At 71.0% G+C, this 53,117-nt stretch carries 63 protein-coding genes, 1 tRNA gene and 1 pseudogene (1 of these 65 running past the window's edge); 20 read left to right on the forward strand and 45 right to left on the reverse strand.

Annotated elements, in window-relative coordinates; all coding sequences use genetic code 11:
* The 4 genes and pseudogenes from ACLBX8_RS11630 to ACLBX8_RS11645 all read left to right on the forward strand — a co-directional run.
* Positions 1–336 (forward strand): annotated as a pseudogene (locus ACLBX8_RS11630) (hypothetical protein); the annotation flags it as partial.
* 231 nt (positions 337–567) lie between these two features.
* Positions 568–1,941 (forward strand): dicarboxylate/amino acid:cation symporter, encoded by a 1,374-nt coding sequence (locus tag ACLBX8_RS11635; RefSeq protein WP_447681063.1) that lies wholly within the window; start codon positions 568–570, stop codon positions 1,939–1,941.
* On the forward strand, positions 1,941–2,879 hold the full coding sequence (locus ACLBX8_RS11640; protein WP_447699177.1) for an ROK family protein: 939 nt from the start codon (positions 1,941–1,943) through the stop codon (positions 2,877–2,879). Before ACLBX8_RS11635 ends, ACLBX8_RS11640 begins: the two co-directional genes overlap by 1 nt.
* 123 nt (positions 2,880–3,002) lie before the next feature.
* Complete coding sequence (locus ACLBX8_RS11645) at positions 3,003–3,899, forward strand: bestrophin family protein (protein ID WP_447699176.1); 897 nt, start codon at positions 3,003–3,005, stop codon at positions 3,897–3,899.
* Positions 3,900–3,902: 3 nt separating this feature from the next.
* Here the strand turns inward: ACLBX8_RS11645 and ACLBX8_RS11650 are convergent, their stop codons facing one another.
* On the reverse strand, positions 3,903–4,484 hold the full coding sequence (locus ACLBX8_RS11650; RefSeq protein ID WP_447681065.1) for a histidine phosphatase family protein: 582 nt from the start codon (positions 4,482–4,484) through the stop codon (positions 3,903–3,905).
* A 186-nt stretch (positions 4,485–4,670) separates the two neighbouring features.
* Here ACLBX8_RS11650 and ACLBX8_RS11655 point away from each other — a divergent pair, with 186 nt between their 5' ends.
* The 4 genes from ACLBX8_RS11655 (at position 4,671) to metH (ending at position 10,885) form a co-directional block, all read left to right on the forward strand.
* Positions 4,671–5,696, forward strand: coding sequence for an ArsR/SmtB family transcription factor (locus ACLBX8_RS11655; RefSeq protein ID WP_447699175.1), 1,026 nt, complete (start codon positions 4,671–4,673; stop codon positions 5,694–5,696).
* A gap of 56 nt (positions 5,697–5,752) precedes the next feature.
* Positions 5,753–6,673, forward strand: coding sequence for a methylenetetrahydrofolate reductase [NAD(P)H] (gene metF, locus ACLBX8_RS11660; RefSeq protein ID WP_447681066.1), 921 nt, complete (start codon positions 5,753–5,755; stop codon positions 6,671–6,673).
* 42 nt (positions 6,674–6,715) lie between these two features.
* The gene (locus ACLBX8_RS11665) at positions 6,716–6,967 is read left to right on the forward strand and encodes a hypothetical protein (protein WP_091927525.1); all 252 of its coding nucleotides are present in this window, start codon (positions 6,716–6,718) and stop codon (positions 6,965–6,967) included.
* Positions 6,968–7,132: 165 nt separating this feature from the next.
* Positions 7,133–10,885 (forward strand): methionine synthase, encoded by a 3,753-nt coding sequence (metH, locus tag ACLBX8_RS11670; RefSeq protein ID WP_447699174.1) that lies wholly within the window; start codon positions 7,133–7,135, stop codon positions 10,883–10,885.
* Between the two features lie 134 nt (positions 10,886–11,019).
* Here metH and ACLBX8_RS11675 read toward each other — a convergent pair whose 3' ends face one another.
* The 4 genes from ACLBX8_RS11675 to ACLBX8_RS11690 form a co-directional block, all read right to left on the reverse strand.
* Positions 11,020–12,024 carry an SMP-30/gluconolactonase/LRE family protein gene (locus ACLBX8_RS11675; protein WP_447715134.1) on the reverse strand — a complete coding sequence of 335 codons (1,005 nt, stop codon included), beginning with the start codon at positions 12,022–12,024 and terminating at the stop codon, positions 11,020–11,022.
* Positions 12,025–12,075: 51 nt separating this feature from the next.
* Positions 12,076–13,806, reverse strand: a complete 1,731-nt coding sequence (araD, locus tag ACLBX8_RS11680) for an L-arabinonate dehydratase (protein ID WP_447715135.1) — start codon at positions 13,804–13,806, stop codon at positions 12,076–12,078.
* Between the two features lie 16 nt (positions 13,807–13,822).
* The gene (locus tag ACLBX8_RS11685; RefSeq protein WP_091680368.1) at positions 13,823–15,130 is read right to left on the reverse strand and encodes an MFS transporter; all 1,308 of its coding nucleotides are present in this window, start codon (positions 15,128–15,130) and stop codon (positions 13,823–13,825) included.
* An 81-nt stretch (positions 15,131–15,211) separates the two neighbouring features.
* Complete coding sequence (locus tag ACLBX8_RS11690; protein WP_012319094.1) at positions 15,212–15,931, reverse strand: ribonuclease activity regulator RraA; 720 nt, start codon at positions 15,929–15,931, stop codon at positions 15,212–15,214.
* Positions 15,932–16,123: 192 nt separating this feature from the next.
* Here ACLBX8_RS11690 and ACLBX8_RS11695 point away from each other — a divergent pair, with 192 nt between their 5' ends.
* The 10 genes from ACLBX8_RS11695 to ACLBX8_RS11740 all read left to right on the forward strand — a co-directional run bounded on the left by ACLBX8_RS11695 (position 16,124) and on the right by ACLBX8_RS11740 (position 22,243).
* The gene (locus tag ACLBX8_RS11695) at positions 16,124–16,822 is read left to right on the forward strand and encodes a GntR family transcriptional regulator (protein WP_447715136.1); all 699 of its coding nucleotides are present in this window, start codon (positions 16,124–16,126) and stop codon (positions 16,820–16,822) included.
* Between the two features lie 129 nt (positions 16,823–16,951).
* The gene (locus tag ACLBX8_RS11700) at positions 16,952–18,622 is read left to right on the forward strand and encodes a thiamine pyrophosphate-binding protein (protein WP_447715137.1); all 1,671 of its coding nucleotides are present in this window, start codon (positions 16,952–16,954) and stop codon (positions 18,620–18,622) included.
* 59 nt (positions 18,623–18,681) lie between these two features.
* Complete coding sequence (locus ACLBX8_RS11705) at positions 18,682–20,259, forward strand: aldehyde dehydrogenase (NADP(+)) (RefSeq protein ID WP_447715138.1); 1,578 nt, start codon at positions 18,682–18,684, stop codon at positions 20,257–20,259.
* A gap of 82 nt (positions 20,260–20,341) precedes the next feature.
* Positions 20,342–20,416: transfer RNA gene (locus ACLBX8_RS11710), tRNA-Gln, on the forward strand.
* 98 nt (positions 20,417–20,514) lie between these two features.
* Positions 20,515–20,775, forward strand: coding sequence for a hypothetical protein (locus ACLBX8_RS11715; RefSeq protein ID WP_447715139.1), 261 nt, complete (start codon positions 20,515–20,517; stop codon positions 20,773–20,775).
* Positions 20,772–20,969 (forward strand): hypothetical protein, encoded by a 198-nt coding sequence (locus ACLBX8_RS11720; protein ID WP_447715140.1) that lies wholly within the window; start codon positions 20,772–20,774, stop codon positions 20,967–20,969. Before ACLBX8_RS11715 ends, ACLBX8_RS11720 begins: the two co-directional genes overlap by 4 nt.
* Positions 20,970–21,004: 35 nt before the next feature.
* Positions 21,005–21,229 carry a hypothetical protein gene (locus tag ACLBX8_RS11725; RefSeq protein WP_447715141.1) on the forward strand — a complete coding sequence of 75 codons (225 nt, stop codon included), beginning with the start codon at positions 21,005–21,007 and terminating at the stop codon, positions 21,227–21,229.
* Between the two features lie 12 nt (positions 21,230–21,241).
* A complete protein-coding gene (locus ACLBX8_RS11730; protein ID WP_447715142.1) occupies positions 21,242–21,484 on the forward strand; it encodes a hypothetical protein in 243 nt (80 codons plus the stop codon).
* Positions 21,481–21,765 (forward strand): hypothetical protein, encoded by a 285-nt coding sequence (locus ACLBX8_RS11735; protein ID WP_447715143.1) that lies wholly within the window; start codon positions 21,481–21,483, stop codon positions 21,763–21,765. The genes ACLBX8_RS11730 and ACLBX8_RS11735 overlap by 4 nt, the downstream gene beginning before the upstream one ends.
* 100 nt (positions 21,766–21,865) lie before the next feature.
* Positions 21,866–22,243, forward strand: a complete 378-nt coding sequence (locus tag ACLBX8_RS11740) for a hypothetical protein (protein WP_447715144.1) — start codon at positions 21,866–21,868, stop codon at positions 22,241–22,243.
* Here the strand turns inward: ACLBX8_RS11740 and ACLBX8_RS11745 are convergent.
* The 12 genes from ACLBX8_RS11745 to ACLBX8_RS11800 all read right to left on the reverse strand — a co-directional run bounded on the left by ACLBX8_RS11745 (position 22,224) and on the right by ACLBX8_RS11800 (position 30,733).
* Entirely contained in the window at positions 22,224–22,577 is a 354-nt protein-coding gene (locus tag ACLBX8_RS11745; RefSeq protein WP_447715145.1) for a hypothetical protein, read from the reverse strand. The two genes, ACLBX8_RS11740 and ACLBX8_RS11745, sit on opposite strands and share 20 nt — an antisense overlap.
* A gap of 51 nt (positions 22,578–22,628) precedes the next feature.
* A complete protein-coding gene (locus ACLBX8_RS11750; RefSeq protein WP_447715146.1) occupies positions 22,629–23,051 on the reverse strand; it encodes a hypothetical protein in 423 nt (140 codons plus the stop codon).
* Entirely contained in the window at positions 23,051–23,317 is a 267-nt protein-coding gene (locus tag ACLBX8_RS11755; RefSeq protein WP_447715147.1) for a hypothetical protein, read from the reverse strand. The genes ACLBX8_RS11750 and ACLBX8_RS11755 overlap by 1 nt, the downstream gene beginning before the upstream one ends.
* A gap of 1 nt (position 23,318) precedes the next feature.
* Positions 23,319–24,032, reverse strand: coding sequence for a hypothetical protein (locus ACLBX8_RS11760; protein ID WP_447715148.1), 714 nt, complete (start codon positions 24,030–24,032; stop codon positions 23,319–23,321).
* A gap of 13 nt (positions 24,033–24,045) precedes the next feature.
* Positions 24,046–24,378 (reverse strand): septal ring lytic transglycosylase RlpA family protein, encoded by a 333-nt coding sequence (locus tag ACLBX8_RS11765; RefSeq protein WP_447715149.1) that lies wholly within the window; start codon positions 24,376–24,378, stop codon positions 24,046–24,048.
* 64 nt (positions 24,379–24,442) lie between these two features.
* A complete protein-coding gene (locus tag ACLBX8_RS11770; RefSeq protein WP_447715150.1) occupies positions 24,443–26,443 on the reverse strand; it encodes a hypothetical protein in 2,001 nt (666 codons plus the stop codon).
* A gap of 8 nt (positions 26,444–26,451) precedes the next feature.
* Complete coding sequence (locus ACLBX8_RS11775) at positions 26,452–26,688, reverse strand: hypothetical protein (protein ID WP_447715151.1); 237 nt, start codon at positions 26,686–26,688, stop codon at positions 26,452–26,454.
* A 2-nt stretch (positions 26,689–26,690) separates the two neighbouring features.
* On the reverse strand, positions 26,691–27,695 hold the full coding sequence (locus tag ACLBX8_RS11780) for a hypothetical protein (protein ID WP_447715152.1): 1,005 nt from the start codon (positions 27,693–27,695) through the stop codon (positions 26,691–26,693).
* 2 nt (positions 27,696–27,697) lie between these two features.
* Entirely contained in the window at positions 27,698–28,171 is a 474-nt protein-coding gene (locus tag ACLBX8_RS11785; RefSeq protein WP_447715153.1) for a hypothetical protein, read from the reverse strand.
* Complete coding sequence (locus ACLBX8_RS11790) at positions 28,168–28,734, reverse strand: hypothetical protein (RefSeq protein ID WP_447715154.1); 567 nt, start codon at positions 28,732–28,734, stop codon at positions 28,168–28,170. Before ACLBX8_RS11790 ends, ACLBX8_RS11785 begins: the two co-directional genes overlap by 4 nt.
* A gap of 7 nt (positions 28,735–28,741) precedes the next feature.
* Positions 28,742–29,986 (reverse strand): phage tail protein, encoded by a 1,245-nt coding sequence (locus ACLBX8_RS11795; protein ID WP_447715155.1) that lies wholly within the window; start codon positions 29,984–29,986, stop codon positions 28,742–28,744.
* Positions 29,987–30,001: 15 nt separating this feature from the next.
* Positions 30,002–30,733 carry a hypothetical protein gene (locus ACLBX8_RS11800; RefSeq protein ID WP_447715156.1) on the reverse strand — a complete coding sequence of 244 codons (732 nt, stop codon included), beginning with the start codon at positions 30,731–30,733 and terminating at the stop codon, positions 30,002–30,004.
* A 237-nt stretch (positions 30,734–30,970) separates the two neighbouring features.
* Here ACLBX8_RS11800 and ACLBX8_RS11805 point away from each other — a divergent pair, with 237 nt between their 5' ends.
* Both ACLBX8_RS11805 and ACLBX8_RS11810 read left to right on the forward strand, forming a co-directional pair.
* Complete coding sequence (locus ACLBX8_RS11805; RefSeq protein WP_447715157.1) at positions 30,971–31,540, forward strand: hypothetical protein; 570 nt, start codon at positions 30,971–30,973, stop codon at positions 31,538–31,540.
* Positions 31,541–31,706: 166 nt separating this feature from the next.
* Entirely contained in the window at positions 31,707–31,949 is a 243-nt protein-coding gene (locus ACLBX8_RS11810) for a hypothetical protein (RefSeq protein ID WP_447715158.1), read from the forward strand.
* Here ACLBX8_RS11810 and ACLBX8_RS11815 read toward each other — a convergent pair.
* The 28 genes from ACLBX8_RS11815 to ACLBX8_RS11950 form a co-directional block, all read right to left on the reverse strand.
* Positions 31,913–33,946: a hypothetical protein gene (locus tag ACLBX8_RS11815; RefSeq protein WP_447715159.1), complete on the reverse strand. Its 2,034-nt coding sequence runs from the start codon at positions 33,944–33,946 to the stop codon at positions 31,913–31,915. The two genes, ACLBX8_RS11810 and ACLBX8_RS11815, sit on opposite strands and share 37 nt — an antisense overlap.
* Before the next feature lie 3 nt (positions 33,947–33,949).
* On the reverse strand, positions 33,950–35,695 hold the full coding sequence (locus tag ACLBX8_RS11820) for a hypothetical protein (RefSeq protein WP_447715160.1): 1,746 nt from the start codon (positions 35,693–35,695) through the stop codon (positions 33,950–33,952).
* Between the two features lie 9 nt (positions 35,696–35,704).
* Positions 35,705–36,991, reverse strand: a complete 1,287-nt coding sequence (locus ACLBX8_RS11825) for a hypothetical protein (protein ID WP_447715161.1) — start codon at positions 36,989–36,991, stop codon at positions 35,705–35,707.
* Between the two features lies 1 nt (position 36,992).
* Complete coding sequence (locus ACLBX8_RS11830; RefSeq protein ID WP_447715162.1) at positions 36,993–37,415, reverse strand: hypothetical protein; 423 nt, start codon at positions 37,413–37,415, stop codon at positions 36,993–36,995.
* The gene (locus ACLBX8_RS11835) at positions 37,415–37,720 is read right to left on the reverse strand and encodes a hypothetical protein (RefSeq protein WP_447715163.1); all 306 of its coding nucleotides are present in this window, start codon (positions 37,718–37,720) and stop codon (positions 37,415–37,417) included. The genes ACLBX8_RS11830 and ACLBX8_RS11835 overlap by 1 nt, the downstream gene beginning before the upstream one ends.
* Positions 37,717–39,213, reverse strand: coding sequence for a hypothetical protein (locus ACLBX8_RS11840; protein WP_447715164.1), 1,497 nt, complete (start codon positions 39,211–39,213; stop codon positions 37,717–37,719). Before ACLBX8_RS11840 ends, ACLBX8_RS11835 begins: the two co-directional genes overlap by 4 nt.
* Before the next feature lies 1 nt (position 39,214).
* Positions 39,215–39,868, reverse strand: coding sequence for a phage adaptor protein (locus ACLBX8_RS11845; protein WP_447715165.1), 654 nt, complete (start codon positions 39,866–39,868; stop codon positions 39,215–39,217).
* A gap of 7 nt (positions 39,869–39,875) precedes the next feature.
* Positions 39,876–40,514, reverse strand: coding sequence for a phage adaptor protein (locus ACLBX8_RS11850; RefSeq protein WP_447715166.1), 639 nt, complete (start codon positions 40,512–40,514; stop codon positions 39,876–39,878).
* 93 nt (positions 40,515–40,607) lie between these two features.
* Positions 40,608–41,009, reverse strand: coding sequence for a hypothetical protein (locus ACLBX8_RS11855; RefSeq protein WP_447715167.1), 402 nt, complete (start codon positions 41,007–41,009; stop codon positions 40,608–40,610).
* A gap of 111 nt (positions 41,010–41,120) precedes the next feature.
* Positions 41,121–42,224, reverse strand: coding sequence for a N4-gp56 family major capsid protein (locus ACLBX8_RS11860; RefSeq protein ID WP_447715168.1), 1,104 nt, complete (start codon positions 42,222–42,224; stop codon positions 41,121–41,123).
* A 366-nt stretch (positions 42,225–42,590) separates the two neighbouring features.
* A complete protein-coding gene (locus tag ACLBX8_RS11865; RefSeq protein ID WP_447715169.1) occupies positions 42,591–43,649 on the reverse strand; it encodes a hypothetical protein in 1,059 nt (352 codons plus the stop codon).
* Between the two features lie 68 nt (positions 43,650–43,717).
* Entirely contained in the window at positions 43,718–44,011 is a 294-nt protein-coding gene (locus ACLBX8_RS11870; RefSeq protein ID WP_447715170.1) for a hypothetical protein, read from the reverse strand.
* 3 nt (positions 44,012–44,014) lie between these two features.
* A complete protein-coding gene (locus ACLBX8_RS11875) occupies positions 44,015–46,105 on the reverse strand; it encodes a portal protein (protein WP_447715171.1) in 2,091 nt (696 codons plus the stop codon).
* Positions 46,102–47,466 (reverse strand): PBSX family phage terminase large subunit, encoded by a 1,365-nt coding sequence (locus ACLBX8_RS11880; protein WP_071000472.1) that lies wholly within the window; start codon positions 47,464–47,466, stop codon positions 46,102–46,104. The genes ACLBX8_RS11875 and ACLBX8_RS11880 overlap by 4 nt, the downstream gene beginning before the upstream one ends.
* The gene (locus ACLBX8_RS11885; RefSeq protein WP_447715277.1) at positions 47,399–47,869 is read right to left on the reverse strand and encodes a DUF2280 domain-containing protein; all 471 of its coding nucleotides are present in this window, start codon (positions 47,867–47,869) and stop codon (positions 47,399–47,401) included. Before ACLBX8_RS11885 ends, ACLBX8_RS11880 begins: the two co-directional genes overlap by 68 nt.
* Positions 47,870–47,890: 21 nt before the next feature.
* A complete protein-coding gene (locus ACLBX8_RS11890; RefSeq protein WP_447715172.1) occupies positions 47,891–48,526 on the reverse strand; it encodes a putative metallopeptidase in 636 nt (211 codons plus the stop codon).
* Positions 48,523–48,819 carry a hypothetical protein gene (locus ACLBX8_RS11895; RefSeq protein WP_447715173.1) on the reverse strand — a complete coding sequence of 99 codons (297 nt, stop codon included), beginning with the start codon at positions 48,817–48,819 and terminating at the stop codon, positions 48,523–48,525. Before ACLBX8_RS11895 ends, ACLBX8_RS11890 begins: the two co-directional genes overlap by 4 nt.
* Positions 48,819–49,016 carry a hypothetical protein gene (locus ACLBX8_RS11900; protein WP_447715174.1) on the reverse strand — a complete coding sequence of 66 codons (198 nt, stop codon included), beginning with the start codon at positions 49,014–49,016 and terminating at the stop codon, positions 48,819–48,821. Before ACLBX8_RS11900 ends, ACLBX8_RS11895 begins: the two co-directional genes overlap by 1 nt.
* The gene (locus ACLBX8_RS11905) at positions 49,016–49,189 is read right to left on the reverse strand and encodes a hypothetical protein (protein WP_447715175.1); all 174 of its coding nucleotides are present in this window, start codon (positions 49,187–49,189) and stop codon (positions 49,016–49,018) included. The genes ACLBX8_RS11900 and ACLBX8_RS11905 overlap by 1 nt, the downstream gene beginning before the upstream one ends.
* Positions 49,189–49,665 (reverse strand): sterol desaturase family protein, encoded by a 477-nt coding sequence (locus tag ACLBX8_RS11910; protein ID WP_447715176.1) that lies wholly within the window; start codon positions 49,663–49,665, stop codon positions 49,189–49,191. The genes ACLBX8_RS11905 and ACLBX8_RS11910 overlap by 1 nt, the downstream gene beginning before the upstream one ends.
* Complete coding sequence (locus ACLBX8_RS11915) at positions 49,665–49,853, reverse strand: hypothetical protein (protein ID WP_447715177.1); 189 nt, start codon at positions 49,851–49,853, stop codon at positions 49,665–49,667. The genes ACLBX8_RS11910 and ACLBX8_RS11915 overlap by 1 nt, the downstream gene beginning before the upstream one ends.
* The gene (locus tag ACLBX8_RS11920) at positions 49,847–50,080 is read right to left on the reverse strand and encodes a hypothetical protein (protein ID WP_447715178.1); all 234 of its coding nucleotides are present in this window, start codon (positions 50,078–50,080) and stop codon (positions 49,847–49,849) included. Before ACLBX8_RS11920 ends, ACLBX8_RS11915 begins: the two co-directional genes overlap by 7 nt.
* Positions 50,077–50,247 carry a hypothetical protein gene (locus ACLBX8_RS11925; RefSeq protein ID WP_447715179.1) on the reverse strand — a complete coding sequence of 57 codons (171 nt, stop codon included), beginning with the start codon at positions 50,245–50,247 and terminating at the stop codon, positions 50,077–50,079. The genes ACLBX8_RS11920 and ACLBX8_RS11925 overlap by 4 nt, the downstream gene beginning before the upstream one ends.
* Positions 50,248–50,262: 15 nt before the next feature.
* Entirely contained in the window at positions 50,263–51,093 is an 831-nt protein-coding gene (locus ACLBX8_RS11930) for a recombinase family protein (protein WP_244413172.1), read from the reverse strand.
* A 108-nt stretch (positions 51,094–51,201) separates the two neighbouring features.
* Positions 51,202–51,423: a hypothetical protein gene (locus ACLBX8_RS11935; protein WP_447715180.1), complete on the reverse strand. Its 222-nt coding sequence runs from the start codon at positions 51,421–51,423 to the stop codon at positions 51,202–51,204.
* Positions 51,424–51,720: 297 nt separating this feature from the next.
* Positions 51,721–51,966 carry a hypothetical protein gene (locus tag ACLBX8_RS11940; protein ID WP_447715181.1) on the reverse strand — a complete coding sequence of 82 codons (246 nt, stop codon included), beginning with the start codon at positions 51,964–51,966 and terminating at the stop codon, positions 51,721–51,723.
* Positions 51,967–52,016: 50 nt separating this feature from the next.
* Positions 52,017–52,250 carry a hypothetical protein gene (locus tag ACLBX8_RS11945; protein WP_447715182.1) on the reverse strand — a complete coding sequence of 78 codons (234 nt, stop codon included), beginning with the start codon at positions 52,248–52,250 and terminating at the stop codon, positions 52,017–52,019.
* Positions 52,250–53,117, reverse strand: the 3' portion of a protein-coding gene (locus ACLBX8_RS11950) for a hypothetical protein (RefSeq protein WP_447715183.1). 2 nt of this gene lie beyond the right edge of the window; the window shows 868 of its 870 coding nt (coding positions 3–870); only part of the start codon is in view: it crosses the right edge, with 1 base visible at position 53,117; the stop codon is at positions 52,250–52,252. Before ACLBX8_RS11950 ends, ACLBX8_RS11945 begins: the two co-directional genes overlap by 1 nt.

Below are 53,117 nucleotides of genomic sequence, written 5' to 3' on the forward strand. Positions count from 1 at the left end.
CCGGCTCCCGAGCCCGCCGCGGCCGCCCCGCGCCCGCCCGAGCCGGCCCCGGAGCATCACCCCGAGCCCGAGCCGCAGCCGGAGCCCGCGCCGGAAGCGGCCGCGCACGCCGCGCCGGCCGCCGAGACGCCCGCCCCGCAATCCGGCAGCGGCGACGCCCTGCACGGGGATGCCCGCATCGACGACGTCATCGAGAGCCTGTCGCAGGCCCTCGGCGCGGCGATCCACCAGCAGCCCGATCCCGCCGCCGAGAACAAGGACGGGAAGAGCGAGGATCCCGCCTCGATGTTCGAGCGCTGGACCGTCCGCCCCCGCCGGACCCAGCAGCAGACCTGACCCGCGTCGCAACGACGCGAGGCACGGCCGGGCCGCAGCGCAGATCGCGCTGCGGCCCGTCTGTTTTCGCGGGTCCGCGGCTCTCGGGTACGAGAGATCTTCGTCCGGGAATGACAGGTTTTTGTCACGGATGGTTCCGGGCGGATAAGCGTGCAGCCGTTGAGGCGCCGAGTGATAGTCGCTAGCGTGCCGGCAAATCGGGAGGGTGCGCGGTCGTCGCACGGGATGGACATGGCACAGGCAATCCAGGCGACGGCTCCCGCGGCAGCGCCCCGCGAGCCCTGGTACAAGGTGCTCTACATCCAGGTGCTGATCGCCATCGCGCTCGGCGTGCTGCTCGGCTGGTACGACCCGGCCACCGGCAAGTCGATGAAGTGGCTCGGCGACGCCTTCATCGGCCTGATCAAGATGATGATCGCGCCGATCATCTTCTGCACGATCGTCCACGGCATCGCGTCGATCGGCGACCTCAAGAAGGTCGGCCGCGTCGGCCTGAAGGCGCTGGTCTACTTCGAGGTGGTGTCCACCATCGCGCTGCTGATCGGCGTCATCGTCGGCGAGGTGATCCGGCCCGGCGCCGGCTTCAACGCCGACCCGTCGAAGCTCGACGCCAGCAAGGTCGCGACCTACGCCAGCAAGGCGGCCGCCGATTCCACCGTCGCCCACATCCTGGCGATCATCCCGAAGAGCTTCCTCGACCCCTTCGCCACCGGCGACCTGCTGCAGGTGCTGCTGATCTCGATCCTCACCGGCGTCGTGGTGACGAATCTCGGCGAGCGCGCGGCCTCGGTGAACCACGCGATCGACACCGCCGGCCAGATCTTCTTCCGGATCATCGGCATCGTCGTGAAGCTCGCCCCCGTCGGCGCCTTCGGCGCCATGGCGTTCACGATCGGCGAGTACGGCATCCAGAAGGTCTACGACCTCGCGTGGCTCGTCGGCACCTTCTACATCACGGCGATCCTGTTCGTGCTTCTGGTGCTCGGGTCGATCGCCCGGGTGGCGGGCTTCTCGATCCTGCGCTTCCTCGCCTACATCAAGGACGAGCTGCTGATCGTGGTCGGCACGTCGTCCTCCGAGACGGTGCTGCCGCAGCTCATGACCAAGATGCGCCGCCTCGGCGCCTCGGACTCGGTCGTCGGCCTCGTGGTGCCGACCGGCTACTCGTTCAACCTCGACGGCACCAACATCTACATGACGCTGGCGACGCTGTTCCTCGCGCAGGCCGTGGGCGTGGACCTGTCGATCAGCCAGTACGCGACCATCATCCTGGTGGCGATGCTGACCTCGAAGGGCGCCTCGGGCGTCACGGGTGCCGGCTTCATCACCCTGGCGGCGACGCTCTCGGCGATCCCCAACAGCCCGGTGCCGGTCGCCGCCATGACCCTGGTCCTCGGCATCGACAAGTTCATGTCCGAGTGCCGCGCGCTCACCAACCTCGTGGGCAACGGCGTCGCCTGCGTGGTGGTCAGCCGCTGGGAAGGCGAGCTCGACGTCGCCAAGCTCAACGAGGTGATGGCCCACCCGGTCGCCATCGGCACCCACATCGCCGACGAGTCGCCGCAGCCGATGGGCACCGACAGCAAGGTCGCCGCCGCCGAGTGATGGGATCGCCGACGGCGGAGAACGCGGGTCGCCCGCGTCTCGGGATCGATCTCGGCGGCACCAAGATCGCCGGGATCGTGCTCGGCCGGGACGGGTCGACCCTGGCCGAGGCGCGGATGCCCGCCCCGCGGGGCGCCTACCGGGCCACCGTCGAGGCCGTGGCCGACCTCGTCCTGCGTCTCGAGGCCGAGGCCGGCACGCCCTGCAGCGTCGGCATCGGCATGCCCGGGAGCCTGTCCCCGGCGACGGGCCTCGTGCGCAACGCCAACTCGCACTGGCTCAACGGACACCCATTCGCGGCCGATCTCGGCGCGCGCCTTGAGCGCCCGCTCCGGATCGAGAACGACGCCAACTGCCTGGCGGTGTCGGAGGCGATCGACGGCGCCGGCGCCGGGGCCCGCGTGGTCTGGGCGGTGATCCTGGGCACCGGCGTCGGGTCCGGCATCGCCCTCGACGGTCGGGTGCTCACGGGCCGCAACGGCATCGCGGGCGAGTGGGGCCACGGCCCCCTGCCGGCGCCCCGCGACGACGAGCGGCCGGGCGCCCCATGCTATTGCGGTCGCCGGGGCTGCGTCGAGACCTGGCTGTCCGGTCCCGGGCTGGCCGCCGACCACGCACGGCGGCACGGCGGCAACCTCACCGCCGAGGCGGTCGTCGCCGAGGCCCGGGCCGGAAGCCCGGCGGCGCGGGAGACGCTCGCCGTCCACCTCGAGCGCCTCGGGCGCGCGGCCGCCCAGGTGGTGAACCTCCTCGATCCGGACGTGATCGTGATCGGCGGCGGCCTGTCGCGCATCCCGGAGCTGATCGCGGGCCTGCCGGCGGCGATCGCCCCCCACGTCTTCTCCGACGCCTTCGACACGCCCGTGCGGGCGAGCCTGCACGGCGACGCGTCGGGCGTGCGCGGCGCGGCGTGGCTGTGGGAGGCGGAGACCGTCTGAGACTTGTCCGCGGCCCGTCCGCGACCCGGCCTTGGTCGATCGAACTGCCGAGCTCACAGAGACGTCGGTTGCGGGACCGGAGGGGGCAGGGCAGGACGGCAGCACCGCATCGCCGAAGCCCCGATGATCGTCCGCACCCGGCCCAACCTGCTGACCCTGCTGTTCACCCTGCGCGGCTCGATCGTGCCGCGGGTGGCGCCCAAGCTCGCGGGGATCGTCGCGGTCTCGTGCGCGGTGGTGTGGGCGGAATCGCGGTGGCCCGCGCTGTTCCCGGTCAGCGCGGGGGTGACGCCGTTCACCGTGGTCGGCCTCGCCCTCTCGATCTTCCTGAGCTTTCGCAACAACGCCTGCTACGAGCGCTGGTGGGAGGCCCGGAAGCACTGGGGCAACCTGATCGGCGAGGTGCGCAACCTCGCCCGCGCCCTCCCGGCCCTGCTGCCCGAGCGGGAGGCCGCGCTCCAGCTCCGGCGCCTGTCGGCCTTCGCGCACGGCCTCCACGCCCGCCTTCGCGACTTGGACGAGGCCGCCGCCGTCGACCGGACGAGCCCCGGATCGGACCTGTCCGGCCCGAACCCCACCGACTCGGTCCTGGCCGCCATCACCCACGATCTCGCCGCGCTGACGCGCGCGGGCCGCCTCAGCGACATCCAGTTCGGCCTCCTCGAGGCCCGGATCGAGGCGCTGTCGGGGGTGCACACCGCCTGCGAGCGCCTCGCCAACACGCCGCTGCCCTTCGCCTACACCCTTCTCGTATACCGGACCGCGTGGCTCTACTGCCTGCTCCTCCCGGTGGGCCTCACCGGCGCCCTGGGCTGGGCGACTCCGATCGTGGTGGCGCTCGTGGCCTACACGTTCTTCGGACTCGACGCCCTCGGGGACGAGCTCGAGGAGCCGTTCGGCACCGAGCCCAACGACCTGCCCCTCGACGCCATGGTCCGCGCCGTGGACCGCATCGTCCACCACGCCCTCGGCGAGCCGATGCCCCAGGCGCTGGCGCCCGACGGGTACTGGCTGCGCTAGCGCCTACCCGTTCCAGGCGCGCAGCACCGGCTCGGTGCGGTCGTGCTCGTAGCCGAGCACCGAGACGCTCGCGGTGCCGAGGACGAGGAGCGCGCCGCACCGCGGCTCCAGGCCGATCCAGCGCGCGGCCAGCACCCGCAGAAAATGTGCGCTGGAGAAGACGATGAGGTCGGCGTCGCGGGCGCGGGCCCGGGCGATGACCCGATCCGCGCGGGCACCGACATCCGCCGCCGTCTCGCCGCTTGGGCAGCCGTCGCGGAACAGCCGCCAGTCCGGCCGCTCGGCCAGGATCGCCTTCGTGGTCCGGCCCTCGTAGGCGCCGTAATCCCACTCGGCGAGATCCGGGTCGATCGCGCGGCGGTCGCCGAAGCCCGCCAGCGCGCAGGTCGTGGCCGCCCGGCCCGACGGGCTCGACCATACCTCCGCGTAGGCGCGGCGCGCCAGGCGCGGTGCGAGGGCGCGCGCCGCGTCCTCACCCTCCGGCGTCAGGGGGATGTCGCTGCGCCCGGTATGCTGACCGGACCGGCTCCAGGCGGTCTCGCCGTGGCGGACCAGCGTGATCTGCGGGAACGGGCTCTCGGCCATGCGTGCCTCCCCGGGCACGCGGTCCGCGGCCCTGTCATCGATCCAGTCATCGACCCTGCCATCAACGCCGCCGCCGCGCTTCGGTCTCATCGGTTCGGCAATGCCGTCGGGAGCCGTCACGCGCCGTCTTGGACCCGATCAAGATCGGGCTTGCGCCCGCAGGAAAACGGACATAAACATATCTTTATGTCTATCGAACGCAGGCAAGAAGCGGGGTCGATCCCCTTTCCGGAAGCCCTGGGCGTCCTGCGTGCCGCCGCGGAGGAGACGCGCCTGCGCATCCTGGCGCTGCTCGTCGAGGGGGAACTGTCGGTGTCCGACCTCACCGACATCCTGGGTCAATCGCAGCCGCGGATCTCCCGCCACCTGAAGCTCTTGGTGGAGGCCGGGCTGGTCGAGCGGCACCGCGAGGGGGCCTGGGCGTTCTTTCGGCTGTCCGACGCCCGCGCCGGCTTGGCGGACCCGCTTCTGTCCGGTCTCGACCGGACCGCGCCGCCCCTGTCGGAGGACCGCGCGCGCCTCGACGCCGTCCGGGCGCAGCGGGCGGATGCGGCCACGACCTTCTTCGCCCGGCTGGCTCCCAAATGGGACGAGCTGCGCTCCCTGCACGTGCCCGAGGCGATCGTGGAGGCCGCAGTGCTCGACGCCCTCGGCGACCGCCCGATCGGCAGCCTGATCGATCTCGGCACCGGCACCGGCCGGATGCTCGGCCTGCTGGCGCCCCGGGCCGGCCGGGCCACCGGGCTCGATTCGAGCCACGCCATGCTGTCCGTCGCCCGGGCCAACCTGGAGCGCCAGGGCTTGGCAAGGGTGGACCTGCGGCAGGGCGACATCCACGCGCCGCCCTTCGCGCGGGCGAGCTTCGACCTCGTCGTGGTCCATCAGGTGCTGCACTATCTCGACGACCCGGCCCGGGCGCTCCGCGGGGCCGCGCGGCTCGTGGCGCCGGGCGGCCGCCTGCTGGTAGTGGACTTCGCGCCGCACGAGCTGGAATTCCTCCGCACCGGGCAGGCCCACCGGCGCCTCGGCTTCTCCGCCGAGCAGGTCTCCGGCTGGCTCGCCGAGTCCGGCCTCGCGACGGTCGCCACCCGCGATCTGACGCCCCGCGAGTCGGGCCAGCTCACCGTCACCCTCTGGCTCGCACAGGACGGGCTGGCTCAGGACGAGCTGGCCGACACCGACACAGAACAGCCTCAGCGCGCCGTCGCCTGAGACACCGACCTCCGCAGACTTCGTCTGAACCGACCGACATAGAGGACGAGACCCCGATGCGCCGCTCCACCCACCGCGCCAGCCGCGACGGCTACCACCCGATCCGCGTCTCGATCGAGTTCTTCCCCCCGAAGACCGACGAGATGGAGAAGATCCTCTGGAACTCCATCGAGCGCCTCGCGCCGCTGCAGCCGAGCTTCGTCTCGGTGACCTACGGCGCCGGCGGCTCCACCCGCGAGCGCACCCACAACACGGTCGCCCGCATGGTCCGCGAGACCGGCCTCAAGCCCGCCGCCCACCTCACCTGCGTGGACGCCTCCCGCGAGGAGATCGACGCGGTGGTCCAGTCCTACTGGGACGCGGGCGTGCGCCACATCGTGGCGCTGCGCGGCGACCCGGCCGAGGGTGTCGGCCACGCCTACCGGCCGCACCCGGAGGGCTACGCCTCGACCGCAGAGCTGGTGAAGGGGATCAAGCGGATCGGCGACTTCAAGGTCTCGGTCTCGGCCTATCCCGAGAAGCACCCTGAGGCGGCCTCCCTCGACGCCGACATCGACGCCCTGAAGGCCAAGGTCGATGCCGGGGCCGACCAGGCGATCACCCAGTTCTTCTTCGAGAACGAGATCTACCTGCGCTACCTGGACAAGGTCCGGGCCGCCGGGATCACGATCCCGATCATCCCGGGCATCCTACCGGTGCAGAACTTCAAGCAGGCGGCGAACTTCGCCCGCCGCACCGGCGCCTCGGTGCCCTACTGGTTGGCCGCCCGGTTCGAGGGGCTGGAGGACGACGTCGAGACCCGCCGGCTCGTGGCCGGCGCGGTGGCGGCCGAGCAGGTGCTCGACCTCGTGGACGAGGGCGTCAACGACTTCCACTTCTACTCGATGAACCGCTCCGACTTGGTCTACGCGATCTGCCACCTGCTCGGCCTGCGCGCCCAGGCGCCGAAGCTGGCGGCCGCGAAGGCCGCGGCTTAAATTCAGGCGGCGCCCGGTTCGGGCGCAGCAGGGGGCACCGCCATGGCTGAGCCGCAGGATTTGATCGTTCCGCTCCTCCGGGAGATGAGAGCGGAGATGAAAGCAGGTTTCGAGCGCATCGACCGCAAGCTGGAAGTAGACGGTGTGCGCTTCGATAGGCTCGAGCGCCGCTTCGACAATTTGCGTGAAGCCGTGAACGGCGAATCGGTCCTCGGCCGCTACGCCGCCGCGGAGGTCGAGGAGCGGCTCGAAGCGATCGAGAAGCGGCTTGCCGCCCTGGAAAAGGCGGGCTGACCGCAGGACCCAAAACACCGATCGAGCCCACCCTCCACCTCATCCTTAGGTGCCGCGCGAGCGGCCCCGAAGGAGGGCTCCAGGGAACACCGAGATATCTGGAGGCCTCCAAGGCCTCCGCTTCGCTCCGGCACCTCAGGACGAGGTGATCTGACAGGACGCACGATGACCGATTTTGCCCCCGTCGACGGCACCGAGATCGCGAAGGCCCTGCGCCAGCGCGCCGCGGAGAAGATCCTCGTCCTCGACGGGGCGATGGGCACCGTCATCCAGCGCCTGAAGTTCTCGGAAGAGGACTTTCGCGGCGACCGGTTCAAGGATCACGGGCACGATCAGAAGGGCAACAACGACCTGCTGATCCTGACCCAGCCCGACGCGATCCGGCAGATCCACCTCGACTACTTCCTGGCCGGCGCCGACGTCTGCGAGACCAACACCTTCTCGGGCACCACCATCGCCCAGGCCGATTACGGCATGGAGTCGATCATCCACGAGCTGAACGCTCAAGGAGCGCGGCTCGCCCGGGAGGCCGCCAAGCTCGCCGAGGAGAAGGACGGCCGCCGCCGCTTCGTGGCCGGCGCCATCGGCCCGACGAACCGGACCCTGTCGATCTCGCCGGACGTGAACAACCCGGGCTTCCGGGCGGTCACCTTCGACCAAGTGAAGCAGGCCTACGTGGAGCAGGTCCGCGGCCTGATCGACGGCGGCGCCGAGCTGATCCTGATCGAGACCATCTTCGACACGCTCAACGCCAAGGCCGCGGTCGCGGCGGCGTGGCAGGTCTTCGACGAGACCGGCATCCGCTTGCCGATCCAGATCTCCGGCACGATCACAGATCTCTCGGGCCGCACCCTGTCGGGCCAGACTCCGGCGGCCTTCTGGCACTCCCTGCGCCATTCCGAGCCGCTGACCTTCGGCCTCAACTGCGCCCTCGGCGCCCGCGAGATGCGCGGCCACATCGCCGAGCTGTCGCGGATCTGCGACACGCTGGTCTGCGCCTACCCGAATGCCGGCCTGCCGAACGAGTTCGGCCTCTACGACGAGAGCCCGGAGGCGATGGGCAAGCTGGTCGGCGAGTTCGCCGAATCCGGCCTCGTCAACATGGTCGGCGGCTGCTGCGGCACCACGCCGGACCACATCCGCGCCATCGCGGAGGCCGTCGCCGGCAAGGCGCCGCGGCCGATCCCCGAGGTGCCGCGCCTGATGCGGCTGTCGGGCCTCGAGCCCTTCGTGCTCACGCCGGAAATCCCCTTCGTGAACGTCGGCGAGCGCACGAACGTCACCGGCTCGGCCAAGTTCCGCAAGCTCATCACCAACGGCGACTACGCGGCGGCCCTCGATGTCGCCCGCGATCAGGTGGCGGCCGGCGCCCAGGTGATCGACGTCAACATGGACGAGGGCCTGCTCGACTCCCAGAAGGCGATGGTCGAGTTCCTGAACCTCGTCGCCGCCGAGCCCGACATCGCCCGGGTACCCGTGATGGTCGATTCCTCGAAGTTCGAGGTGATCGAGGCCGGCCTGAAGTGCATCCAGGGCAAGCCGATTGTGAACTCGATCTCCATGAAGGAGGGCGAGGAGAAGTTCATCGAGGCCGCCAAGGTCTGCCGCTCCTACGGCGCCGCCGTGGTGGTGATGGCCTTCGACGAGCAGGGGCAGGCGGATTCCTACGAGCGCAAGGTCGAGATCTGCACCAAGGCCTACCGGATCCTGACCGAGCAGGTCGGCTTCCCGCCCGAGGACATCATCTTCGATCCGAACATCTTCGCGGTCGCCACGGGCATCGAGGAGCACAACCCGTACGGCGTGGCCTTCATCGAGGCGACCCGCACGATCCGCGAGACCCTGCCGCACGCCCACATCTCGGGCGGCGTCTCGAACCTGAGCTTCGCGTTCCGCGGCAACGAGCCGGTGCGTGAGGCCATGCACGCGGTGTTCCTGTTCCACTGCATCAAGGCCGGCATGGACATGGGCATCGTCAATGCCGGCCAGCTCGCCGTCTACGACGAGATCCCGGCGGAGCTGCGCGAGCTGTGCGAGGACGTCGTCCTCAACCGCCGCGAGGATTCCACCGAGCGCCTGCTGGAGGCCGCCGAGCGCTTCAAGACCGGCGCCTCGGCCCAGGCCAAGACCGCCGACCTGACCTGGCGCGAGGCTCCGGTCGAGAAGCGGATCGAGCACGCGCTGGTCAACGGCATCACCGAGTACATCGTGGCCGACACCGAGGAGGCGCGGGCCTCAGCCGAGCGCCCGCTCCACGTCATCGAGGGCCCGCTGATGGCCGGCATGAACGTGGTCGGCGACCTGTTCGGCTCCGGCAAGATGTTCCTGCCGCAGGTGGTGAAGTCCGCCCGCGTGATGAAGCAGGCGGTCGCTTATCTCGAACCGTTCATGGAGGAGGAGAAGCGCGCCAACGGCGGCGACGGCAAGCGCCAGGCCGCCGGCAAGGTGCTGATGGCGACCGTGAAGGGCGACGTCCACGATATCGGCAAGAACATCGTCGGCGTCGTGCTGGCCTGCAACAACTACGAGATCATCGATCTCGGCGTGATGGTGCCGGCTGCCAAGATCCTGGAGACCGCCAAGACCGAGAAGGTCGACATCGTCGGCCTGTCGGGCCTGATCACCCCGTCGCTCGACGAGATGGTCCATGTGGCCGGCGAGATGGAGCGCGAGGGGCTCGACGTGCCGCTGCTGATCGGCGGTGCCACCACGAGCCGCGTCCACACGGCGGTGAAGATCCACCCGGCCTACGCCAAGGGGCAGGCGGTCTACGTCACCGACGCGAGCCGCGCGGTCGGCGTGGTGTCGAGCCTGATCTCGAAGGAGACCCGTGGGAAGACGATCGAGAAGGTCCGGGCCGAGTACGCCAAGGTGGCGGACGCCCACAGGCGCTCGGAGGCCGACAAGCAGCGGCTGCCCCTCGCGAAGGCGCGGACCAACGCCTTCAAGATCGACTGGTCGGGCTACAAGCCGGCCAAGCCGACCTTCACCGGCACGAGGGTCTACGGCTCCTACGAGGTCGCCGACCTCGTGCCCTACATCGACTGGACGCCGTTCCTGCAGACCTACGAGTTCAAGGGCCGCTTCCCGGCGATCCTGGACGATCCCGAGCAGGGCCCGGCCGCCCGCGCCCTCTACGAGGACGCTCAGGAGATGCTGAAGCAGATCGTGGAGGAGCGCTGGTTCAACCCGAAGGCGGTGATCGGCTTCTGGCCGGCCAACAGCGTCGGCGACGACATCGCGCTCTACACCGGCGAGAGCCGGTCGGAGCGGCTCGCCACCTTCCACGGCCTGCGCCAGCAGCTCTCGAAGCGCGACGGGCGGTCGAACACCTGCCTGTCGGACTTCGTGGCCCCGGCCGAGACCGGCATCGCCGACTATGTCGGCGGCTTCGTGGTCACCGCCGGCCTGGAGGAGGTGCGGATCGCCGAGCGGTTCGAGCGGGCGAACGACGATTACCGGGCGATCCTCGTGAAGGCGCTCGCCGACCGCATCGCCGAGGCCTTCGCCGAGCGGATGCACGAGCGGGTGCGCAAGGAGTTCTGGGGCTACGCGTCCGACGAGGCCTACGGGCCCGAGGAGCTGGTGCTGGAGAAGTACGACGGCATCCGTCCGGCCCCGGGCTACCCGGCCCAGCCCGACCACACCGAGAAGACCACCCTGTTCGACCTGCTGAAGGCGGAGAGCCGGATCGGCGTGAGGCTCACCGAGTCCTACGCGATGTGGCCGGGTTCGTCGGTGTCGGGGATCTACATCGCCCACCCGGAGGCGCACTATTTCGGCGTCGCCAAGGTGGAGCGGGATCAGGTCGAGGATTACGCCGCCCGCAAGGGGATGGATGTCCGCGACGTCGAGCGCTGGCTCGGCCCGATCCTGAACTACGATCCGGCGCGGTACATGCCGCAGGCGGCGGAGTAGGGGCGGGGCACCACCGTCATCGCGAGCGCAGCGAAGCGAAGCGACCCAGGGCATCGCGACATCGGTCGGCCTGACGCCCCTGGATTGCTTCGCTCCGCAAGGACGGCAGGGCGGCGCGAGCCGCCCATCCAACCTCAGCAGGTCCCCGCACCCCGCGTGTTCACGTACAGTGAATAGACCGAGTGCGTGGACGTCATCAGCAGCAGGTTGCGGTTGAGTCCGCCGAAGCACAGGTTGGCGCAGCGCTCCGGCAGGCGGATCCGGCCGATCAGCTTGGCCTGAGGCGAGAACACGATGATCCCGTCCTCGGCCTCGCTCATCCCCCAGCCGCACCAGAGATTGCCGTCGACGTCGACCCTAAAGCCGTCCGGCGTGCCGGTGCCGGCATCGTAGAAGACGCGGACGTTCGCGGCCTTGGTGCCGTTCTCGACCACGTCGTAGACGCGGATCAGGCGGTTCGGCTTCGCCCGCGCCTCGATGAGGTAGAGCTTGGACTCGTCCGGCGAGAAGCAGAGCCCGTTCGGACCCGCCACGCCCTCGACCGCGACGCTGGCCTGTCCCGTCCTCGGATCGATCCGGTAGACGTTGCCGGGAAGCTCCGGCGCGGCCATCGACTCGTGCGGGTTCGGCCCGAAGGCCGGGTCGGTGAACCAGACCGCGCCGTCGGAATGGCAGACCACGTCGTTCGGCGAGTTCAGCGGCTTGCCGTCGAACCAGTCCATCAGCGTGGTCAGGCTCCCGTCGTGCTCGGTGCGGGTGACGCTGCGGGTCCTGTGCTGGCAGGTGATCAGCCGGCCCTGCCGGTCGCGGGTGTTGCCGTTGGCGTAGTTCGACGGCTTGCGGAACACCGAGAGCTTGCCGGACGCCTCCTCCCACTTCATGATCCGGTCGTTGACCACGTCGCTGAACAGCAGCGATCCCATGTCGCCGAACCAGACCGGCCCCTCGGCCCAGCGGAAGCCGGTGGCGACCCGCTCCACCGTTGCCGAGGCGAGCCGGTACTTGGCGAAGGCCGGGTCGAGGATCTCGACGGCCGGGTCCGGCACCCGCTGCGACGGCTCCCAGCCGGCTCCGGCCGCCCGCGCGGCACCGAGCAGGGCCGCCCCGGCGAGCAGTCCCCTGCGTGCGATCATGACCATGGTACCTCCCTGTGGTGTGACCTGCCGCCTGTTGCCGACGGCTCGGGCCGGTCAGTGAATCTCGGGTTCCGGAATACCGCCGGCGCCCTCCAGAAAGTCGAAGTCGCAGCCCTCGTTGGCCTGCCGCACGTGCTGGGCGAACAGCCGGTTGTAGCCCCGCGGATAAGACCGGTCCGGCGGCCGGAACGCCTTCACCCGCGCCGCGATCTCGGCGTCGTCGAGGTGCAGGTGGATCCGCCGCCCGGGCACGTCCACGGTGATGAGGTCACCGTCGCGCACGGCCGCGAGCGGGCCGCCCGCGGCCGATTCCGGCGCCACGTGCAGGATGCAGGCACCGTAGCTGGTCCCGCTCATCCGCGCGTCCGAGATGCGGACCATGTCGCGCACGCCCTGCCGGAGCAGGACCTTCGGGATCGGAAGCATGCCCCATTCGGGCATGCCGGGGCCGCCGATCGGGCCGGCATTGCGCAGGATCATCACGTGGTCGGGCGTGACGTCGAGGTCGAGGTCGTTCACCGCCGCGCTCATCGCGTCGTAGCTGTCGAAGACCAGCGCGGGACCGGTGTGCTGCAGCAGCCGCGGGTCGGCGGCCGGCGGCTTGATCACGCAGCCGTCCGGGGCGAGGTTGCCGTACAGGATCGCGGTCCCGCCCATGGCCACGATCGGTCGGTCGAGCGGGCGGATCACGTCGTCGTTGAACACCCGCATGCCGGCGAGCCCGTCGCCGATCGTGCTGCCGGTGACCGAGCGGGCGTCGAGGTGGAGGAGGGGGGACAGGCGCGCCATCAGGGCGCGGATGCCGCCCGCGATGTGGAAATCCTCCATGAGCCACTGACCCGAGGGCCGGAGGTTGGCGATGACCGGCACCTTCTGGGCGAACTCGTCGAACTCGATGAGCTTGACCGGGATACCGGCCCGACCGGCCATGGCCACGAGGTGGATCATCGCGTTGGTGGAGCCGGCGAGCGCGTTGTGGACGACGAGCGCGTTGTCGACCGAGCGGCGGTCGAGGATGTCGGACGGCTTCAGGTCCTCCCAGATCATCTCGACGATCCGCCGGCCGCAGGCGCCGGCCATGCGCGGATGGTCGGCGTCGGCCGCCGGGATCGAGGCCGAACCGGGCAGCGATAAACCCAGGGCCTCGGTGATCGCCGTCATGGTCGAGGCCGTGCCCATGGTCATGCAGGTTCCGGCGGAGCGGGCGATGCCCGCCTCCATGTCGTTCCATTCCTGCGCGGTGATGTTCCCGGCCTCCTTCTCGGCCCAGTACTTCCAGACATCCGAGCCCGAGCCCAGGATCGTCCCGCCGAAATGGCCGCGCATCATCGGTCCCGCCGGCAGGAACACCATCGGCAGGTTCATGGAGATCCCGCCCATCACCGTGCCGGGTGTGGTCTTGTCGCAGCCGCCCATCAGCACCGCGCCGTCCACGGGGTGCTGGCGCAGCAGTTCTTCCACCTCCATGGCCAGGAGGTTGCGGTAGAGCATCGTGGTCGGCTTGACGAAGTTCTCCGACAGCGACAGCGCCGGCAGCTCGATCGGGAAGCCGCCCGCCTGCCAGACGCCGCGCTTCACGTGCTCGACGCGCTCGCGGAAATGCTGGTGGCAGGGGTTGATGTCGCTCCAGGTGTTGATGATGCCGACGATCGGCTTGCCGGTGAAATCCGCCCGCTCGTAGCCCATCTGGAGCATGCGCGAGCGGTGGCCGAAGCTGCGCAGGTCGGTGGCGCCGAACCAGCGCTGGCTGCGCAGATCCTCCAGGGTCTTCTTGCGCGCGGTCATCGCTCTGTCTCCGGTCTCACGCGTTCGACCCGGCCGGGCGGCCCGCGACGAGCGTGATCGCCGCGGCGGCGAGCGCGCAAGCCGCCAGGAAATAGAGGCCGGCCTCGTAGGTCCCGGTATAATCCTTCAGCCAGCCCAGGACGTAGGGGCCGACGAAGCCGCCGAGATTGCCGATCGCGTTGATCAGCGCGATCCCCCCGGCGGCCGCGGGCCCGGCCAGGAACTCCCCCGGCATCGCCCAGAAGGCGGGCTTGCTCCCGTAGAGCCCGATCGTGGCCACCGACATCGCCGCGAGCGCCCAGAGGCTGCCGAGCATGGGGCCGGAGACGACGAGGCCGAGGGCGGCGACCAGCGCGGCGATCGCGAAGTGCCAGCGGCGCTCGTCGCGCCGGTCCGACGACCAGCTCCAGGCGATCATGCCCAGGGTCCCGACGCCGTAGGGCACCGCCGTCGCGACCCCCGTCTCCCAGTCGGTGAGGTGCAGGCTCTTCAGGATCGGCGGCAGGAAGAAGGTGATGCCGTAGGTGGCGGTACCGATGCTGAAGTACATCGCGCCCAGCGCGAGCACGCGCCGGTCGGTCAGGACCTGCCCCAGGGTGAAGGGCCCGTGGGCCCGGACCGTGCCGTCCCGCTCCGCCGCGATCGCCGTCCCGAGCCACAATCGCTCCTCGGACGTGAGCCACGCGGCCTGTTCGGGCCGGTCGGTCATCAGCGCCAGGACCGCGAAGGCCAGCAGGATCGAGGGCGCGGCCTCGAGGAGGAACAGCCACTGCCAGCCGTGCAGGCCGAGCGCCCCGTCGAGCTGGAGCAGCGCCCCCGAGATCACCGCCGTGAGGGCGTTCGAGCCCGGGACCGCGAGGAACAGCGCGGCGACCACGCGCGCCCGGTACCGCTTCGGGAACCAGTAGGTGAAGTAGAGGATCACGCCGGGGAAGAAGCCGGCCTCGGCCACGCCCAGCAGGAAGCGCAGGGCGAGGAAGCTCGCCGGGCCGGTGATGAGCGCCATGCTGCCCGCCACCAGCCCCCAGGTGACCATGATCCGGGCGATCCAGAGCCGCGCCCCGGCGCGCTCCAGGAGGACGTTGCTCGGCACTTCGAAGATGACGTAGCCGAGGAAGAAGATGCCGGCCGCCCAGCCGTAGACCGTGGCGGAGAACCCGAACTCCCGGCTCAGCCCGAACGCCGCGAAGCCGACGTTGGTCCGGTCCATGTAGGCGACGAAGTAGATGAGGACGATCAGCGGCAGCAGACGCCGCGACACCTTGGCGACCGTCCGCCGCTCGATCTCCGGCGCCGCATCGCCCCCGCGCAACCCCGCCGCCATGGCGTCCCCCCGAGCCGAATCCGACGCGTCCCGGCCCTTTGCCGATCGCGGGCCGGGCCGGAGCGGGCCGGTGCGGCACGCTCAGCGGCCGGTCCGCGTCCGCCAGGCGGCGAAATCGGCGAGGCTCTGCTCGTCGGTGGCAGGGTAGAGGCCGAGGATTGTGCGGCCCTTGCGTACCTCCTCGGTGACGAAATCCTCGTAGGCGGTCATCTCCACGGCCTCGTCGGCGACCGCGTCCGCGAGGTGGGCCGGGATCACCGCCACCCCGTCGCCGTCGCCGACGATCACGTCGCCGGGGAAGACGGGCGCGTCGCCGCAGCCGATCGGCACGTTGATGTCGATCGCCTGGTGGACCGTGAGATTCGTCGGTGCCGACGGGCGCGCGTGGTAGCTCGGCATCTCGAGCCGGGCGATCTCGTCGGCATCGCGGAAGCCCCCGTCGGTGACGAGCCCGGCGCAGCCGCGCACCATCAGCCGCGTGGCCAGGATCGAGCCGGCGGACGCCGCGCGCGCGTCCTTGCGGCTGTCGATCACCATCACGGCGCCGGGCGGGCACTCCTCCACGGCCTTGCGCTGCGGGTGCGCGCGGTCGCGGAACACCGTGATCGGGTTCAGGTCCTCCCGGGCCGGGATGTAGCGCAGGGTGTAGGCCTCGCCGACCATCGTCGGGCCGCCGGCCTTCAGGGGCAGCACGCCCTGGATCATCTGGTTGCGGAAGCCGCGCTTGTAGAGGGCGGTCATCAGCGTGGCCGTGCTGACGGTCTTCAGCTTGGCGCGCGTCTCAGGGGACAACCCGGACATCCGCTTCTCCTCCCCGGGCCTCGGTCTCGGCACCCGCGGACGGTGACAATCACGCGTCGCTTGCGCCGGCCTTGGCTCCCGTCCGCGCTGGGCGCGGACTGATATCCCAGCTCTTGAGTAACATGGGGCGCCGCGCCATTGTCAACCGGCGCGGGTCGCGACAGACACGGGCGGAGATCGACGGGGAAGCCCTTGGCCGAATTGGACTTTGCGGGCGGCAGCGCCTCGGCGGCGGAGGCGCGCAGGCCGCGCTCGCTCGCCGAGACCGCCTACGACGCCATCGAGCAGATGATCATCAGCCGCCGCCTCGCGCCGGGCGCGATGGTCTCCGAGGGCGAACTCGGCGCGGAGCTGGGCCTCGGCCGGACCCCGGTCCGCGAGGCCCTGGCACGGCTGAAGACGATCGGGTTCGTGGAGGTTCACCCGCGCCGCGGCGTCCTCGTCACCCAGGTCGACATCATCAGGCACCTCGAGCTGCTGGAGGTGCGGCGGCCCCTCGACGAGACCGTGGCCCGCTGCGCCATCGCGCGGGGCACCGAGGACGACATGGCGCGGCTGCTGGATCGCGTCGGCGGGCTGCGCCGCACCGCCGAGGCCCGCGACCGGGAAGCGTATTTCCGGCACAAGCGCGCCCTGCACGAGGGGCTAGTCGGCGCCGCCTACAACCCGACGCTCGCCGGCACCATGGCGGCGCTGCACGCGCAGTCGCGACGGTTCTGGTACACCTACGAGCCGACCGCGAGCTTCCCGGACTGCGCGGCGATCCACGCGGCGATCGTGTCGGGCATCGCGGCGCGCGACGCGGGGGCGGCCCTTGCCGGGCTCGGGACGCTGTTCGACTTTCTCGACCGGATGACACGCCGGGCCCTCGACCGGCGCCCCCTGGTCTGACAGGTTGACCGCCCCGAACCCGCCCCTATCCTGAGACTGGGATATCAGACGCATCTCAGCGGCGGGCGGATTTACGGCCGATCCCGGCGCCATGCCCCGGACGCGGCCCGAGCGCCAGGGAGGAACGGCTTGAGCGGATTGCCCCCACGCACCGGCGCGCAGGTGCTCGTCGACCAGCTCCGCGCGCAGGGCGTCGCGCGCGTGACCTGCGTCCCCGGCGAGAGCTATCTCGCGGTGCTCGACGCCCTGCGCGACAGCGGCATCGACGTGCTGGTCTGCCGGCAGGAGGGCGGCGCGGCGATCATGGCCGAGGCCGCCGGCAAGCTCACGGGCCGCCCTGGCATCTGCTTCGTGACCCGGGGCCCCGGCGCCACCAACGCTTCCGCCGGCGTGCACATCGCCCGCCAGGATTCGACGCCGATGATCCTGTTCGTCGGCCAGATCGCCCGGCGCATGCGCGACCGCGAGGCCTTCCAGGAGGTCGACTACCGCCAGATGTTCGGCGGCGTCGCCAAGTGGGCGGTGGAGATCGACGACGCGGCGCGCATCCCGGAGATCCTCGCCCGGGCCTTCCGGGCCGCACTGCAAGGCCGCCCGGGCCCCGTCGTGGTCGCCCTGCCGGAGGACATGCTCGACGACGTCGCGGCCGTGCCGGACGCGCCGCGCGTCGTCCCGGCCGCGCCGGCCCCGTCGGGGGACGACGTCGCGCGCCTGCGGGCCATGCTGGCGGAGGCGCGGCGGCCGGTGGTGCTGCTCGGCGGCTCCCGCTGGACGGAAGGCGCCGTCGCCGCCCTGGCCGCCTGGGCCGAGCGCCACGACCTGCCGGTGGCGGTCTCGTTCCGGCGGGCCCAGCTCTTCCCCGCCGACCACCCGAACTTCGCGGGCGAGCTCGGGATCGGGCCCAACCCGGCGCTGCTCGCCCGGATCCGGGAGGCCGACCTGCTGCTGATGGTGGGCGGGCGCCTCTCCGAGATGCCGGCGCAGTCCTACGGCCTGCTCGGCATCCCCAATCCCGGCCTGCCGCTGGTCCACGTCCACGCCGACGCGGCGGAACTCGGCCGGGTCTACCAGCCGGCGCTGGCGATCGAGGCGGCGCCCGAGACCTTCTGCACGGTCCTGCCGGAGTTCGAGGCCACCGGCACCGGCCGCGCCGCCGAGGCCCATGCCGCCTACCGCGCGTGGTCCGAGACGCCGGAGCCGAAGCCCGGCGCGTTCCAGTACGGCGCGGCGATCGCGTGGCTGCGCGAGCGGCTGCCGCCGGACGCGGTGATCTGCAACGGCGCCGGCAACTTCGCCACCTGGGTCCACCGCTATTACCGGTTCCGCGCCTTCGGCACGCAGCTCGCGCCGACCTCCGGCTCCATGGGCTACGGCCTGCCCGCCGCCGTGATGGCGAAGCGCAGCCGCCCGGAGCGGATCGTCGTGGCGCTCGCCGGCGACGGCGACGTGATGATGACCGTGCAGGAATTCGCGACCGCGGTTCAGTACGGGATCGCCGTCGTGGTGGTGGTGCTCGACAACGGCATGTACGGCACGATCCGGATGCACCAGGAGCGCGAGTATCCCGGCCGCGTCTCGGCGACCGAGCTGTGCAACCCCGACTTCGCGGCGCTGGCCCGCGCCTTCGGCGGCCACGGCGAACGGGTGGAGCGCACCGAGGAGTTCGCCCCCGCCTTCGAGCGCGGCCTCGCCTCCGGGCTGCCGGCGATGATCCACTGCCTCGTCGATCCCGAGGCGCTCACCCCGACCATGACCCTCGCGGCCATCCGCGAGAAGGCCCTGGCGGCGCAGCGGGGCTGACCGCCCGCACGCGCCGTCCCGGTGCGGCCCGCCCGCACCCCCACCGAGAGGAGCAGCTCATGACCCTGCGCGGCGAGAACCTGATCGGCGCCGAGGCGCGGCGCGGCACCGAGGCGGCCTTCCGGGCCGTCGAGGCGGCCACCGGACAGACCCTGGAGCCGGACTTCCCGGGCGCGAGCCGGAGCGACCTCGACCGGGCCTGCGCGCTCGCCGAGGCCGCCTTCGACACCTTCCGCGAGACCGACCCGGAGGCGCGGGCCGGCTTCCTGGAAGCGATCGCCGCGAACATCCTGGAGATCGGGGACGACCTCGTCACTCGCTGCATGGCCGAGACGGGGCTGCCCCGGCCGCGGATCGAGGGCGAGCGCGCCCGGACGGTCGGCCAGCTGCGCCTGTTCGCCGGCGTCGTCCGCGAGGGCAGCTACGTCGAGGCGCGGATCGACCCGGCCCTTCCGGACCGCAAGCCGCTGCCCCGTCCGGACCTGCGCCTGCGCCGGATCGCCGTCGGCCCGGTGGCGGTGTTCGGCGCCTCGAACTTCCCGCTGGCCTTCTCGGTGGCGGGGGGCGACACCGCCTCGGCCCTGGCGGCGGGCTGCCCGGTGGTGGTCAAGGCCCATCCCGCCCATCCCGGCACCTCGGAACTGGTCGGCCGCGCCGTCCAGAAGGCGGTTGCGTCCTGCGGCCTGCCGGAGGGGACCTTCTCGCTGCTGTTCGATGCCGGCCAGTCGATCGGGCAGGGGCTGGTGGCCGATCCCCGGATCGCGGCCGTCGGCTTCACGGGCTCGCGCCGGGGCGGCACCGCCCTGATGGCGATCGCGGCCGGGCGCCCGTCGCCGATCCCGGTCTACGCCGAGATGAGCAGCATCAACCCGGTGCTGCTGTTCCCCGGCGCGCTCGCCGCGCGGGGCGCCGCGATCGGCAAGGCCTTCGCGGCCTCGCTGACGCTCGGCGCCGGACAGTTCTGCACCAATCCCGGCCTGATCCTGGCGCTGCCGGGTCCGGGTCTCGACGCCTTCCTCGAGGCGGCCGGCGCGGCCCTGCGCGAGAGCCCGGCCGCGACCATGCTGACGCCCGGCATCCAGCGCGCGTACCGCGAGGCCGTGGCGCGGGTGGCCGGCCACGCCGCCGTCACCCGCATCGCCGAGGGCACGGAGGGCGGGGCGACCCAGGGCCGGGCGACCCTGTTCGCCGCGGACTCGGACGTGTTCCTGGCGGATCCCGAGCTGCAGGAGGAGATGTTCGGCGCCTCGGGGCTCGTGGTGCGCTGCGCGGACTTCGCCGCGATGCGGGCGGTCCTGGAGCGTCTGGAGGGTCAGCTCACGGCCTCGCTGCACCTCGCGCCGGAGGATCACGCGGCCGCCCGGGACCTGCTGCCGCTCTTGGAGCGCCGCGTCGGCCGGATCCTGGTGGACGGGTTCGGGACCGGCGTCGAGGTGGCGCACGCCATGGTGCATGGTGGGCCTTACCCGGCGACCTCGGACGGGCGCACGACCTCGGTGGGCAGCCTCGCGATCGACCGGTTCCTGCGGCCGGTGAGCTACCAGGACGTCCCCGACGCCCTGCTGCCGGCGGCGCTCCAGGCCGCCAACCCGCTGGGCCTGCCCCGCCGGATCGACGGCACACCCGAACGCCGCTGAGCGGCGGCTTGCGGGGGCCGGGAGGCCGCGATCCGCCGCTTGCCAGGGGCGGGCGCGGCGTCTAGACAGCCTCCGCTCACCTTGGGGCGTCGCCAAGTGGTAAGGCAGCGGTTTTTGGTACCGCCATTCCCAGGTTCGAATCCTGGCGCCCCAGCCAAAAACCTGAGGAAAAACAAAGCCCTCAGGACCGGGACATAACAGACACCCCGGAACAGAAGGTGTTTTTCCGGCGCACAAGAGTCGGCACAGTCCCGAATGGCCAAGGAACCCGCGACTGTCTCCGAGCTGCGCAAGGCGGCCGAGGTCACTGACCAGGAGATCGACGCCGCGGTCGACGCGGTGCTCGCGGATCTGGCGACCGAGGCCTATCCGCTCGCGAAGGGCTGGACCCTCGACCTGGTCGAGACCCTCCGCACGAACACCCGCGCGGCCGAGGCGCTCACCACCGACAAGCCGGCCTGGAAGCGCAACATGGTCCGGACCGCGATCCTGCTGGCGCACCCGGTGAAGGGATGAGCGCGCCCGAGGATGATCGCGCGGCGACCGCCGAACGCCTGATGGAACGGCTGAGCGGCTTCGTGCAGGGAATCGGGATGAGCGGCAATGAGGCGCGCGAGATCATCAAGCGCGTGATCGAGGCCGACCCGGCGGCCGGCGACGGCGATCTGATGGCCAAGGCCCGCACGTGGATGCTGATCGCGCTGGGGTAGCGGCATGAGCGACGAGGCCGACCCGAGTCCATCAAATGTATGATGGCCCGGCCTCCTGCTCGGGCTACCCGGCAATCATGACCGACGACACCGACCCGGTTCTCGAGGCCGTCGCCGCGCTACGAGCCGCCGGCGTCGCGGTGGCGCCGATCGGCGAGGAGTTCGAACGCTGGCAGATCGGCGACTTCCTGTTCTCGGATGCCGAGCTGTGGCGCCTGGCCGCGAGCCGCGGACTCGTCGAGGACGGCGACTCGCGGTAGCCCGGCGCCGCCATGCCTTCCGAACCGAAAGCCCCGATTCGCGGCCGCCACCTTGAGGCCCTGCGCGCCGTCGCCGAGAACCCTGGCGGCTTGAGACACGAGGCCTACCCGACCGTGATGCCGATCCTGCAGGAGCTCGGATACGTCGAGGAGCGCCCGACTCGCGGGCGGACCAGTCGGCGCGCATGGCACTTGACCCCGAGCGGACGCGAGCTGCTGATCGCGCTCGGGATCCGCGAGAGCGCCGAGCCGTGACCTTCGCGTGGCGCCGCACCTTCCCGAACACGCACCATGACTTCGTGGCCGAGGAAGCTGGCCAGCACGTCGGCCGCATCCGTCGGATCGCCGGCGGTCCGCAGAACGGGATCTGGACCTGGAGCTGCACCGGCTGCCAGCGCGGCCACGAGGCCGAGGGTGTCCGGCCGCTCAACGGCGAGGCCCCGACCCGGGACGAGGCGATCGAAGCTTTGGCTGCGGCGTGGAGTCGGGCGAAGGCGTGGAGCGAGCGGACCGGGAAACCTCTGACGCCTGGCTGAAACGCGAAAAGAGCGCCCCGGCCGAAGCCAGGGCGCTCGAGGTGTGCGGATGATGTATATTCGCGCCGCCAAGCGCTCGGAGCGCAGGCGGGGACTAGCCATGGCCAGCCGAGAAACCATCAGGAAGAAGCTACAGAGAGAGCGTAGCGCCGTGAGGCACGGCCTCGCCGTTCACCGCGAACGCCTTCGCTGCCTACTTCATGCCGCCTCGGTCGACGCTGGCAAGAGCATCTTCGTCGTGCGAAGCGCCGCGCACGCGAGTGAGACTGTCCCGACCATGGCGCGGATGGCGCCGCCGGGGTCTGCCGTAGAGGGCATGCGCCTCATCCTGCCGAACAACCACACGATCAGCGTGATGTGGAAGTTCGAGCTTCGGCACGAAGCGAGAGGCATGACCTCGGAGCTGTTCGTGGATCCGCGCGCCGAAGCGTCGCTGTCAGACAGAGGTGACGTGGCGGTCAGTCCGGCCGCCGCATGAACGCCTTCAGCATCGCCTCGCGCGTCTCCTTCATCTCGTCCCGCACCGAGGTGACCATGTCGTCGATGCGCCGCTCCAGGCGGGTGATGACGTCGCCGGTCACGTAGGTCCGGGCGACCTCGATCTTGAAGGCGTTCAGCTTCTCCTCCAGGGATCGGATCTCGATCTTGGCCGCGGCCATGTCGATCGTGAGCGGCGAGACCGCTTCCTTCGTGCCGGTGCGCAACTTCCCGATGATCCAGTCCGCGCCCTTGCCGAGCGCGATCAGGAACAGCGCTAGCGCGATGAGCTGCGCCCAGGTGATCGGCCCGGGCGACAGGAAGGACGTGTCCATGGCGGCGGTCTTTCGCGGCCTACCCCCTGCGGGGGAGGTGGGGGGTGAGGGCTACTTGCCGAAGATCCGGCGGACGGTCGGCGCGATGCCGGCGACGCCGATCACCGAGAGCACGATGGCGTTCTCCATGGCGTCGTACGGCGCCGGCAGCTTCGCGACCTGCCAGTTGAACCGGAAGGTGCTGTCGAGGACGATCGCGCCGAAGTGGATCATGCAGAACCCGAACGCCGTCGGGATCATCCAGGCCGTCCAGGGCGACAGGTGCTGCTCGGCGCGCTCCTGCGCGACCACCTTCCGCTCCTCGACGTAGGCGGTGAGCTGCGCCTGGGCGACCGTCACGTCGCCGGTCACGTTCTGCCCGTTGGTCACCACCCCGTTGTCGGAGCGCTTGCTGAGATAGGCCAGCACCGGCGCGACGATGCCGGAGCCGAGCAGCTTCACGAGGAAGCCGCCGATCAGGGTGAGGAACGGCATCAGCGCGGCCCTCCGGCTGGCGGCGGACCGACCATGGCGAGGCGCCGGATCACGATGCCCAGCACGACACGCGCGATGGCGAGAATGGAGGCGGCCTTCGCGCCCCAGCCCGGCGGCAGCAGGACGGTAAAGTCGACACCGGCCAGCGCGTCGAGGATATCCGGCACGGCGAGCACCAGGGCCAGCGCGTAGATCCGATACCCGCGCGCGGCGGCGTACCAGCGCAGGATGCCGAGGCGGACCTGGCGGAAGTGAGCGCGGTGCATGTCAGGCCACCTTGGTCTTGCGGGAGAGGAGGGCGTGCAGGCGCGCCCAGAAGCCGGGCTCGACGGGAGCCGTTGGTGCCGGCTGAGAGGGGAGATTGGGAGGGGAGCTCGGCGCGACCGGCGCGGGCGCCGCGGCGGCGGGGATCGCCGCGTAGCCGCCGGCGGTCAGAGCATCCACGAAGGTCGCGTGGTAGCCGGCGATCGTCGCGGCCTTGTCGGTGCCGTTGATGATGCGCCGGGCGCCAACCGCATCGTTGCGGCTCGGGCCGAAGTAGTCCGCCAGCTTCTTGCCGGTGAACCAACCGTCGACCATGCCGTAGAACAGGATCGCGGCGGCCACGTCTGGGCGCATCGCCAGGGCGGGGGTCTTCACGAGGTCCTCGGCCGCGGTCAGCACGCCGAGCTTGCGCAGCGCGGCCGTGGCCTTGGCGTAGTTCGCCTCCCAGGTGAGCTGCACGAAGCCGCGCCCCCAGAAGCCGGTCGGCCCGTAGGATCGACCCTTCCCGCGCCCGTACTCCTCGATCGGCTTCATCGTGCGCGCCGTCTCGTGGAAGGTCGTGGCGAGGCAGTAGGCCAGCGAGGCGAGGCCCAGCATGGCCGGGCAGGCGTCGAGGATCGCCTCAATGCCGGCGACCTGTGAGGCCGACAGCCGGCCGCCGAAGGGCGCCGCGCGCACGCGGTCGAAGAACGCCGAGCGGTTGAGGCTCGCGGCCATGGTGGTCTCCGGGTCAGCCGAGGATGGCGAGGTGGACGCGGCCGACGCCGGACAGGCCGATGGCCCGAGCCGCGCCGCGCGAGAGGTCGATCGCTCGGCCGGCGATGAACGGGCCGCGATCGTTGATGCGGACCACCACCGAGCGGGCGCCGTAGGTCACCCGCACCCGGGTCCCGAACGGCAGGCTCCGATGCGCCGCGGTCAGGCCGTCGGGCACGAACCGCTCACCGTTCGCGGTGCGGCGGCCGGATCCGTACCAAGAGGCGATTTCGGCCGAGGCGTGCGGGGCCGACCCCGCCAGCGCGAGGCAGGCGAGGGCGACCCGCGCCGAGTGACGCAGGGGCATTCAGGATCCAGGATGTTCGAGAGGTGCGCCGAGGCCCGGCTTGATGCCGGCCTCGGCTCGCGCGCTACCGCAGCTCCTCGGCGATGAGCGTCGCTGCGGACGCTCCGCCGAAGTACCGCCCTGTGGTGGAGCCGTTCAGCCGCAGCGTGCCGCTGTCTGGGCCGACGTTGACCGTGTAGGTCACCGCCGCCGTCGTCCCGGGAGCGTCATCCAGCTCCAGCACGAGATCGGCCGACTGGTTCGCGCCCGCGGTCTGCACGAAGCCCGCGCGCAGGGCGTTCGCCGTGCCCGATCGGCAGATGGTCGCGACGAAGGCGCCAGCGGCCGACCGGCTGCCCTGTCCATGCCACCGCAACCGCACCCGGCTCGTGGCCAGGCTGGGCGTGATCGTCACCGAAGACACCTGCGTGCCCGCGGTGCACGCCGGCACGCTGTCGGTCAGGGCAATGGCGGCGGTCAGGTCGGCGTTGGCGAGATAGGGGGTCGCCGCGGCGGACTGCATCACGGCGCCTGCCGGCTGACCGTTCAGCATCCCCGCGGGCGTGCTGATCTGCGCCCAGTCCCCCGCCACGTAGGTCGACGAGCCGTTGCCGGTCGCCGTGCTGCCCGACGCGTCGATCCGGGCCCGGGTCTGACCCGAATACCCGTTGAAGGTGTTGTTGCTCGAGGTCGAGGAGGCTGCGGACATGAACGCGCTGTCGAGCGCCCAGTACCCGTTCACGAGGTTCGAGGTGGCCGTGGTCGACCCGGCGAACATCGAGGCGTTGCCCTCGGCGCGCCAGCCGGCGGAGGCATTGTAGCTGCCGTCCGAGCCCAGCGCCTGCAGGAAGGCCGAGTAGGACGACTGCCAGCCGTTGAGGTTGCGCCCCGCCGAGCCGGGCGAACCGCTGTCCACCAGCAGGGACGAGACCGTCCGGGAGAACATGCCCGCGCCCGCGTTGCCCCAGGCCAGGGGCCCGGTGAAGAAGGCGGTCGACCCGTTCTCAATGAGCACGCCGTTGCCGCCGCCAGGCGGGGGCGACATGCCATTGCCGGTGAACGCGCACCCGAAGCAGCCGAGGTATGCCCCGTCCCGCGAGATGCCGCCGTTGTTCATCGCCGAAGACGAGACGATCTGCGTGCCGTGGATGACGCCGCCGTAGTTCGCCCGCACGTTGTCGACGAAGCCGGTGACCGCGATCGGCCCCGCCATCACGGCGCCGGGCTGGGTGGCGTCCGGGCTCTTGGCCCACAGGCCGAAGGTGCCGGGCGTGGTGCCGTCGCCGATCAGCACGAGGTTCGACACCCCGCCCAGGCTGGCGGCGACGATGCCGGAGGTGCCGGTGAACTTGAGCTGCGTCGGGTAGGCGGTCAGCGTGCCGGTGATGGCGCCGGTGGGCGGCGCGCCGTTCGAGGCGGTGTTCGTCACCGTCACGCTGGAGCCCGAGACGGCGGTGACCTTCCAGACGCCCGAGTGCACTTGCGCCATCGGCACGCCGGACATGCCGGTGATCTGCACGTAGGCGCCGACGGTGATCCCGGAGGTGGATCCGACCGTGAGGGTGACGCTGTAGGCTTGGTTCGCGCCGGTCACGGCGGAAACGGCGGAGACCGGCGTCGTGCTCGGGGTCGCGCCCGCGATGACGATGCGGTCGCCGTAGGGGCTGCGCACTGTGATCTGCGAGGACGTCGACGCGCCGCCAGCGATCTGAACCGTGCAGGTGGCGGTCCGGTCGATGGCCAGGATCGAGCAGAGGTCGACGCCGGCCTGCGGGGTCGCGGCGGTACCCGGAACGGAGACGGTGAGGTTCGTGGGCTGACGCGCGATGCGGCCGGCGATGACGTTCGGCAGTAGCGAAGACGCCGCTCCCGGCATCGTCACACTCAGGCCGGAGACGTCGCAACCCGAAGGGTTGGTACAGACGATGCCGCCGGCGCCGTTGACGGTGAGCTGGTCGACGTTCGGCCGGTACATGTCCGGCGAGGCGTAGCGGGGCGCCTTGCTCGCATCGTAGGCGAAGGCCGGGCCGGCGATCAGAAGTGCGGCGGACGCCGCAACGATGCGAGCCAAGAGACGGGAGCGCATGTCGATCCTCAGGAGGCGACGAACTGGAGGGTGTTGCCGGAGATCCAGGGGTCTCCGACGCTGAGACCGTCCGGCGACTTTGGCAGGAGGTCGTATGCGGCGCGCAGTACCGCTCCCGGCTGCGCCTTGAGCAGGGCGAGGGCGAGCGCCGGGCTGATCACCGTGCCGGGGTCGAGCGCGGCCTGCGCCTGCGCCGTCGTGGCGAACTGAAGAGGGGTCGGCGGCGGGATCGCGGGGGCGGCCATGGTCAGTTGCCCTCGAAGAAGAAGACGTCGCCGACGGTGCCGTTGACGTAGACGAGGTTCGCGTTGGCACACGCGAAGGAGGCGGCCTCGCCCGGGGCCAGCGGGTACCCGGTACCGGTCCCGTCGATCACGGTGGAGACGCCGACCGGCCCAACCACACCCGGCGCAGCGGCTGTCTGCGGCGCGTTCGAGGTTTTGGCCTTGACCACGATGCCGTTGGCGAGAGCGACGTTCGGCAGGGGGACGGCGGTCCCGGTCGCCGCGACCTTCACCTGGCCGGTGACGACGCTGGCCGGGGTCGGGGTGGAGACCTTCAGCGTGCCCGCCAGGAGCGCCCGGATCGCCTCCGCCTTGGCGGTGCCGGCCTGGACGCTCGCGTCCGCAGCGAGCGGCGCGAATGCCGCCAGGATGCTGGCGAGCGTCGTCGCGGCCGCATCTTGCTTGGCCGCCGTGGCGGCGCCGGCCGGCAGCGGCAGTGCGGCGACCGAGATCGGCTGCGTCACCCCGGACCCATCCACCGAGAGGCGACCGCCGACCAGGGCGGCCGGCAGTCGGTCACGGATCGCGGCGAGCACCGCAGCGATCCCGCTCTGGGTGAGCAGCAACCGGGTCACCTTGGCGATCAGCGAACCGGCGCCGGCATCCGATCCCGGGGCGACGTCGGCCGGCGTGCCGATGCCGGTGGCTACGTTCGAGAGCGTCACGTTCCCGGTGGCGAGCAGCGCGCGGCAGGCCTCCAGGCGCACGTCGGTCGCGACGTCGGCGCCGTCGTCACGGAACCCGGTGATCGGTCCGGCCGACAGGAACTTGGTGTTGAAGGCCAGGGTCAGGACCTGGCCGTTGATCGACTTCCGGCCGAGCCCGCGGCGACCGACCGCGTAGATGAACTGGTTCGTCGGCTCGTGGAGGACCGCCAGCACGGTGCGCGGGTCGATGTTCACGCCCGAGAAGTCGAGCGTGCCCGCGGCGGGGTTCAGCACCACGCCGGTGAGGTCGATCTGCTTCATGGTCAGATGCCGCCGAAGATCAGGGCCGCGGTGATCGCCGCATCCTCGGCATCGGCCCGCGCGAGGCCGCCGAAGTCGCTGACCCAGCCCGGGCCGGACGCGATGGCGAGGTAGAAGGCGCCGGCTCGCACGGCGCCGGCAGGCGGTGCGGTGCCATCGAGATCCAGCCAGGGCCGTGCGCCGGTCCCGTCCACGTTCAGCGTCGGATCGTCGGTGTTGTCGCGATCGACCTGGACGAGGATGGCGATCCCGGGTCGGATCGCCCGGACACCGGAGGAGGTGCGCGCCACGTAGGCATTGAAGATGCCCCCGGTCCGAACTGCGCCGCCCTGGTCCGCGACGTATCCGGCGAAGGCCGCCATGACATCGCGGATGAGGCTCGGCAGCTCACGGGCAGAGGCGCCGTCGAGCGCCGGCACGCCGGCATCCGAGATCGCGTTGGCGGCGGGCCGCGTCGACCAGTCGAAGACGCTCACGACTGCGCTCCGGTCGTGACCTGGAAGATGCCGTTGTTGTACCAGAGCTTGCCGGCTCCATCGGGCGCTTCCTTCGGCAGCAACGCGGCGAGCGCTTCCATGGCCGTCTGAGCGTTCAGAACCTGGAGATCGGTGGCGGCCGGGTTGATCTTGCGCCATGCCGGCTTCTCCGGCGACACGGCCTCGTCCCAGACCACCATCTGAAGCTGGCCTTGGACGACCGCGCCCGGAGCCAGCTCGCCGCCGTCGGCCGCGAGGAACGCGACCGGCCCGTAGCCGTCGACCATCAGCGACGGCTCGGCCTCGTTCGTCCGATGCGCCCAGAAGGCGATCATGGTGCCGGGCTTCGGCTTGAGCCCCGAGAAGGTGTTGACCGCGTAGAGGTCGGACAGGCCGACTGACACCAGCGCGCCCGACGTGTCGGCGATGAGCTGCGCCACGCCCGCCATGAGGCCGCGCACCAGGCTCGCGTACACCCGCGCCGACACGCCGTCGGGAACGGGCAGGGCCTTGTCCGCGACGGCGTTCAGCCCCGCGTTGGTGGACCAGTCGAAAGCGCTCATCGGGTCCTCAGGTCTTGATGGCCCAGGTCACCACGGCGCCCGGCGGCACGTTCGGGTGCGGGTCGCCCGAGCCGGCCGTATCAATCACCAGCGTGTGGGCGTGGTTCGGCGTCGGATCGATCGTGTGGACGTGGCTGCCGTCGAGCTGGATGCCGTGGCTGTGCGTGCCGCCGGGATCGGTCGCGAAGCTGTGCGCGTGATTGCCGGTCGCGATCGTGGTGAAGGTGTGCGAGTGCGGGCCGCTCTGTGTGGTCTGCCCGTTGCCCTGCGAGCCCAGATTGATGCCGGTGACGACTTGCGCGTTGTTCGGCGTCGCCGTGCTCACGAGGCCGTAGCCGTACTGGACGACGTGGGCGTGGTCGCCGCTGATGTCGGTGGTGCCGGTGTGGGCGTGGTTCCCGGTCAGGTTCGTCGAGCCGGTGTGGTCGTGGGCGCCGTCGATGTTGGTACCGCCGTGGTTGTGCGCACCGGCGGACTGGATGTTCGGCTGGAAGAAGCCGGCGGGCGACATGGTCGAGGTGTGCATGTGCCGCGGCATCTGCGTCGCCAGCATCGCTACGACCTCGGAGCCCCCGAGATAGCCCAGCGATCCGACGAGGCCGCCGGCCCCCGAGAGCAGGCTCAGTCCGCGGTTGGCGCCGAACAGAGATCGCCCGCGCAGGTCCGGCAGGTTGAAGGTCGTGAAGCCGTCGCCGTTGCCCCAGAACGTGCTGATCGCGGCGAGCAGCGCGGCGTAGCTCGTGCGCGAGACCGGACGTCCGTCGCAGATCTCCCAGCCGGAAGGGACGTTGGGGCCGCCGAACGCCTTGATCGCCCCGGCCTGCTCCGTGGTCGGCGACAGGGTCCGGTAGACCTTCGCGTCCGGATCGTAGACCACTGACCACACGACGTTCTGGCCGATGTCACCGGGCCCGAACTGCGTCGCATCCCACCGCAGCCACGGCTTCGGCGCGTTGTTATCCACCGCCAGGGTACACGGGTTGAGGTTGGTGGTCGTGGTCCGGAACTTGAGCGTGTGCGCCGCGGCGGCCGCCTTCGCCGAGACGCCCTGCTGGGTGAGCACGACGTAGGCGTCCGACCCGTAGGCCTGGTTCACGCCCGAGTTGTCGAGCATCCAGAGCTTCATGGAGGCCATCAGCGCGCGCATGGCGTCGTTGATGGTCTTGGCCGGCTGCCCCTCGTTGAAGATGATCGGGGGATCCGAGACGTCGTTGCCCGAGGGCGCGACGTCCCAGTTGATGGCGCCGGGCATAGAGCCGTCCTCGAGTTAGCGGGTCTTGGCGCCGGGCAGCAGCGCGAAGAAGCGCTGCGCATCGAAGGCGGGGCTCTGCCGGCGCATCGGCTGCATCTGAGCCGCGGCCGGGGCGGGCGCCGCGGCAGCCTGCGCCACGGGGGAAGCGGCCGGCGCATCGGCGGCGGTGAGCGTTCGGAGCAGCGAGGCGACCTGGAGGGTGCGGTCCGCCTCGGGCGATTGCATCGCGGCGCCGCCGGCCGGGGTCACCGACCCTTCGGTACCGGCCGCGACCGGGCCGGAAAGGCCGAAGGCGCCGCGCGGTGAGGCCGAGCCGGGCGAGAAGGCGCCGCCGAGGAAGGCCGCAGCCTTCGCACGGTGGCCGGCCATCTGGCTGTTGACCTTGTCGGCGACCGTGCCCGGCGTGCCGCCGTTCGCCGTGTCGCTCCGATCGTAGAGCCCGGGCCGGCCGGCATTCACCGTCGAGTAGAGGTCGAGCATCCCCATGCCGGGCTTGAAGCCGCGGTCGGTCAGGTACCGCTCCACGGCGGGAAGCTGGTCGGCAAAGCTCTGGTCCTGGCTCGCGCCGTACTGCTGCTGCTCGGTCGGTCCGAACTGGATCAGGCCGATGTGCCGGTTACCCGAGCCGCCCCGGATCGAAGGGCTGAACCCGCTCTCGAACGACATCACGGTCGCAAGGTCGAGCGGGTCCGCGCCGATGCGCTGCGCGCTGGCGATCAGCGCGTCGCGGTCTGCGGCAGTCGGCATGTCGGGAGGTCCTGAAACGCAAAAGGCCCGCGCGATGGCGGGCCTTGCAGGGTCGGGCGCATGGCGCTCGCGACAGTGGCTATTTCCCGCGGTTCGCCCGTCGGGTCAAGGGGTGGGCCGGGCGCTTGCTCAAGCGGCCCGGCCCGGTCATCCTCGGAGGTGCGAAGCTACCGAAAGATGGGGAAGCATGACTGAGCTCCTACACGACCGCAAGGTCATGGTGACGCCGAGATGAGGATGAGCACCGCGGCAGACGCCGATCCGGAACTGGCTCGCCTTCTGGGCCGCGTCAGCCAAGCGGCGAGCTTCCTAGAGGCTTCTGTCGAAGCCGCGCTCATCAGGATCCTGCCTATGACGGATCCGATGGGCGCCGTTGTGTTCTCTTCAAACTCGGTGAGTCGCAATCTCACCATCCTGGCTGGTCTGCTGAGCCTTCCAGAAGTCGCCATCACAGACGAGTGGAGAGCGCGTTTACGGGGCCATATCAACGAAGCGCAATCACTACTCGGCGATCGCAATCAATTGCTTCACGGGCGGATCATCGATCAAGCGCCGGGATCGCAACAATACTTCTTGATCCAGCACCAATCAGACCATCGGGGCGACCGCTCTTCTGCTACGCCTCTTAACCTCGCGTACGTGGAGCAGCGCCTCACTCGCATGCAGGAGCTTGCGGGCGAACTGCTAGCCGTCCCTCACGCAGAGTACGATCTGACACTGTGGGGGAAAGGCTGGCGACAGTACCCGACCAGGCCGAGTCCCACAGATCCGAAGCCAACTCGCGGGCGTCAGAAGGATCGAAGCTGAACTTCGTACTCTCGATCCAGCCGGCGTAGCGCGAGAGGAACCATGCCTCGATCTCAGGCGCCGCCCTGGCAATGAAATCCTGCCTTGTCATCGTGCTGCGCTATGCATCCTCGTGCGCCGATTGATGCATCCTATCACAGCGGGCCATGTACGGCGATTGCCGTACGTGTGCTACCGTCCCGCCATGCCCCGCTGGCCCGAAGTGCTCCTCACGCTCGTCCTGTTCGCTATCGCCATGGCGGTGGTGTCGTGGATCGTGAACGCGACCGTGCCGGGGATCGTGGACTGGGCGTGGGACCGCTTCGGCGGCCTCGCATCCTGGGCGGTCTTCCTGGCGCTGATGGCTGGTTGCGGCCTCTACGCGTGGCGGGGTCACCGTACGGCAGGCAGGAACCCGAACGGCACGTAGGCCTTCGCCCGGTCGGCCTGCGAGACCGTGGCGGCCGTCGTCCCGATCTGCGCCGCGCGCCTGACGCCGCTCGCCATCCGCTCCGCTGCCTGCCGGGCCCCGATCGCCTCCAACAGGGCATCGAGCTGCTCGCCCTGGCGCCGGGTCAGCGCCTCGGCCAGTTCCTTGTTGCGGGCGATGTCGCGCGCCCGGCCAGCGGCGTTAAACCCGGCCTGCGCACCCTTGATCCCGAGCTTCGCAGCTTGCGCGGCGAGTCCCGCCTGGACGCCGCCAACCGCGGCGGCGACAGCCGGCACGGCATCGGATGCTGACGGGCGCACGTCGCGGGGCGCGAGGTCGGCCGCGGCGGCGACCCGCTGCGCCGTCATGCTGTTATCGACGATCCGGCGGTTCGCCGCGTCGAACGCCGCCTCGCGGTCCACGGCCCCGGCGACGCCCGCGGTCGGCTCCTCGCCGAATACGGTCCCCATCCGGGCCCGGTTGTAGTCCCCCTCACCCATCAGCGCTTTGCGGAGCGCCAGCCGGTCGTTGAGCTGCGTACCGACGAGGCGGTCGACCTCGGTGCGAAGGCCGAGACGCTGCGCCTGCTGCACCTCCGGCGTCATGGCCGCGGTATCGGCGGCGACCTGGGCCGGCCGGGCTGCCTCGCGGCCGCCGTTGAGCAGGCGCTGGCCGCCGTCGAAGGCGTCGCGCTGCTGGAAGAAGTGCTGCGCCGTCCGGTTCGCCTCGGCATAGCCCGGGACCTGCGCTTCGAGGGCGTCGTTTACGCCGGAGCGCACGGCCGACAGGGCCCGCAGCTCGCTCGCGGCGGCCGAGCCCTGCTGCGCCTGGACGTGCGCGATCATCGCGTCGAGCGCTTCCTTGGCGTTGTGGAGCGCCTCGGGGTTGCGGTCAGGGACGATGGCGCGACCGATGCCCGGCACGTCCTGCTCGGCATGGAGCAGTCCCCATGCGCGGCGCAGCGCTAGCTCGGCGCCGCCCTTCTCGTGCGCGCCGAGCCGCCCGATCGTCTCCAGCACGCCGGAGGTGTCGACCTGCACGGGCTGGCTGAGCGCATCGCGGTAGAGCGGCGGCACGGCCTCGCCGTAGGCGCGCTGCCACTCGGCCTGGAAGGCGGCCGGGTCGAGGGTCGGCCCCAGGTGGGTATCCACGTCGGCGGCGAGCCGGGCGTTGGCGCCGGCCGCACGCTGGCGCAGCGGGTTGACGATGGCCTCCCGGGTGTCCGGCAGCACGGCGAGGCCCTGCGCCCGGCCCTCGAACGAGGGGGAGGCATCCAGCAGCATCGCCTCGGGGCCAAGCTCGCCGAGGCGAACCCGCACCGCACCGGTCCCGCCCGCGTTCGCGGCGTCGGAGGCCAACTTCTCCATGGCGGGGGCGCCCATGCCCGCAGACGGCGCGGCGCGCATGCCGATCGCCTCGGCGACCTTGCGGGCACCCGCGCCAACAGCCTGCCCGAGACCGGGTGCGACGGCGCCGAGGGTCGCGCCCACGACACCGCCCTTCAGTGTCTCTTTAGCGTCACCGCCGCTGCGAACCGCGGCATCCGCCGTGCCTAGGGCGCCGCCTGAAACGGCAGAGGCGGCCGAACGCGCCATCAGCCCTCCAGCTCCCGCCCCGAACGCGGCCGGCGCGGCGAGCACGAGCGGCACGGTCCCGGCAACACCGCCGCCGATCTCGCCCGCCGTCTCGGCAACAGGGTGCTCGGCCGCGACCTCGGCGCCGTAGCGCTTCGCCCCGTCGACCTCATCGGAGTAGCGGGAGTCGTTCTGGACGGCGCGCACCGCCGCGTCGGCGCGATCGATCCCGGCCAGCGCGTACGGGCCGACGATGGGCAGGCCGTTCACGACGCCGCGGGCGAAGGCGTTGAGCGCGCCGTGGGCGCGACCACCCTCCGCCGGGGCGTCGTCCTCAACGAGGGTGCCCGAGAACCGCGGGCCGGCGGGGGCCGGCGTCGCATCGTCCTCGACGAGCGTGCCGCTGAAGCGGGGTCCGGCCATGGGTCAGTTCTTCCGGTAGCGGCGGCCATCCGACGGGTCGACGTACATCGCCCCCTTCGGCAGAGCATCGAAATCCGCCTGGGAGCGTGGCGCCGCGATACCGCCAGGCCCGCTCGCTCCGGTGGCGCCGTCCGACCGTTGCGTCGCGGATGCCTGCGCGGCCGGGAACAGTGGGTTGGCCGCAGCATACTCCTCAAGCTTCTGATCGAAGCCGGAATCCAGGCGGCCGCCGTTGTTCGCGGCATAGTCCCTGGCCAGCTTCGACACCGCCTGCTGCCGTTGCGCGAGCGAGCGGGCGATCGCGATGAGTTCGAGGTTGCCGGCCTGGCTCTGGGCCAGGGTCGGCGCGGTGCGGCCGATATAGTCGCGGTCGGTGTTCGAGATGCCGGGACCGAGCGAGCCGCCGAGACCGTCGAGCACGACCTTGTTGGAGAGGGCGTCGAACACCTCGGTGGGCTTGGTGTAGTTCGCGTCCTTCACGCCCATGGCGACGAGGAACTGGTTCGCCCGCTTCACCGTCTCGGCGCCCGTGCCGGAGTAGAAGTTCGGGCTGCGGGCCGCCTGCTCCATGAGGGCGAGACTGTTGAGGGTGTTGCCGGCGTTCCGGCCCTTCGTGGCGAGGTCGACCTGATAGTCGCCGTACGCCTTGCCCACGGTCGCATCCTGCGCCTTCTCGGCCCCCATGTTGATCGTGGTGCCGGTCGCGTTGATGGGGCTGATCTTGCCGTTGGCGTCCTTCTGGTAGGAGCCGGCGGGCAGGCCGAGCGCCACCCGGTCGGCCTCCGGGACCGGGATCACGGTCTTGTCGTCGTCCGCCTTCAGCGCGACCGTCGCCTGCCCGGTCCGGGCGTTCTGGTTCCAGATGTTCCCCTTGTCGTCGGTGTACTGCTTGTACAGCTCTGCCGGCGGCAGGACGCCCTTGAACAGCTCGTTCATGAAGGTGGAGTTGCCGCCCAGCGTGAGCGCCTGGTCGGGGCTGATGCCGGGGATCTTGCTCGTGACGTACTGCGCGTTGCCGGCGAGCTGGCGCTGCTCCTGCGTGTCCTTCCGGACCTTCAGGCCGAATTCGGCCCGTGCGAGGTCGGAGGCCGCCCGCTTCCCCTCGTTGTCCTGGTAGGCCTTCAGACCGGCCGCCGCGCCGCGTCCGAACCCGGGCGTCGACATGAGGCCGATCCCGAGCGAGGTCAGCAGGTCGCCGCCGCCGTTCGCGTTGAGGTTCCGCAGGCCGGAGCCGATCCGGTCGAGGAGCGACGGCTCCGCGGCGGGCATGCCTGCCGTCGGGGCAGCCGCGGCGGGGACGGCCGTCGACCCGGTCGTCGCCGGAGCGGCGGGCGCGGGCAGACTGCCAAAACTCAGCGGGCGCGCGGGCGCGGCGGCGGCCGGCGCCTCATCATCACCACGCGGCGCGGCCGGCGCGCCGACCGGCAGGGCGGGCGCGCGAGAACCGACGAGGCTCGGCAGCGGCGACCGCTCCGGCTCCGCGGCGACGGGCGCCGACATCTGCGGGGGCAGCGCACCGAACATGCGCAGCGGCGCGCGCGCGGGCGCCTCGGGCTCGACCGCCGGCGCGGCAGCGGCGACCTGCGGCTGCATGGTCGGGGCGGTCGGGGGCACGAAGCCGGTGAAGCCGGGCGGGATCGCCGCCGGGACGTCGTCGGCCGAGACATCGACCTGCGGCCGCGCCTGCTGCATCAGGCGGGCGATGTCGGCCGGGGAGAGGGCGCCGAACGGCGTGAGACCTGCGGACACGACGCGCTCCTACTTGCCCATGAACTTCGAGGCGGTTCCGGCGATGGCCAGCCCGCCCCCGAGGAGCTGCTGGAGCACGCCCGGCTGCGGGATTTTCTGGACCGACGTGCCGCTCGAGGAGCCGCCGAGGCCCGCGATCGGGCTGACCAGACCGGAGTAGAGCCCGAGTTGCTTCCAGGGCGACGCCTGCTGCTCGTCGAAGACCTGCTGGGCGGTGTCGAGCTGCTGCTGACGGTCCGCGTCGAGCGCGGCACCGACACCGGCCAGGGTCAGGCCTGGGCGCTGGAGGTTGTCGATGTTCGTCCCGACCATGCCGAGACCCTGGAGCGCCGCGGCCCGGTCCGACTGCGCGGCCGACAGCTTCATGCCGGCGGTCTGGATGCCGTTCTGGATGTTCTGATTGTCAATGCCGGCCAGCGCGGTCGCGCCGCCGAGCGCCGTCGTGTTCGTAGAGTTGTAGAGCCCGGCGCCGGACAGGGCGAGGCCGGCGTTGGCCTGCTCGGCGTTGTTGATGCTGCCGTAGAGCCCCTGCTGGAGGCTGGTGCGGGCATTGCGCGAGCTGTCGATCGCCGTGGCCGCCTGGGCCTGTCGGGTGCGCTCGTTGTCATAGTCGGTGTAGCGCGCCTGCGTCGCGATCCCGCCGAGGCTGTCGGCGATGGTCGCGGCATACCGGCCCGAGCCGCTGCGGCCCGCGGCGCCCATGGACTGAGCGATCTTCGAGGCCGCCTCGCCCTGGCTCCGCCCGATCACCGCGTCGAGGTACGGGTTCGCCCCGCCCAGGAACTTGCCGTCGGCGGCATCCTGCAGCGACTTCTCCGTCTGCGTCTGGCCCGACAGCCCGTTGAGCAGGCCGGTGTAGCCGTCGGTCGAGAGATTATAGTCGCCCCGGGTGAGCGCCCGCGCCGTCGAGTAGGCGAGGTTGTTCGGGTCAGCCATCTGGTCGGCGAGCGACGACACCCGCGACGTGTCGATCTTCCCGATGCTGTCCAGACCAGAGAGCGCGGACTGGATGCCCGAGGTCGTACCGCCGTTCTGGAGCAGGCCGGTCAGGTAGCTGTCGCCGGCCTTGGCCGCGCCCTGGCCCGCGTTCGCGCTCCCAGCGATGGTGTCGAGCGCGGCGAGCGAGGTGTCCCCGAGCCCGGCATAGCGCTGGCCGCCGTAGACCTGCGAGCCGACGCCCGAGTTGTACGCCGCCGTCGCGCCGGAGAGCACGCCCTGGAGCGCGGGCTGTGCCGGCGCCCACGGGTCGTTGTTCTGCTGCTGGACCGTGGTCTGGGTCTTGGTGCCGCCGCCCATGTCAGGCCCCGATGCGCTTCGTGAAGTGGTGGCCGAGCTCGCAGGGCGCGGCGGTGTAATCCGGCAGCACGCGGGCCCAGCCGCGGCGGCCGACGAACTCGACGGTGGTGCAGCCCAGCCGGGCGGCGCCGCGCTCGACGGCGGCGATCACCGCGCCCCACGGGCCGGCCGCGCGGCCGCCGAGGGACAGGACCCAGCAGGACAGCCGGCCGCCGCGGTGCTGGCGGACCTGCGTCACGCCCGCCGCCACGAACCGGTCACCCTCGAAGATCCCGACGAGCTGAGCCTCGCCCGCCGCGCAGGAGGCCAGAAGACCGACCACGGTCAGGTCGCAGCGGGGCAGGGCGCAGGCGGCGTCCAGGCATGCCTCGACGCGCTCGGCGAGGTCAGGCGCGAGCGGCATCGACAGGGGCTGGAGGTGCATCAGGCCCGGCGCATCTCGAAGCGGAAGGTGCGGTCCGTGGCCGGGTTCAGATCGTGCCCAACCGTGAAGCTGCGGCGGTCGGCCGAGACGAGCCAGAGCTGCGCCTTCGACGCGGATTCCGTGACCGGGACCCAGCGCGGCAGGGCGCCCGGGCCGCAGTTCTCGCAGGGCACGACGGTACGCGAGACCCCGTTGGCCAGCGTGAAGGTGTTGGACGAGATCGCGTTGGTAGCGCCGCGGGCCAGCTCGCCGATCGCCCGGGCGAACAGCGACAGGTCCTTCTCGTTCTGGCCGGGGACGTTCATCGTGCGCCCTCCGCGGTCGCGTCCGGCTCGATCGCCGAGACGTAGGACCAGGTCGTGCCGGCCGGGATCCGCACCCGGGCCCGGTGGTAGCGGCCCGAGGCGCGGGTCGGCGCGATCCGCTCCACGGTCGGTTCGGTCTCCGGCAGCCAGCGCGGCGCGGCGGACGCGGCGAGGCTCTCGCGGACGCCGACCGCCACGCGCCAGTCGTCAGCATCGGTGTCCACGCGCGCGCCGCGCAGGAAGGCCCGGTTCGGCCGCGCCAGCATCGCGTCGGGGGTCTGCACGACCGCCTCCAGCGGCGCCCCGTCGAGCACGGCGAGCCGGTTGTCGGTCGTCATCACCGCGAGCAGCGTCGCGCCGCCCTGGTAGATCGGATCGTCGAGCGAGGGCTGGGCCGGGTCGTCGATCGAACCCTCGATGCTGTCGATCGACGTGTCCGGCGTCGCCGCCGACATGCCGAAGCGGATCGGGGTGCTGAGGAACGACCAGCGGTCGAGCAGCCAGTCGTACAGCAGGGCCTCGCCCAGCAGGGAAGGGTCGGACGCATCGGTGCCGGCGAGCCGGTAGGCGAACAGGATCCGCTCGCCAGTCGGGTCACGGAACGCCACCGTCATTCCGACCCGCTCCGGGTCGACGCGGCCTTGGAAGAACCGGTTCACCCGCTCCGCGCCGATCGGCGTGGACGGACCGCCACCGATCACCAGGGCATAGAAGCCGTCGCGGTCGAGGAAGAAGATGCGCGGGCCGACCTTGGCGATGCACCAGGGCGCCACCGCGCCGCGGTTCTCCTCCAGCACCGAGCAGTCGAAGATGTTGCCGGAATCCGGGCTCAGCGTCATGCGCCGGATCGCCCGCTCCTGGAAGATCACGCCATACTCGCCGCCCGCGAAGCCGGTCACGGCGCCGCCGTCGGGGAGCTGCTGCTCGTCGGCCTCGTGACCGTCCAGTCCGAGGCCCCACTGCTCGATGTCGCCGCTGTCCGACCACCGGACCGACTGCGGCTTGTCCGGCAGGCCGGCGAGCACGAGGAAGTCGCCGACGACGCCCATGTGCCGGGCCCGGGGCGGGCTGCCGAGAAGATCCGTGAACGGCTGCGTGCCGGCCTGGACGACGTCGATCGTCGCCTTCTGCACCGGGGTGCCGGCCGAGCAGGCGAGCAGCAGGGTGCCGTAAACGACGAAGGACCAGTAGTCCCCGGGCGGCACGCTGTAGGGCGTGTTCGGGTTCGTCACCTCGTGCCACGCCTGATCCGTGGTTCGGTAGACGAACAAGCCCTTGGACGTGCCGGCCACGTAGATCGGGAAGTTGTAGGTCGGGGAGAACACCGCGACCGCGCCGCGGCACTCCGCCGGCAGGGCGAGCGACAGCGGCACCGGGGCCAGGACCGGACCGTACCCGTCGGAGCGCGGCACCACGTTCGTCGCCACCGCCGAGACCGAGGCGTCGACCGAGGCCCTGTCGGGCGCGAACGGCGCCAGCTTGATCGGGTCCATGCTACTCGGGCCGCGCCACAGCCTGCGACGAGGCCTGGATCTCGGCCGGGCGGCCGGTGCGCTTGGCGACCTTCGCCGTGTCGGCCTTGATCCCGAGCGCGGCCAGGACCTGGAGCATCAGGCCGGTGTGCGCCTGGACCGCGGCCGGATCCTTCTGGAACAGGTAGGCCTCTGCCAGGACGGCGTAGAGGTAGGCGTCCGGCGCCTTGGCCAGCAGCCAGTTCTTCGGCGCGTCGGAGGTCAGCGGCGGGATCGCTGCGTAATAGGCCAGCGTCACCACGCCGGGCTTCTCCGGCACCATGCGCACCTTGCCGGCGCGGATCGTGAAGTACTGCGGGTCGCCGCCCGGACGGTGCCGGAAGCGCGCCTCGGGGCTGTCGGCCTCGGCGAAGGTCGGGCGCGCCGTGCGGCCCGAGCCGGCCCAGGACACCGCCAGCCACTCGATGAAGTCGGCGGGCAGGTCCATCACGGCGACCGGCGCCGCGGCGCTGCCCCCGCTCACCTCCGCCTCCATCTCGCGCGCGCGCAGGATCGCGTTGAAGTGGCTCTCGGCCAGCGCGATGAAGCCCGGAACCGCGTCCGCCAGATCGGGGCGGGCGATGTAGTCCAGGACGGCGGCCTGGAGGCTCGCCAGATCGGTGATCGGTGCGGCCACGGGCGCCTCAGAGATCGTAGGCCTGCACCTGGCCGGTGGAGGCGATGACGTTCGAGCGACCCTGGAGCGCGCTCAGCTCTTCGGCGATGATCTCGCTCTGGTCCCGCGCCATCACGGGATTGCGCAGGCTGTTGCGGGCGAGGTGCCGCTTGGCCCAGGCCGCGATCAGGCTGGAGGCCTCATCGGTCCAGGCGTTCGCCTCGTCGGGGCCCGGCGCCGGCAGCCGAACATGCGCCATGAGCCGGATCGTCCAGGCATCCGACGGCATCGGCCACAGCCGCAGCGAGCGCTCGAAATACGAGTAGGCGCACGGCTGGGACTGGCTCTCAGGCTGGTCTGCCGCCTCGATCCAAGCCTCGTCGATGCGCCGCAGGAAGGTCGGGGTCGACCCGTCGAGCATGACGACGCTGTCGATCGCCATCAGGTCAGGGATGCCGGTGGCGTCGCCGGATGCGTAGACGTCGGACCCCGGGACGGTCTGAAACGTCACGTACCCTTCGTTGAAGAAGAAGCGGTCCGGCTGGAAGAACCGGATCGCCCGGTCAACGGCCGTCGCGATCTGCGGGCCGAGGTCCGCGCGTTCGATGTCGTCCGCGATCTCCGCGTACAGATCGGCGAGCGTCGGCCGCCCGTCCTGTGTCGGCATCGGGCACCGTCTCCGTCTTCGAGGGGGACGGCGGGGGCTCGGCCTCCGCCGCCAGGGCCGCCGCAGCGAGGTGCAGCAGCATGGAGCCGCGCATCAGGCGCGCGGCGCGGCGTAGGTGAACACGACCTCGGCCGAGCCCTGCGTTGCCGCGGCGCCGGTCTGGGCGTAGCCGATGTACGGCACCGTATCGGCGGCGAGGCGTCCGAGGGCGGTGGCGGTGTCCGGACGCTTCACGCCGGCCGCACCGACGGCGGAGTCGCCCGCCGCCACGAGGTCGTTGCCGCCCGGCGCGGAGCCGACGGTGAGGGCGTTGGTGCCGCCGTTGAAGGCCTGCGTCACGACGATGAGCGTGGACAGGATCTGGGCGCCGGCCGGGAAGGCGGCCGTCATCGGGCGGCTGACGTCGTTGAACGTGACGGTGGTGCGGAGCTCGCCGACCTGCCCGTGCAGGAGCGAGCGCACCGCCGGCTTGGTCGGGCTGGTGTTGGTGGCCATGTCAGGCCCCTCTCGAAGATGGACGCGCAGCCGGACGGCTCACGCGCATGGGCAGAGGAGCCCGCAGCCGGTCAGGGCCGCGGGCGGGGTTCATGCGGGGAGGGAGGCCAATCAGCCGGCGTTGACGGCGTAGGTCGGGATGACGATCACGGCGAAGTCGACGCCGTTGTAGGTCGTCTTCTTGATGCCCCAGATCGCCCAGGCCGAGACCTCGAGCTCGCGCTTGTGGTCGTACAGCTCCTCGTTCCAGCGGAACTTCTCGGGGCCGCCGCCCTTGCCGAAGGCCGCCGTGACGGCCTGGGCGCCGAGCAGGACCGCGCGGCGCACGTTCGGCAGGATGGTCTTGCCGTCGGGCGCGACGCCGAGGGTGACCTGCTGGGACTCGCGCAGGATGACGTTGTTGTAGACACCGAGCGACCCGTCGAAGATCGGGTTCTTGGTGATCTCGCCGCCCTGCATCGCGGCCTTCTGGATGTCGAGCCACTGGCCCGCGCCGGCGTTGATCCGGAGCTGGGTCACCTGGGTCGGGTGGATGTACATCACCCACATCTCGCCCATGCCGTCGATCTTGACCGGGCGCATCTTCGGCGCGCCGGCGGCACCGCCGGTCTTGGCGATCTCCACCGCGGCGTCGATCTGCGCGAGGGTCAGGCCGTCGCCGGCAGCGAGGGCGCCGTCGTTGGCCTTGCCGTTCGGCCGGATCACCCGGGTGGCCGCGGTCACGACGTTGTTGCCGGTGAACTTCACGCCACCGGAGCCGTCGACCTGCACCACGTTCGCGGGGGTGAAGCCGCAGGCGTGGTTGAAGAACGACACCGAGGTGCGGAGCTGGAACCAGTCGGACAGGCCGTCCTTGGCCTCGTCGCGCAGGTTGAACGGCACGCGCTGCTGGTCGATCGTGAACTTCGAGCGGATGCCCACGACGTTGCCGAGCTCGTCGATGGTGATCGCGTCGGACATGGTCGAGAGCTGCTCGCCATTGCCCTCGGCGCGGTCGGACGAGGTGAAGCCGTTGCCGGCGAGCTGCATGCGCAGGCCGAACGTGACCTTGTCGCCGACGCCCTTCTGGGTCTCGGTCTTGATCTGGATGACGGACTTGGCCGACTCGCCGAACAGCGGGGCGATATCGAGGGCCTTGGTGGCTTCGACGGAGAGGCTCTTCGACCAGAGCTTCGCCGCCAGCGCGTCGTTCAGCGCATAAGCGGTCACACCCATGACGGGGATCCTTGAAATCGGGGGGATGCGGGAAGGTTCGTGCCGCGCGTCACGTCGCGGGCAGACGAAAGCCGGGCCCCGGGTGACCGTTGGGGACGGTGGTCGGACGGGCGCCGTGACGTGGCGCGGACGGAGGCTGTGACGCGGCCGTGCGGATCGCGTGACGTGCGATCAGGCGGACGACAGGCCACGTGCGAGCGCCCCACCTGGCGGTAGGGTGCGGCTCGGGACCGATCGGAACTCGGGGAAGCGCTGAGACGGGGCAACGCCCGCACGTCTCGCGACGGATAGTCCTTTGAGCGGGTTCGCCCGTCGGGTCAACAGTAAAGGTGCGGCGCGCGAGCCGTCCCGCGCGCCGCAGTTCGATCAGGCGCCCATGAGCTGGCGGAGCTTCCGCCCGTTGGCCTTCTGGAAGGCGGAGAACTCGTCGTCGGACATGTTGGCCAGCATCTCGGCCGTGACCTCACCCGCGGGCGATCCGCCGGTGGCCGACAACGACATGCCAGGCCCCTTCTGGCCAGCATCGACGCGGGCAGCCTTCTCGGCGGCGGTCTCGGCCGGCGCGGCAGCGGCAGGCGCAGCCTCCGGTGCCTTGGGGGCGAACCCGCGGCTCTTGGCCAGGGCGGCGATCAGGGCGGCCGGCGACTGGCCACGCTGGCGGGCCGTCTGGGCGAGGTTGAACTCCTCCTCCCGCACGGTCTGAACCGCCTCGGCCTCCGACATGCCGACGAGCTGCAGCTCGGCCACGCGGCCCGAGAACAGGTGCTGGTAGGCGTCCGAGACCGTGGCGTCGGCGGCGACGGCGCGCTGGAGGTCCTCGCGGTAGAAGCCGATCACGTCGTTCCGCTCGTCCGCGGCCCGGCGATCCTCCTCGGCCTTCTTCTGGGTCTCGGTGAGCTGGGTCTGGCCGGTGCGGATCGCCTGGATCTGCTCCTCCAGGTACTTCGCGTACCCGAAGATGTCCTCGTTCGGATCCGGGACCTTCGCGGGCTCGGCGGCGGCCGCGGCGGCGGCGGCCGGCTGGGCCGGGGCGGCGGGCCGCTGCATCGCCTCAGACAGGATGCGGAGGCGCTCGTCGCCGCGGGCGAACTTCTCCTGCAGCTCGCTGAGCTGGCGCTGGGCCGTCTTGCGGGCCTCGCGCTCCTTATGGAACGCACCGTGCCGCACGAACCGACCGCGGTTCTTCTCGGGGTCGTCGGCGTCCTCGGCATCCGGATCCACGACCTCGCCGGGAGCGGCAGCCTCACCGGCCGGGGCCGGGGCAGCACCACCCTCGGGAGCGGCGGCAGGGGCGGGGGCAGCCGTCGAGCCAGCCAGCGGCTCCAGATCGGTCGCGCCGCTGCGCATGGCATCCCACTGCGCCTGCTCCTCGGGCGAGAAGGCGTCGTCGGAGTCGATGGGGGCGGAGAAATCGCTGTCGATCATGTGGTCCAGGTCCTCGTGACGTGATGGGACGGAAGGCCGGTCTGACGCGCCGGCCGGGCGGAAGGGGTTCAGGCCCAGCGGTTCACGCCGCGCGGGCGATCGCTGCCATAGGAGGGAAGCGGCTTAGGCGGCTCGGGCCGCGGGGGCAGGCGGTCGACCTTGCCCTCAGCGAGCAGCTCGGAGACGGCCAAGGCCGACCCATCGACCAGCAGCATCGGGGTGCCGACCTTCAGCCACACCTCAGCGGCGGGCGGATCAGCCATCGCGACCGCGACCATCCCGACGTTGTCGGGCGCCACGAACACGGGTTCGCCCTCCACCGACGGATCGCCGGTGAAGGTGCGCAGCTCGACGATGCGCATGGGTTAGAAGCTCGGCTGGACCGGATAGAGCTGGGGCCCTGGCGCGGCGGCCGCGGGCAGGGCGTTGAACGGCGGCCGGTCCACGGGGATCGGTGTCGGGGCCGGGCCACCATGCTGGTGCGGAGCGGCAGTGTTCCGACGCTCCTGCATCACCTGCGCGTGGCCATGCGCGATCTCCAGCGTGCGCCCGACCGTGTCGACCTGGTCGTACTGGCTGAGCGAGCGCTGGTGCTGGGCCTGGGCGCGCTTCAGGTCGGCGCCGGCCGCGGTCTCCTCGATCTTCGTGAGGGCCTCCTGCAAGGCGATCTGCTGCCGCTGCTGGGCTTCCGGATCCTGCTGCTGGCTCGCGAGCAGCTCGCGCATCTTCGCGACGAAGCTGTCCGGGAACGGCGAGTAGGGCAGCACCTCGAGGAGAACCTGCGGGGTGATCATGTCCCGGATGATCGGCAGCACCGACACGAAGGTCTGCCAGACCACCTGCTGCTGGTTCGGCGAGGACGGCGCCTCATCGATCACCACGTCGTAATCGCCCGCGGTCTTGTCGCGCAGCAGCGGGATCACCTGCTGGCCGGCCTGCCCGGTGATGCGCACGAGGCGACCGTCCGAGAGGTAGGTCTGGATGAAGTGCAGCCGCACCCGGCCGATGTGCTTCCGGGCCCGGCGCAGCGCGTTGAACATGGTGGCGAGGATGTTCATCGCCGCCTGCTTGCGCTGGTACTCCAGCACGCCGGCCTGCTGGTTCTGCTGCTGGCCGAGCAGCTCCAGGTTCACCCCCGAGGAATCGCGGATCGACGTGAGCGCGAACTCCATGAGCTGCCAGTGCCCGGTCGGCATCTGCGGCAGCGGCTTCTCCTTGATCGCGCCGGAGCGCAGCGCGCCGGGGTTCACGAAGGTGACTGCACCGGACTTGGCCGCGGTGCGCTCGAACGCCGCCTGATCCTTCACGGCCGAGGTCTCGGCGAAGTAGCCGCCCTTCGCCTGCCGGTTCAGCATGTCGATGGTCTGCGACAGCCACTTGTTGGCGAAGCGCTGCGGATCGCGCATCGGCCGCACGATGCCGAACCAGGAGCCTCGGTTCTGGTCCCGGTCTCCGGTCAGAAAGGCGTAGCTGAAGCGGTCGCCCGCCGGCGCGTCGCCGACCGTGCCGAGGATGATGTTGCCGAGGAAGGCGCGGCGGTACTTCCGCGTCATGCGGTGGAACACCTGCACCGGCATGCCGACGAGCTCCGCGCGCTCCACCAGCACCTTCGCCTTCGCCGGATCCATCTCGATCGGCTGCTGGCTCTGCGGGTCGATCACGACTGCGACCCGCACCCGCTCCCACCACTGGCACTCGACGATGGTGACGCGCTTCGTGCCGCCGGTCTGGTCGGTATCGCCGAGCCGGTCCGAGCGGCGCTCGCCGGGCTGGATCTGGTGGTGCGGCTCGCCGCCGTCGCGATCCTCTGCCCAGGCCGCATCAAAGTCGGCCGGGTCGACGTCCGGGAACAAGCTCTCAGCCTCGGCCCGGTCCATCGACTTCGCCCGCCAGACGCGCCGGGCGTCCGACAGGTTGCGCTTCGTGGCCGAGGCGTCCCAGAACATCTCCAGGGGGTTCACCCGGTCCTCGACGTAATCGCCGTCGGGGTTGATCTCGTAATCGAGGCGCATCTCCACGACGCCGACGCCGCAGGTCACCGCGTCGATGAAGGCGTCGCTCTCTTCGTCCTCGGCGTCCGCCTCGTCTGCGAGGTAGCGGGAGGCCTCGGTGAGCACCTCGTTCAGCGCCGCATCGCCGATCTGGCGGGGCAGGTACTGGATATCCTGGCGGGTGCTGACCTCGGAACCGGCGACGGCCCGGATCACCGGCAGGATGCGGTTGAAGGAGATCGGCGGCCGGCCCTGCTCGCGCAGCGCGGCCTCATCCTGCGCCGACCACTGATGGCCAGCCACGAAGTCGAAGTCCTCGCGGGCCTCCGCGCGCCATTCCGAGGAGGCCTCGCGGTCGGCCCGGAACCACGTCCGCAGCTTCCGGAACAGCGCGGCCGCGTCGAGGTCGGCCTGGTGGCGCGCCTGCTCCTCCGGCGACAGCGGAGCGTCGTCGGTATCGGTCATTGCGCCCATCCGGAGCCTTCGGTGGTCTCAGCGCGCTCGCGGCGGCGGCGCCGGTCGTAGCGGTCGTTCGGGGTCTCCGGCGGCGGGTCGTCCGGGCGGGGCTCGGCGATCGCGACGGCGAAGTAGCGGAAGGCGTCGGCCGCGTGGCTCGCCCAGTCGTGCAGCGGGTTCTTCGAGAAGGCCTGCGTGTCGGGATCGACGTCGTACCGGTAGTTCCGGAGCGCCTGGAGCCCGTCGGCGCAGCGGTCCTCGTCAAAGAAGCACCGCGCGAACACCTGCCGGGCCGCGTCGATGCCCGCCGCGACCGAGAGCTTCGGCGTGATCCGCACCTCGTGGCCGGCGGCCCACATCTGCTGCTCGATGGTCCGCTCGGAGGCGAGAAGCTCGTTCTGCGCGTCGTGCGGGAGCCAGTGCTCGCCGTAGACGTACCCGCAGTCGGCGGCCCGCTGCGTGAGCATCTCCAGGTAGTGACCCAGCGCGAAGCCGCGGTTCTCGTAGAAGTCGATCAGCCGGAACTCGAAGCCGACGATCTGGGCGAACCAGATGCTCGTCTTGTCGGCCCGGCCCAGATCCCAGAACGTGTGCACCCGCTTCGACGGGTCGAAGGGGACCTTCCGGAACCGGCCTGCCCGCGTCGCGGCCAGGATCTCATGGGTGTAGATCGCGCCGTCGAGGACCTGCTTGCAGTGGCCCTCCCAGACGGTCTCGTACCCAACAGGGTCCCGGGCCAGGAGGTCCTTCGCCTCCTGCTGCAGCTCCTCCGGAAACCACGGATTGTCGTACCAGTTGATGGTCGCGACTTCCGAGTTCGTCGGCGGATGCGTGACGAACCGCTTGTAGGTCTCGTCCTCTGCCAGCTCCGGGTTGAAACTGATCCAGATCTCGGAGCCCGGCTTGCGGATCGTCGGGATGAGCGTGTCCCACGACGACTTCGACACCGTGCGGGCCTCCTCGACCCAGCATATGTCGACGCCCTCATAGGACTTGATCTTCGTGACGTTGTGCCGGAGCCCCTCGAACGAGAACTCGGTGCCGTTCGCCCCGATGATCCGGGTCTGCTGCACCTCGTAGAATGCGCCGAGGCCCAGCTTGTCGGCCTGATCCTTCAGCAGCGCGTGCACGCTGTCCGCGGTCGAATTCTGGAACTCGCGGGCGCAGAGGATGCGGAGCTTCTTCGAGGCGCCGAGGATCAGGAGCGCGCGGGCGAAGGCCCAAGATTTCCCACCGCCGCGGCCGCCCTTCGCGATCTTGTACCGCTTCGGCTGGAATAGGAACGCCAGCTTGCGCGGGAACTCAGCTTGGTTTGCCGGGGCCGTCGATGAAGGTGACGGCGATGCCGCCGGCGAGGAGGGGCTGGCCATCCTTCCCGCTGACCTCGTTCTGCCGCTTGTTGGTGAAGGCGTCGCCGCACTCCCGAGCAGCCTGCTCCAGGAGGTTCGCCGCCAAGCTCATGTTGCCCTGCGCCTCGGCCTTGTTGACCATGCGATCCAGGCGTCGGAGCCGGACCATCCGGTGCGACACGCCGATCGCGGCCTGGTCGGCGAGGAAGCGCTCGCGCGTCGCGGCGAAGAGGGCCTTCAGCTCCTCCGAGAGCCGCTGCCCCTGGACCTTGTTCGGGTCGTAGGCCTCGACCGCCTGGCGCGTTACGGCCACGGCGAACTCATCCTTGACAGCCGACACCACCGCAGAGGGGGCGTCGAAGCACGCAAGCTGTTGGACGATGAAGGTTTTCACCTCATCCGGGAGCGTGGTCACGGCCGCGATTCCGTCAACGCCGGGTCAATCTCAGACGCGCCGGCCGCAGGTGCCGCACGCGCCGACGATGTCCGCCTCGCACACGATCGGGGGCCGGTTGGCCGCCTCGACCAGCGCCGCGGTCTGGCCCGCCGCCGCGCCGACGCCGTAGCGGGCGACGACGCCGACGAACTCCTCGACGTCGTGGCCGCGCATCGTGAAGATCGGCCGGCCGCTCGCCTTCGAGAACCGCGGGGCGCCGAACGCGTCCTTCGCCTGCGCGCAGTGGTAGAGCTCGTGCTCGACGAGGGAGCAGAACGTGGCGTCGTCGGCCTGGTCCGCGAAGCCCGCGTCGAGCGTAATCATGAAGTCCGGGACGAGGCCGAACCATGCCTCGACCTGCTGGAAGAACCGGGCCCGGGCCCACTTCCCGCCCTGGACGGACGGGATCTCGGCCTGGCCGACGACGCCGTTCCCGCCGCGCGCGTTCGGCACGGACGTCCACATGAAGCCGAGCGTCGCCTCCCGGAGGTGCGCGTGCTCCTCGTTCAGCAGCGCCGCGTCTTCGCTGATGAAGGCGGCGCGGGCCCAGACCTCCAGCTCGGGCGCCGGCTCGAAAGGCAGCGCCGTGAGGGCACCTTCCTGGCCGAGCAGCCGCTCCGGCGGGCGAGGGCGGGCGAGGTTCACGCGCCGATCATCCCGTCGACCGCCACACAGCGTGCCGACAGCGTGCGGCCGCGCGGGGCCTCGCCGAACTGCTCGATGGTGGAGGCGTGGCCCTCGCAGGCGAACCGGCCGAGCCAGCGCCGGCCGGAGACCGGGAGCAGGCGGCAGTCGGCGCCGCGGCAGACACGGACCTCGATACGGTAGCCGACCGTCGCGGCCTGCGCGGGGCGGTCGAACACCCACACCCAGGCCCAGCCGGCGACCAGCACGAGGAGGATGCCAGCGGCGTGCCGGAAGCCGACGATCCCGCGCATCAGAGCGCCCTCTCATCGGTGTCCGGCAAGTGCCCGGCCTGCCGCCGATCCATCACGCTGCGCAGGACGACGAGCGCCTCCGGCAGCGCGAACCAAGATCCAGAGGCGAGCGCACGCTTCAGAAGCCGCTCGGCCTCCTCGGAGGCTTGCCGGTAGCTCATACCGGCATAGCGGAGGTGCTGATCGTCGAGTGGCATCAGTGCACCGCCCGGGACGGCATGTCGCCGTGCAGCAGCATCAAGCGCTCGGCTATGGCGCGCACGTCGTCGGGGACGGCCGGCCGGACCAGCACGAAGGAGGCAGGCCGACGCGGGCGCAGGGCGGCAGCGGCGATGCCGGCGAGCAGGATGGCGGCGCAGAGACGGGGCATCAGCGGCGCGCCTGATAGGTGCGGAACACGTGGTCCCAGAGGGTCGTGACCACGCCGAAGTTAGCCTCGACGCCATGGTGGTGCATCGCGTGGCGCATCTTCAGGCCGTAGAGCGGATGCCGCGGCCCGATCCGCCAGTGATGCACGGCGTGGTGGGCGGTGATGTAGGCGAGGTAGCCGAACGCGACCCCGGCCAAGACGCCGGCCGAGAGCACGAGGAACAGCGCGCCGAAGATGGCCAGCGAGTGCCACGAGGTGACGCCGGTCCGGGCGCAGGGCCGGGCGTGGTGCAGGTCGTGCGCGTCCCGGAACACCGGCAGCCGGTGGAACAGGCAGCGGTGGATCACGTACTCGGCGAGCGACCACGCCGCGAGGCCGAGCGCGATGCCTGCGAGCGAGGCGCCGCCGACGGTGACCAGCAGGAGCACCAGCGCCGGGATGGCGACGAAGTCGGTGTAATAGGCGAGCCGGGACATCAGCGCAGGATCCTCACCGGGATGCCGAGCAGCAGCTCCGCGTCGGCGCGGGACAGCTTCGGGATGGGGCCGCGCGGCGCGCCGAGGTCGGGCCCGGGGCACAGCTCGCGCTCGCCGCGGTGGACGATCGGGGCAGGGGCGGCCGGCTGATCGCGGAACAGCCAGCGGAGGACGAGGCGCTTCAGCATGGTCGGGCCCGCAGCATCGCCATGGAGCGGCGGACCTCGAATTCGCCGGCCCGGGCCTCGTCGTACGGGGTCTCGACCGGGAGCGGCGTGGCGCCCGGGTAGCCGATGACGCCCTGCCGGCGCATCTGGTCGCCGTAGGCCTGGGCCGCCGGGTCGCGCTGGAGGCGCTGCGCATGGCGAAGCGCCCGATCAGCATCGGCCGGAGTGAAGTCCGGGCGAGCGGTCACGCGATGCCGAGGCGCTTGTGCGAGATCCGGCGCCAGCCCTTGGTCGGGTGCAGCACCATGGTGGCGCCGGGCACCTCACGGGTGGCGGCGATCCGCTTCGGCGCGATCGCGTTCCAGGCAGCCGAAATCGCCGCCTGGTGAAGGGCGCCCTGGTAGATGCTGTTCATGTGGAGGGTCTCGCGTCAGCCTATGATCGCGGCGTGGGCGCCCGGCTGCAGGACGTGCGTCTCGGTCCCGTTCCAGCGGAACAGGTACTCGATCGCGCCGCGGTATTTCGGGTTGTCGGTCACGTACGCGACCGTCGAGACGGCCCAGCGGCCGCCCTTCGGCGCCGGGATGCCCTCGGCGTTCAAGCCGTCGGCGATGGCCTGGAGCGTCCGCTTGCGGCGACGCTCCTGGTAGATCCGGCGCACGATGCGCGCCTGCTCCGGGACGACCCGGAGGCCGCCCTCCAGATCCTTCGTGTAGCCGTAGGGCGCCTGGCCCCCGGCGAAGCCACCCTTGCCGGCCTTGGCCACCCGACCGCCGGCGGTCCGGTCCCGGATCACGAACCGCTCGTTCTCCGCCATGCCGGCGAAGATCGCGAAGAAGGTCCGGCCCATCGGGTTCGAGGTGTCGATCACCGATTCCGTGACCGACCGGAAGGCGACCTCGTGCTGTTCGGCGAGATCCGAGACCGTCGTCATCGCGTGGCGGATGTCGCGGGACAGCCGGTCGATCTTCGCCACCAGCAGCACGTCGAAGGCCTTGGCCGCGGCGAGCTCCAGCGCCTGTCCGAAGGCGGGGCGATCGGCGGGCCGGGTCGCGCCCGAGACACCGGGGTCGGTGAGTACCTCGATCAGCTCGTAGCCCTGGCTCTCGGCGAAGGAGCGGACTGCCTTCTCCTGCGCCTCAAGCCCGTGGCCGGTCGCGGCCTGCTCTTCCGTCGAGACCCGCAGGTACCCGAGCGCCCGGACGGCGCTGGCTGCCTTCGTCTCGGTCTGGATTTTATTCCGGGCCCGCTGGCGGCCCACACGGCGTGAGCCCGAAACCACCTGCAAGCCTCTGCTTTTGTTGATGTTTTTGCGTCTAAACGGCCGATATTTCCAAGATCTCAGGAGACCTTGGAAATGGCCTCGAAATCAGGCCGCCCGGCGCCGCCTCGCGACGGTGAACGGCTTGCCCTTCTCGCTCACCCCGGACTGGCCGAACGTCCGCTTCTCGACGGTGCCGAGCTGGGGCCGAAGCTGGCGCACGAGCGCAGCGATGCGCTTGCAGTGCGAGTCCTTGGCTTCGAGGTAGTCCGCCTGATCGCGGAAGCGCCGCCGGCAGAAGGCCGCGGCCTCCTGCTCGATCGCGGTCACTGTCGCATGCGCGCTCACGCGGGTGCGCCCGGCTGGATCATGGTGAAACGACCATATCGCGGAACCGCTGCCGCGTCTGCCGGAGCAACGCCCAAGCTGTTGAGCGGGTTCGGTGAAGCTGGCCCGGCAGCGGCGAACGGATTAGCGGCTGCCGGGGACGCCCGAAGGCGTGGGACTGAGGTTCGACCTCATGAGGCCGAAGCCCCCAAAGCGCCAGACATGCAAACGCCCGGCGGCTTCTCAGCCCCGGGCGTGCGTCTCGCGACCCAAACGGAATGCCGGTTTTTGCCCGACGGGTCAAGGATCCTGCCGAGGCGGCGAGATGATCATCACGCCTTCGCCTTGCCCAAGCATTTCCACGACGGTCTCGGCGGTCTCGTGCACATTGATGCTGTGAGCCGAATGCGAACCGCCATCAGAACCCGATGTCGTCATGCATCGCAGGCGGGCGTGACCGTTGGAAGTGCCAATCTCGATGATCGACGCCGCATTAACATAGATTGGCGAGTGATTGGTCCGCGACGTCAACTGAAGAAAGATCACAGCGCACCTCCGTTCCGACGCACCCATGCTGGCGCATCGGCCGGCTGGTGTCACGAGGCTGGCGGGTATGGTCCACGCCAAGCCGCATAGAACGCCTCGTCGCGAACCCAAGTCTCCTCGATTGTCACCGTGGAATCGGAGACGCGCTTCCAGAAGCGGTGAGCAGCCGGCGACCGCGCGGCGAGCATCCGGTCGGCCGCGAAGCGGTTGAGGCGCTCGTACCGGACGCGCGGCCGCTCGACCCGGCGCATGCCGAGCGGCGGCCCAGGCGGCAGGCCGCACATCAGGCCTCGCTGCCCACCCGGCAGCGCGCCGCCACGATGTCCCGGACCCGCCCGCGACCGGCGACAGCCCGCTGGACGTCCGGCTTGGCCTGCGGAGCGTAGCGGGCTTCCTCAGCGCCCCAGTACTGGCCCTGGCCGGCCGGGACGGCGCGACCCTGCGCGTCGGTCTCCTCGCCAGTCTTCTGGCCTCGGAAGAAGCGCTCTTGCACGTTCGCCACGCCCTCGGCCGCGAAGTCCTCGTCGAGGTTCTCCATCAGGATCCGGAAGTGCGCGGCGATCTGGCTGGTGCCGCGGTCGCCGCCCTTGCCGCGGGCCTCGGCGAACTGAGCGAAGGTCTGGCGGCCGGTCAGCACCTCGTGGAGGAATCGGGCCCCGGGCACGCCGACAGCGCGGACGACCTTGTCCTTCAGCTTCGCCACCAGCCGGGCGTCGTCGATCGCGTAGATGACCGACAGCTCGTGCGCGATGGTCATGTCCTTCGAGCCGCGGACGCCGAAGTCCATGGAGCCGAGCCGGGCGCCGGAAGCCCGCTCGAAGATCGCCTGGACCTGGCGCCCAACCTCGTACTGCGAGACCGTGAGCCGCCCGTGCGAGCGCTCCATCTCCAGAACGTCGACCCGACGATTGACCGCGGCGAGCGAACGACCGCCCGGGGTCCACGGATCGTCGACCGCCACGGCCGCCGTCTCGATCGGGCCGCGCTTGCCCCGGACCGGCTTCGAGAGTTCGGAGCGCGGGTCGAAGGCGCCGGCGTGGTCGTACCGGTCGCCGCGCGGATCCCGGCGCCGCTCCGGCTGGGCGAAGCGCACATGGGTGTGGGTTGCCGGCGAGCCGGCGAGGGAGATGGCCTTGGTCCTGGACGCTGCC

The organism is Methylobacterium sp. D48H (assembly GCF_053345715.1).

Excerpts from the sequence above, each read along its gene's own strand:
- ACLBX8_RS11635 (WP_447681063.1), top strand. The coding sequence starts at position 568 with ATGGCACAGGCAATCCAGGCGACGGCTCCCGCGGCAGCGCCCCGCGAG.
- ACLBX8_RS11640 (WP_447699177.1), top strand. The coding sequence starts at position 1,941 with ATGGGATCGCCGACGGCGGAGAACGCGGGTCGCCCGCGTCTCGGGATC.
- ACLBX8_RS11645 (WP_447699176.1), top strand. The coding sequence starts at position 3,003 with ATGATCGTCCGCACCCGGCCCAACCTGCTGACCCTGCTGTTCACCCTG.
- ACLBX8_RS11650 (WP_447681065.1), bottom strand. The coding sequence starts at position 4,484 with ATGGCCGAGAGCCCGTTCCCGCAGATCACGCTGGTCCGCCACGGCGAG.
- ACLBX8_RS11655 (WP_447699175.1), top strand. The coding sequence starts at position 4,671 with ATGTCTATCGAACGCAGGCAAGAAGCGGGGTCGATCCCCTTTCCGGAA.
- metF (WP_447681066.1), top strand. The coding sequence starts at position 5,753 with ATGCGCCGCTCCACCCACCGCGCCAGCCGCGACGGCTACCACCCGATC.
- ACLBX8_RS11665 (WP_091927525.1), top strand. The coding sequence starts at position 6,716 with ATGGCTGAGCCGCAGGATTTGATCGTTCCGCTCCTCCGGGAGATGAGA.
- metH (WP_447699174.1), top strand. The coding sequence starts at position 7,133 with ATGACCGATTTTGCCCCCGTCGACGGCACCGAGATCGCGAAGGCCCTG.
- ACLBX8_RS11675 (WP_447715134.1), bottom strand. The coding sequence starts at position 12,024 with ATGGTCATGATCGCACGCAGGGGACTGCTCGCCGGGGCGGCCCTGCTC.
- araD (WP_447715135.1), bottom strand. The coding sequence starts at position 13,806 with ATGACCGCGCGCAAGAAGACCCTGGAGGATCTGCGCAGCCAGCGCTGG.
- ACLBX8_RS11685 (WP_091680368.1), bottom strand. The coding sequence starts at position 15,130 with ATGGCGGCGGGGTTGCGCGGGGGCGATGCGGCGCCGGAGATCGAGCGG.
- ACLBX8_RS11690 (WP_012319094.1), bottom strand. The coding sequence starts at position 15,931 with ATGTCCGGGTTGTCCCCTGAGACGCGCGCCAAGCTGAAGACCGTCAGC.
- ACLBX8_RS11705 (WP_447715138.1), top strand. The coding sequence starts at position 18,682 with ATGACCCTGCGCGGCGAGAACCTGATCGGCGCCGAGGCGCGGCGCGGC.
- ACLBX8_RS11715 (WP_447715139.1), top strand. The coding sequence starts at position 20,515 with ATGGCCAAGGAACCCGCGACTGTCTCCGAGCTGCGCAAGGCGGCCGAG.
- ACLBX8_RS11720 (WP_447715140.1), top strand. The coding sequence starts at position 20,772 with ATGAGCGCGCCCGAGGATGATCGCGCGGCGACCGCCGAACGCCTGATG.
- ACLBX8_RS11725 (WP_447715141.1), top strand. The coding sequence starts at position 21,005 with ATGTATGATGGCCCGGCCTCCTGCTCGGGCTACCCGGCAATCATGACC.
- ACLBX8_RS11730 (WP_447715142.1), top strand. The coding sequence starts at position 21,242 with ATGCCTTCCGAACCGAAAGCCCCGATTCGCGGCCGCCACCTTGAGGCC.
- ACLBX8_RS11740 (WP_447715144.1), top strand. The coding sequence starts at position 21,866 with ATGGCCAGCCGAGAAACCATCAGGAAGAAGCTACAGAGAGAGCGTAGC.
- ACLBX8_RS11745 (WP_447715145.1), bottom strand. The coding sequence starts at position 22,577 with ATGGACACGTCCTTCCTGTCGCCCGGGCCGATCACCTGGGCGCAGCTC.
- ACLBX8_RS11750 (WP_447715146.1), bottom strand. The coding sequence starts at position 23,051 with ATGCCGTTCCTCACCCTGATCGGCGGCTTCCTCGTGAAGCTGCTCGGC.
- ACLBX8_RS11755 (WP_447715147.1), bottom strand. The coding sequence starts at position 23,317 with ATGCACCGCGCTCACTTCCGCCAGGTCCGCCTCGGCATCCTGCGCTGG.
- ACLBX8_RS11760 (WP_447715148.1), bottom strand. The coding sequence starts at position 24,032 with ATGGCCGCGAGCCTCAACCGCTCGGCGTTCTTCGACCGCGTGCGCGCG.
- ACLBX8_RS11765 (WP_447715149.1), bottom strand. The coding sequence starts at position 24,378 with ATGCCCCTGCGTCACTCGGCGCGGGTCGCCCTCGCCTGCCTCGCGCTG.
- ACLBX8_RS11770 (WP_447715150.1), bottom strand. The coding sequence starts at position 26,443 with ATGCGCTCCCGTCTCTTGGCTCGCATCGTTGCGGCGTCCGCCGCACTT.
- ACLBX8_RS11775 (WP_447715151.1), bottom strand. The coding sequence starts at position 26,688 with ATGGCCGCCCCCGCGATCCCGCCGCCGACCCCTCTTCAGTTCGCCACG.
- ACLBX8_RS11780 (WP_447715152.1), bottom strand. The coding sequence starts at position 27,695 with ATGAAGCAGATCGACCTCACCGGCGTGGTGCTGAACCCCGCCGCGGGC.
- ACLBX8_RS11790 (WP_447715154.1), bottom strand. The coding sequence starts at position 28,734 with ATGAGCGCTTTCGACTGGTCCACCAACGCGGGGCTGAACGCCGTCGCG.
- ACLBX8_RS11795 (WP_447715155.1), bottom strand. The coding sequence starts at position 29,986 with ATGCCCGGCGCCATCAACTGGGACGTCGCGCCCTCGGGCAACGACGTC.
- ACLBX8_RS11800 (WP_447715156.1), bottom strand. The coding sequence starts at position 30,733 with ATGCCGACTGCCGCAGACCGCGACGCGCTGATCGCCAGCGCGCAGCGC.
- ACLBX8_RS11805 (WP_447715157.1), top strand. The coding sequence starts at position 30,971 with ATGAGCACCGCGGCAGACGCCGATCCGGAACTGGCTCGCCTTCTGGGC.
- ACLBX8_RS11815 (WP_447715159.1), bottom strand. The coding sequence starts at position 33,946 with ATGGCCGGACCCCGCTTCAGCGGCACGCTCGTCGAGGACGATGCGACG.
- ACLBX8_RS11825 (WP_447715161.1), bottom strand. The coding sequence starts at position 36,991 with ATGGGCGGCGGCACCAAGACCCAGACCACGGTCCAGCAGCAGAACAAC.
- ACLBX8_RS11830 (WP_447715162.1), bottom strand. The coding sequence starts at position 37,415 with ATGCACCTCCAGCCCCTGTCGATGCCGCTCGCGCCTGACCTCGCCGAG.
- ACLBX8_RS11835 (WP_447715163.1), bottom strand. The coding sequence starts at position 37,720 with ATGAACGTCCCCGGCCAGAACGAGAAGGACCTGTCGCTGTTCGCCCGG.
- ACLBX8_RS11840 (WP_447715164.1), bottom strand. The coding sequence starts at position 39,213 with ATGGACCCGATCAAGCTGGCGCCGTTCGCGCCCGACAGGGCCTCGGTC.
- ACLBX8_RS11850 (WP_447715166.1), bottom strand. The coding sequence starts at position 40,514 with ATGCCGACACAGGACGGGCGGCCGACGCTCGCCGATCTGTACGCGGAG.
- ACLBX8_RS11855 (WP_447715167.1), bottom strand. The coding sequence starts at position 41,009 with ATGGCCACCAACACCAGCCCGACCAAGCCGGCGGTGCGCTCGCTCCTG.
- ACLBX8_RS11860 (WP_447715168.1), bottom strand. The coding sequence starts at position 42,224 with ATGGGTGTGACCGCTTATGCGCTGAACGACGCGCTGGCGGCGAAGCTC.
- ACLBX8_RS11865 (WP_447715169.1), bottom strand. The coding sequence starts at position 43,649 with ATGATCGACAGCGATTTCTCCGCCCCCATCGACTCCGACGACGCCTTC.
- ACLBX8_RS11870 (WP_447715170.1), bottom strand. The coding sequence starts at position 44,011 with ATGCGCATCGTCGAGCTGCGCACCTTCACCGGCGATCCGTCGGTGGAG.
- ACLBX8_RS11875 (WP_447715171.1), bottom strand. The coding sequence starts at position 46,105 with ATGACCGATACCGACGACGCTCCGCTGTCGCCGGAGGAGCAGGCGCGC.
- ACLBX8_RS11880 (WP_071000472.1), bottom strand. The coding sequence starts at position 47,466 with ATGGCCAGCCCCTCCTCGCCGGCGGCATCGCCGTCACCTTCATCGACG.
- ACLBX8_RS11895 (WP_447715173.1), bottom strand. The coding sequence starts at position 48,819 with ATGCGCGGGATCGTCGGCTTCCGGCACGCCGCTGGCATCCTCCTCGTG.
- ACLBX8_RS11900 (WP_447715174.1), bottom strand. The coding sequence starts at position 49,016 with ATGCCACTCGACGATCAGCACCTCCGCTATGCCGGTATGAGCTACCGG.
- ACLBX8_RS11905 (WP_447715175.1), bottom strand. The coding sequence starts at position 49,189 with ATGCCCCGTCTCTGCGCCGCCATCCTGCTCGCCGGCATCGCCGCTGCC.
- ACLBX8_RS11910 (WP_447715176.1), bottom strand. The coding sequence starts at position 49,665 with ATGTCCCGGCTCGCCTATTACACCGACTTCGTCGCCATCCCGGCGCTG.
- ACLBX8_RS11915 (WP_447715177.1), bottom strand. The coding sequence starts at position 49,853 with ATGCTGAAGCGCCTCGTCCTCCGCTGGCTGTTCCGCGATCAGCCGGCC.
- ACLBX8_RS11925 (WP_447715179.1), bottom strand. The coding sequence starts at position 50,247 with ATGAACAGCATCTACCAGGGCGCCCTTCACCAGGCGGCGATTTCGGCT.
- ACLBX8_RS11945 (WP_447715182.1), bottom strand. The coding sequence starts at position 52,250 with ATGTGCGGCCTGCCGCCTGGGCCGCCGCTCGGCATGCGCCGGGTCGAG.